This window comes from Bacillus sp. LBG-1-113 (assembly GCF_020708615.1).
Lineage (GTDB): Bacteria > Bacillota > Bacilli > Bacillales > Bacillaceae > Bacillus > Bacillus mojavensis.
In genome coordinates this window covers 856,942-913,441 of sequence record NZ_JAJFDG010000001.1, presented here as the reverse complement: position 1 = coordinate 913,441, position 56,500 = coordinate 856,942, and the positions used below count along the sequence as shown (strand labels likewise).

59 protein-coding genes, 1 other RNA gene and 15 pseudogenes (1 of these 75 cut by a window edge) are annotated in these 56,500 nt (G+C 38.3%); 28 read left to right on the top strand and 47 right to left on the bottom strand.

Features of this window, described 5'->3' with window-relative positions; genetic code table 11:
• Positions 1-88: 88 nt before the first annotated feature.
• Positions 89-1,426, bottom strand: coding sequence for a xylose isomerase (xylA, locus tag LJF29_RS05065; RefSeq protein ID WP_229147310.1), 1,338 nt, complete (start codon positions 1,424-1,426; stop codon positions 89-91).
• A gap of 269 nt (positions 1,427-1,695) precedes the next feature.
• Between xylA and LJF29_RS05060 the strand changes: the two genes are divergently transcribed.
• Positions 1,696-2,850 carry a xylose repressor gene (locus LJF29_RS05060; protein WP_229147308.1) on the top strand — a complete coding sequence of 385 codons (1,155 nt, stop codon included), beginning with the start codon at positions 1,696-1,698 and terminating at the stop codon, positions 2,848-2,850.
• Between the two features lie 169 nt (positions 2,851-3,019).
• On the opposite strand, the gene xynB is transcribed toward LJF29_RS05060, so the two are convergent.
• The 3 genes from xynB to LJF29_RS05045 form a co-directional block, all read right to left on the bottom strand.
• Entirely contained in the window at positions 3,020-4,621 is a 1,602-nt protein-coding gene (gene xynB, locus LJF29_RS05055) for a xylan 1,4-beta-xylosidase (protein ID WP_229147307.1), read from the bottom strand.
• 41 nt (positions 4,622-4,662) lie between these two features.
• Positions 4,663-6,054 (bottom strand): MFS transporter, encoded by a 1,392-nt coding sequence (locus tag LJF29_RS05050; protein WP_229147306.1) that lies wholly within the window; start codon positions 6,052-6,054, stop codon positions 4,663-4,665.
• A gap of 633 nt (positions 6,055-6,687) precedes the next feature.
• Positions 6,688-6,951, bottom strand: a complete 264-nt coding sequence (locus LJF29_RS05045; protein WP_010334507.1) for a hypothetical protein — start codon at positions 6,949-6,951, stop codon at positions 6,688-6,690.
• A 567-nt stretch (positions 6,952-7,518) separates the two neighbouring features.
• On the opposite strand from LJF29_RS05045, the gene LJF29_RS05040 reads away from it, so the two are divergent.
• Positions 7,519-7,749 (top strand): hypothetical protein, encoded by a 231-nt coding sequence (locus tag LJF29_RS05040; protein ID WP_061573089.1) that lies wholly within the window; start codon positions 7,519-7,521, stop codon positions 7,747-7,749.
• 12 nt (positions 7,750-7,761) lie between these two features.
• On the opposite strand, the gene LJF29_RS05035 is transcribed toward LJF29_RS05040, so the two are convergent.
• Positions 7,762-8,157, bottom strand: coding sequence for a UPF0715 family protein (locus tag LJF29_RS05035; RefSeq protein ID WP_229147304.1), 396 nt, complete (start codon positions 8,155-8,157; stop codon positions 7,762-7,764).
• 462 nt (positions 8,158-8,619) lie between these two features.
• Positions 8,620-9,240: a lytic polysaccharide monooxygenase auxiliary activity family 9 protein gene (locus LJF29_RS05030; RefSeq protein ID WP_229147584.1), complete on the bottom strand. Its 621-nt coding sequence runs from the start codon at positions 9,238-9,240 to the stop codon at positions 8,620-8,622.
• 314 nt (positions 9,241-9,554) lie between these two features.
• On the opposite strand from LJF29_RS05030, the gene LJF29_RS05025 reads away from it, so the two are divergent.
• Both LJF29_RS05025 and LJF29_RS05020 read left to right on the top strand, forming a co-directional pair.
• On the top strand, positions 9,555-10,058 hold the full coding sequence (locus LJF29_RS05025; protein ID WP_010334512.1) for a DinB family protein: 504 nt from the start codon (positions 9,555-9,557) through the stop codon (positions 10,056-10,058).
• 183 nt (positions 10,059-10,241) lie between these two features.
• Positions 10,242-10,481 (top strand): hypothetical protein, encoded by a 240-nt coding sequence (locus LJF29_RS05020; RefSeq protein WP_229147302.1) that lies wholly within the window; start codon positions 10,242-10,244, stop codon positions 10,479-10,481.
• Between the two features lie 752 nt (positions 10,482-11,233).
• Here the strand turns inward: LJF29_RS05020 and LJF29_RS05015 are convergent.
• Positions 11,234-11,875 (bottom strand): glycoside hydrolase family 11 protein, encoded by a 642-nt coding sequence (locus LJF29_RS05015; protein ID WP_229147300.1) that lies wholly within the window; start codon positions 11,873-11,875, stop codon positions 11,234-11,236.
• Positions 11,876-12,088: 213 nt separating this feature from the next.
• Positions 12,089-12,160 (bottom strand): annotated as a pseudogene (locus LJF29_RS05010) (hypothetical protein); the annotation flags it as partial.
• 9 nt (positions 12,161-12,169) lie between these two features.
• Between LJF29_RS05010 and LJF29_RS05005 the strand changes: the two are divergent.
• From LJF29_RS05005 to LJF29_RS04995, 3 genes and pseudogenes are all read left to right on the top strand, one after another.
• Positions 12,170-12,610 (top strand): annotated as a pseudogene (locus tag LJF29_RS05005) (ATP-dependent DNA ligase); the annotation flags it as partial.
• 298 nt (positions 12,611-12,908) lie between these two features.
• Positions 12,909-13,283, top strand: coding sequence for a YoqO family protein (locus LJF29_RS05000; RefSeq protein WP_229147299.1), 375 nt, complete (start codon positions 12,909-12,911; stop codon positions 13,281-13,283).
• Positions 13,267-13,797, top strand: coding sequence for an LCI fold-containing protein (locus LJF29_RS04995; protein WP_324255110.1), 531 nt, complete (start codon positions 13,267-13,269; stop codon positions 13,795-13,797). Before LJF29_RS05000 ends, LJF29_RS04995 begins: the two co-directional genes overlap by 17 nt.
• On the opposite strand, the pseudogene LJF29_RS04990 reads toward LJF29_RS04995, so the two are convergent.
• Positions 13,749-13,874, bottom strand: a pseudogene (locus tag LJF29_RS04990) (hypothetical protein); the annotation flags it as partial. The gene LJF29_RS04995 and the pseudogene LJF29_RS04990 overlap by 49 nt on opposite strands.
• A 52-nt stretch (positions 13,875-13,926) precedes the next feature.
• Positions 13,927-14,379, bottom strand: coding sequence for a hypothetical protein (locus LJF29_RS04985; protein WP_229147294.1), 453 nt, complete (start codon positions 14,377-14,379; stop codon positions 13,927-13,929).
• Between the two features lie 341 nt (positions 14,380-14,720).
• On the opposite strand from LJF29_RS04985, the gene LJF29_RS04980 reads away from it, so the two are divergent.
• The 3 genes from LJF29_RS04980 to LJF29_RS04970 all read left to right on the top strand — a co-directional run bounded on the left by LJF29_RS04980 (position 14,721) and on the right by LJF29_RS04970 (position 16,215).
• On the top strand, positions 14,721-14,834 hold the full coding sequence (locus LJF29_RS04980) for a phage holin (RefSeq protein ID WP_324255109.1): 114 nt from the start codon (positions 14,721-14,723) through the stop codon (positions 14,832-14,834).
• A gap of 78 nt (positions 14,835-14,912) precedes the next feature.
• Positions 14,913-16,049 (top strand): aspartate phosphatase, encoded by a 1,137-nt coding sequence (locus LJF29_RS04975; RefSeq protein ID WP_229147291.1) that lies wholly within the window; start codon positions 14,913-14,915, stop codon positions 16,047-16,049.
• Positions 16,039-16,215 (top strand): aspartate phosphatase, encoded by a 177-nt coding sequence (locus LJF29_RS04970; RefSeq protein ID WP_229147290.1) that lies wholly within the window; start codon positions 16,039-16,041, stop codon positions 16,213-16,215. The genes LJF29_RS04975 and LJF29_RS04970 overlap by 11 nt, the downstream gene beginning before the upstream one ends.
• Before the next feature lie 41 nt (positions 16,216-16,256).
• Here the strand turns inward: LJF29_RS04970 and LJF29_RS04965 are convergent.
• The 7 genes and pseudogenes from LJF29_RS04965 to LJF29_RS04935 all read right to left on the bottom strand — a co-directional run.
• Positions 16,257-16,514: pseudogene (locus LJF29_RS04965) on the bottom strand (UV damage repair protein UvrX); the annotation flags it as partial.
• A gap of 95 nt (positions 16,515-16,609) precedes the next feature.
• Positions 16,610-16,831: a DNA-binding protein gene (locus LJF29_RS04960; protein ID WP_229147283.1), complete on the bottom strand. Its 222-nt coding sequence runs from the start codon at positions 16,829-16,831 to the stop codon at positions 16,610-16,612.
• A gap of 95 nt (positions 16,832-16,926) precedes the next feature.
• Positions 16,927-17,394, bottom strand: coding sequence for a hypothetical protein (locus LJF29_RS04955; RefSeq protein ID WP_229147282.1), 468 nt, complete (start codon positions 17,392-17,394; stop codon positions 16,927-16,929).
• A gap of 388 nt (positions 17,395-17,782) precedes the next feature.
• Positions 17,783-18,094: a hypothetical protein gene (locus LJF29_RS21220; protein WP_229147582.1), complete on the bottom strand. Its 312-nt coding sequence runs from the start codon at positions 18,092-18,094 to the stop codon at positions 17,783-17,785.
• 53 nt (positions 18,095-18,147) lie between these two features.
• Positions 18,148-18,240 (bottom strand): annotated as a pseudogene (locus tag LJF29_RS04945) (hypothetical protein); the annotation flags it as partial.
• 11 nt (positions 18,241-18,251) lie between these two features.
• Positions 18,252-18,466, bottom strand: a pseudogene (locus LJF29_RS04940) (hypothetical protein).
• Between the two features lie 3 nt (positions 18,467-18,469).
• Positions 18,470-18,683, bottom strand: a pseudogene (locus tag LJF29_RS04935) (hypothetical protein).
• An 83-nt stretch (positions 18,684-18,766) separates the two neighbouring features.
• Here LJF29_RS04935 and LJF29_RS04930 point away from each other — a divergent pair.
• Both LJF29_RS04930 and LJF29_RS04925 read left to right on the top strand, forming a co-directional pair.
• Positions 18,767-18,950, top strand: a pseudogene (locus tag LJF29_RS04930) (hypothetical protein).
• A gap of 207 nt (positions 18,951-19,157) precedes the next feature.
• The gene (locus LJF29_RS04925; protein ID WP_229147280.1) at positions 19,158-19,388 is read left to right on the top strand and encodes a hypothetical protein; all 231 of its coding nucleotides are present in this window, start codon (positions 19,158-19,160) and stop codon (positions 19,386-19,388) included.
• Here LJF29_RS04925 and LJF29_RS04920 read toward each other — a convergent pair.
• The 4 genes and pseudogenes from LJF29_RS04920 to LJF29_RS04905 form a co-directional block, all read right to left on the bottom strand.
• Positions 19,381-19,785 carry a UPF0715 family protein gene (locus LJF29_RS04920; RefSeq protein ID WP_229147278.1) on the bottom strand — a complete coding sequence of 135 codons (405 nt, stop codon included), beginning with the start codon at positions 19,783-19,785 and terminating at the stop codon, positions 19,381-19,383. The two genes, LJF29_RS04925 and LJF29_RS04920, sit on opposite strands and share 8 nt — an antisense overlap.
• Before the next feature lie 84 nt (positions 19,786-19,869).
• Positions 19,870-20,145 (bottom strand): hypothetical protein, encoded by a 276-nt coding sequence (locus LJF29_RS04915; RefSeq protein WP_229147276.1) that lies wholly within the window; start codon positions 20,143-20,145, stop codon positions 19,870-19,872.
• A 212-nt stretch (positions 20,146-20,357) separates the two neighbouring features.
• Positions 20,358-20,469, bottom strand: a pseudogene (locus tag LJF29_RS04910) (XRE family transcriptional regulator); the annotation flags it as partial.
• A gap of 27 nt (positions 20,470-20,496) precedes the next feature.
• Positions 20,497-21,009: a GNAT family N-acetyltransferase gene (locus LJF29_RS04905; RefSeq protein WP_229147274.1), complete on the bottom strand. Its 513-nt coding sequence runs from the start codon at positions 21,007-21,009 to the stop codon at positions 20,497-20,499.
• Between the two features lie 284 nt (positions 21,010-21,293).
• Here LJF29_RS04905 and rapK point away from each other — a divergent pair.
• Positions 21,294-22,427 (top strand): annotated as a pseudogene (gene rapK / locus LJF29_RS04900) (response regulator aspartate phosphatase RapK).
• Positions 22,424-22,546, top strand: a complete 123-nt coding sequence (gene phrK, locus LJF29_RS04895) for a phosphatase RapK inhibitor PhrK (protein ID WP_004399440.1) — start codon at positions 22,424-22,426, stop codon at positions 22,544-22,546. The pseudogene rapK and the gene phrK overlap by 4 nt, the downstream one beginning before the upstream one ends.
• Positions 22,547-22,571: 25 nt before the next feature.
• On the opposite strand, the pseudogene LJF29_RS04890 reads toward phrK, so the two are convergent.
• From LJF29_RS04890 to LJF29_RS04880, 3 genes and pseudogenes are all read right to left on the bottom strand, one after another.
• Positions 22,572-23,509 (bottom strand): annotated as a pseudogene (locus LJF29_RS04890) (DNA polymerase thumb domain-containing protein); the annotation flags it as partial.
• A gap of 289 nt (positions 23,510-23,798) precedes the next feature.
• On the bottom strand, positions 23,799-26,393 hold the full coding sequence (gene ppsA / locus LJF29_RS04885) for a phosphoenolpyruvate synthase (RefSeq protein ID WP_229147272.1): 2,595 nt from the start codon (positions 26,391-26,393) through the stop codon (positions 23,799-23,801).
• A gap of 271 nt (positions 26,394-26,664) precedes the next feature.
• Entirely contained in the window at positions 26,665-27,027 is a 363-nt protein-coding gene (locus LJF29_RS04880) for a hypothetical protein (protein ID WP_229147271.1), read from the bottom strand.
• A 340-nt stretch (positions 27,028-27,367) separates the two neighbouring features.
• Here LJF29_RS04880 and LJF29_RS04870 point away from each other — a divergent pair, with 340 nt between their 5' ends.
• Positions 27,368-27,448, top strand: coding sequence for a putative holin-like toxin (locus LJF29_RS04870; protein WP_229147581.1), 81 nt, complete (start codon positions 27,368-27,370; stop codon positions 27,446-27,448).
• 293 nt (positions 27,449-27,741) lie between these two features.
• Here LJF29_RS04870 and LJF29_RS04865 read toward each other — a convergent pair.
• From LJF29_RS04865 to LJF29_RS04855, 3 genes and pseudogenes are all read right to left on the bottom strand, one after another.
• Positions 27,742-28,177, bottom strand: a pseudogene (locus tag LJF29_RS04865) (SMI1/KNR4 family protein).
• Positions 28,178-28,186: 9 nt separating this feature from the next.
• Positions 28,187-28,657, bottom strand: a pseudogene (locus LJF29_RS04860) (HNH/ENDO VII family nuclease); the annotation flags it as partial.
• Between the two features lie 345 nt (positions 28,658-29,002).
• A complete protein-coding gene (locus LJF29_RS04855) occupies positions 29,003-29,749 on the bottom strand; it encodes an SDR family NAD(P)-dependent oxidoreductase (RefSeq protein ID WP_015239743.1) in 747 nt (248 codons plus the stop codon).
• A gap of 169 nt (positions 29,750-29,918) precedes the next feature.
• Between LJF29_RS04855 and LJF29_RS04850 the strand changes: the two genes are divergently transcribed.
• Positions 29,919-30,275, top strand: coding sequence for a winged helix-turn-helix transcriptional regulator (locus tag LJF29_RS04850; protein ID WP_022553431.1), 357 nt, complete (start codon positions 29,919-29,921; stop codon positions 30,273-30,275).
• Between the two features lie 23 nt (positions 30,276-30,298).
• On the top strand, positions 30,299-30,514 hold the full coding sequence (locus LJF29_RS04845; RefSeq protein ID WP_229147268.1) for a hypothetical protein: 216 nt from the start codon (positions 30,299-30,301) through the stop codon (positions 30,512-30,514).
• 503 nt (positions 30,515-31,017) lie between these two features.
• On the opposite strand, the gene csaA is transcribed toward LJF29_RS04845, so the two are convergent.
• From csaA to LJF29_RS04810, 7 genes and pseudogenes are all read right to left on the bottom strand, one after another.
• Entirely contained in the window at positions 31,018-31,350 is a 333-nt protein-coding gene (gene csaA / locus LJF29_RS04840) for a chaperone CsaA (RefSeq protein WP_010334556.1), read from the bottom strand.
• A gap of 62 nt (positions 31,351-31,412) precedes the next feature.
• On the bottom strand, positions 31,413-32,135 hold the full coding sequence (locus LJF29_RS04835) for a helix-turn-helix domain-containing protein (RefSeq protein WP_229147267.1): 723 nt from the start codon (positions 32,133-32,135) through the stop codon (positions 31,413-31,415).
• Positions 32,135-32,840 (bottom strand): annotated as a pseudogene (locus LJF29_RS04830) (GNAT family N-acetyltransferase). The gene LJF29_RS04835 and the pseudogene LJF29_RS04830 overlap by 1 nt, the downstream one beginning before the upstream one ends.
• Before the next feature lie 78 nt (positions 32,841-32,918).
• Positions 32,919-33,494 carry a TetR/AcrR family transcriptional regulator gene (locus LJF29_RS04825; RefSeq protein WP_229147264.1) on the bottom strand — a complete coding sequence of 192 codons (576 nt, stop codon included), beginning with the start codon at positions 33,492-33,494 and terminating at the stop codon, positions 32,919-32,921.
• A 2-nt stretch (positions 33,495-33,496) separates the two neighbouring features.
• Positions 33,497-34,201, bottom strand: coding sequence for an MBL fold metallo-hydrolase (locus LJF29_RS04820; RefSeq protein WP_029441312.1), 705 nt, complete (start codon positions 34,199-34,201; stop codon positions 33,497-33,499).
• Positions 34,202-34,277: 76 nt separating this feature from the next.
• Positions 34,278-34,763 carry a GyrI-like domain-containing protein gene (locus LJF29_RS04815; RefSeq protein WP_229147263.1) on the bottom strand — a complete coding sequence of 162 codons (486 nt, stop codon included), beginning with the start codon at positions 34,761-34,763 and terminating at the stop codon, positions 34,278-34,280.
• 53 nt (positions 34,764-34,816) lie between these two features.
• Positions 34,817-35,755: a helix-turn-helix transcriptional regulator gene (locus LJF29_RS04810; protein ID WP_229147580.1), complete on the bottom strand. Its 939-nt coding sequence runs from the start codon at positions 35,753-35,755 to the stop codon at positions 34,817-34,819.
• Between the two features lie 205 nt (positions 35,756-35,960).
• Between LJF29_RS04810 and LJF29_RS04805 the strand changes: the two genes are divergently transcribed.
• The gene (locus LJF29_RS04805; protein ID WP_229147254.1) at positions 35,961-36,503 is read left to right on the top strand and encodes a kinase; all 543 of its coding nucleotides are present in this window, start codon (positions 35,961-35,963) and stop codon (positions 36,501-36,503) included.
• 30 nt (positions 36,504-36,533) lie between these two features.
• Here the strand turns inward: LJF29_RS04805 and czrA are convergent, their stop codons facing one another.
• Positions 36,534-36,866 (bottom strand): Zn(II)-responsive metalloregulatory transcriptional repressor CzrA, encoded by a 333-nt coding sequence (gene czrA, locus LJF29_RS04800; protein WP_010334564.1) that lies wholly within the window; start codon positions 36,864-36,866, stop codon positions 36,534-36,536.
• 191 nt (positions 36,867-37,057) lie between these two features.
• On the opposite strand from czrA, the gene LJF29_RS04795 reads away from it, so the two are divergent.
• On the top strand, positions 37,058-37,732 hold the full coding sequence (locus LJF29_RS04795) for a lysozyme family protein (RefSeq protein WP_024121708.1): 675 nt from the start codon (positions 37,058-37,060) through the stop codon (positions 37,730-37,732).
• 92 nt (positions 37,733-37,824) lie between these two features.
• Here LJF29_RS04795 and LJF29_RS04790 read toward each other — a convergent pair whose 3' ends face one another.
• Both LJF29_RS04790 and LJF29_RS04785 read right to left on the bottom strand, forming a co-directional pair.
• Complete coding sequence (locus LJF29_RS04790; RefSeq protein WP_003231280.1) at positions 37,825-38,361, bottom strand: DUF420 domain-containing protein; 537 nt, start codon at positions 38,359-38,361, stop codon at positions 37,825-37,827.
• Positions 38,362-38,498: 137 nt separating this feature from the next.
• Positions 38,499-39,281, bottom strand: a complete 783-nt coding sequence (locus LJF29_RS04785; RefSeq protein WP_168748041.1) for a VLRF1 family aeRF1-type release factor — start codon at positions 39,279-39,281, stop codon at positions 38,499-38,501.
• A gap of 169 nt (positions 39,282-39,450) precedes the next feature.
• On the opposite strand from LJF29_RS04785, the gene LJF29_RS04780 reads away from it, so the two are divergent.
• From LJF29_RS04780 to LJF29_RS04755, 6 genes and pseudogenes are all read left to right on the top strand, one after another.
• Positions 39,451-39,948 (top strand): hypothetical protein, encoded by a 498-nt coding sequence (locus tag LJF29_RS04780; RefSeq protein ID WP_010334567.1) that lies wholly within the window; start codon positions 39,451-39,453, stop codon positions 39,946-39,948.
• Positions 39,949-40,012: 64 nt separating this feature from the next.
• Positions 40,013-40,990 (top strand): S66 family peptidase, encoded by a 978-nt coding sequence (locus tag LJF29_RS04775; RefSeq protein WP_229147251.1) that lies wholly within the window; start codon positions 40,013-40,015, stop codon positions 40,988-40,990.
• A 156-nt stretch (positions 40,991-41,146) separates the two neighbouring features.
• Complete coding sequence (gene desE / locus LJF29_RS04770) at positions 41,147-42,205, top strand: fatty acid desaturase DesE (protein WP_229147250.1); 1,059 nt, start codon at positions 41,147-41,149, stop codon at positions 42,203-42,205.
• A 119-nt stretch (positions 42,206-42,324) separates the two neighbouring features.
• The gene (gene desK / locus LJF29_RS04765; RefSeq protein ID WP_010334570.1) at positions 42,325-43,437 is read left to right on the top strand and encodes a two-component sensor histidine kinase DesK; all 1,113 of its coding nucleotides are present in this window, start codon (positions 42,325-42,327) and stop codon (positions 43,435-43,437) included.
• 18 nt (positions 43,438-43,455) lie between these two features.
• Positions 43,456-44,055: a two-component system response regulator DesR gene (gene desR / locus LJF29_RS04760; protein ID WP_010334571.1), complete on the top strand. Its 600-nt coding sequence runs from the start codon at positions 43,456-43,458 to the stop codon at positions 44,053-44,055.
• A gap of 91 nt (positions 44,056-44,146) precedes the next feature.
• A pseudogene (locus LJF29_RS04755) lies at positions 44,147-44,344 on the top strand (M57 family metalloprotease); the annotation flags it as partial.
• Between the two features lie 702 nt (positions 44,345-45,046).
• On the opposite strand, the gene LJF29_RS04745 reads toward LJF29_RS04755, so the two are convergent.
• The 9 genes from LJF29_RS04745 to LJF29_RS04705 all read right to left on the bottom strand — a co-directional run bounded on the left by LJF29_RS04745 (position 45,047) and on the right by LJF29_RS04705 (position 51,522).
• Entirely contained in the window at positions 45,047-45,220 is a 174-nt protein-coding gene (locus LJF29_RS04745; RefSeq protein ID WP_229147249.1) for a hypothetical protein, read from the bottom strand.
• On the bottom strand, positions 45,217-45,369 hold the full coding sequence (locus tag LJF29_RS04740; protein WP_229147248.1) for a hypothetical protein: 153 nt from the start codon (positions 45,367-45,369) through the stop codon (positions 45,217-45,219). Before LJF29_RS04740 ends, LJF29_RS04745 begins: the two co-directional genes overlap by 4 nt.
• 348 nt (positions 45,370-45,717) lie before the next feature.
• Positions 45,718-46,581, bottom strand: coding sequence for a LysM peptidoglycan-binding and 3D domain-containing protein (locus LJF29_RS04735; RefSeq protein WP_229147245.1), 864 nt, complete (start codon positions 46,579-46,581; stop codon positions 45,718-45,720).
• Between the two features lie 236 nt (positions 46,582-46,817).
• The gene (gene recQ / locus LJF29_RS04730; RefSeq protein ID WP_229147244.1) at positions 46,818-48,605 is read right to left on the bottom strand and encodes a DNA helicase RecQ; all 1,788 of its coding nucleotides are present in this window, start codon (positions 48,603-48,605) and stop codon (positions 46,818-46,820) included.
• A gap of 143 nt (positions 48,606-48,748) precedes the next feature.
• Positions 48,749-48,935, bottom strand: a non-coding RNA gene (ssrS, locus tag LJF29_RS04725) — 6S RNA.
• 231 nt (positions 48,936-49,166) lie between these two features.
• The gene (azoJ, locus tag LJF29_RS04720; RefSeq protein WP_168748044.1) at positions 49,167-49,793 is read right to left on the bottom strand and encodes an FMN-dependent NADH-azoreductase AzoJ; all 627 of its coding nucleotides are present in this window, start codon (positions 49,791-49,793) and stop codon (positions 49,167-49,169) included.
• A 151-nt stretch (positions 49,794-49,944) separates the two neighbouring features.
• Positions 49,945-50,436 carry a TraR/DksA family transcriptional regulator gene (locus LJF29_RS04715; protein ID WP_229147241.1) on the bottom strand — a complete coding sequence of 164 codons (492 nt, stop codon included), beginning with the start codon at positions 50,434-50,436 and terminating at the stop codon, positions 49,945-49,947.
• Between the two features lie 122 nt (positions 50,437-50,558).
• Positions 50,559-50,903, bottom strand: coding sequence for a PH domain-containing protein (locus LJF29_RS04710; protein ID WP_229147240.1), 345 nt, complete (start codon positions 50,901-50,903; stop codon positions 50,559-50,561).
• A 415-nt stretch (positions 50,904-51,318) separates the two neighbouring features.
• Positions 51,319-51,522 (bottom strand): DUF6501 family protein, encoded by a 204-nt coding sequence (locus LJF29_RS04705; protein ID WP_010334577.1) that lies wholly within the window; start codon positions 51,520-51,522, stop codon positions 51,319-51,321.
• Between the two features lie 228 nt (positions 51,523-51,750).
• On the opposite strand from LJF29_RS04705, the gene dhaS reads away from it, so the two are divergent.
• The 3 genes from dhaS to LJF29_RS04690 all read left to right on the top strand — a co-directional run bounded on the left by dhaS (position 51,751) and on the right by LJF29_RS04690 (position 56,069).
• Positions 51,751-53,238 carry an aldehyde dehydrogenase DhaS gene (gene dhaS, locus LJF29_RS04700; RefSeq protein ID WP_229147239.1) on the top strand — a complete coding sequence of 496 codons (1,488 nt, stop codon included), beginning with the start codon at positions 51,751-51,753 and terminating at the stop codon, positions 53,236-53,238.
• A gap of 97 nt (positions 53,239-53,335) precedes the next feature.
• Complete coding sequence (locus LJF29_RS04695) at positions 53,336-55,234, top strand: prenyltransferase/squalene oxidase repeat-containing protein (protein WP_229147237.1); 1,899 nt, start codon at positions 53,336-53,338, stop codon at positions 55,232-55,234.
• Complete coding sequence (locus LJF29_RS04690; RefSeq protein WP_229147235.1) at positions 55,224-56,069, top strand: superoxide dismutase; 846 nt, start codon at positions 55,224-55,226, stop codon at positions 56,067-56,069. Before LJF29_RS04695 ends, LJF29_RS04690 begins: the two co-directional genes overlap by 11 nt.
• A gap of 31 nt (positions 56,070-56,100) precedes the next feature.
• On the opposite strand, the gene LJF29_RS04685 is transcribed toward LJF29_RS04690, so the two are convergent.
• On the bottom strand, positions 56,101-56,500 hold the final stretch of the coding sequence (locus LJF29_RS04685; protein WP_229147233.1) for a sodium-dependent transporter. It continues 938 nt past the right edge of the window; only the last 400 of its 1,338 coding nucleotides appear in the window; its start codon lies off the right edge, out of view; its stop codon occupies positions 56,101-56,103.

The window sequence follows — 56,500 nt, the reverse complement described above, 5'->3', positions numbered from 1 at the left end:
ATAACAATAAGCAAAAGGTAATGAATCATGACGGGCAGCCTCAGGTAACTTGGCTATCATACCTTTTTATCGTGATTCTCTTTATCTGTTATACTTCTAAAATGTATTGGTTCAATATAGCTTTTAATCGCTCTTGTCTTCCTGATTCGTTTTGAATTGATTTATTATTAAGCGCATATTGCTCAAGAGTATGGAAATTAGCTCTTCCTTCTGTAATTTCAAGACCAATTCCTTCAGTAAAGCTGCGATAACGATGTTGAATCACATCATCAAACACACGATCTTCGATCAATTTATGGGCTACTCTCAATCCTCTTGCAAATGCATCCATCCCTGCAACATGGGAATATATTAGATCATCAGGCTCAAAAGAAGATCTTCTAACCTTCGCGTCGAAGTTTAATCCGCCGCTTCCAAGGCCGCCATTTTGCAGGATTTCGTACATTGCTAATGTCGTAGAATATAAATCTGTTGGAAATTCATCTGTATCCCAGCCTAAAAGAGGATCACCCTGATTCGCGTCAACAGAGCCAAGAAGACCGTGTACTCTTGCCATCCGTAATTCATGTTCAAATGTATGCCCGGCTAATGTGGCATGATTGGCTTCGAGATTTAATTTAAAATGATTGTCTAAGCCATATTGCTTTAAAAAGGCAATGGTTGTTGCTGCATCTGTATCATATTGATGAGTGGTCGGCTCTTTTGGTTTTGGTTCAATCAAAAACTGTCCTGTATATCCGATTTCCTTCGCATAATCCACTGCCATATGCATAAATCTCGCCAAATTATCAAGTTCCAATTTTAAATCGGTATTTAACAATGTGTCATATCCTTCACGGCCGCCCCAAAATACATAGTTCTCGGCGCCAAGCTCTTTTGCTGTTTCTAACCCTTTTTTTACTTGTGCTGCAGCATACGCAAACACATCTGCATTGCAGGAAGTTGCGGCACCATGGACAAAACGGGGATTCGTAAACATGTTTGCAGTATTCCATAATAGCTTAACGTTGCTATTGCTCATGTAATCTTTAATCATGCCCACGATGATATCTAAATTTTGATTTGTTTCTTTTAACGTATTTCCTTCTGGCGCAACATCTCGGTCATGAAAAGCAAAAAATGGTGCATCCAGTTTTTCAAACATCTCAAAAGCTGCTTCTACTCTCGCCTTCGCCAGATCCATTCCTTTATAGTGATCCCATGGTCTTTGCATCGTAGCTGCCCCAAAAACGTCTGTGCCGTCAGCGGTAAATGTGTGCCAATAGGCAATAGAAAAACGCAAATGCTCTTTCATCGTTTTTCCGCCGATTACTTCTTCAGAATTATAATATTTAAATGCTAAAGGATTAGTGGAATCTTTCCCTTCGTAAACCACTTTGTTTACGCTTCCAAAATAGTTGACTGAACTAGAATGAGTTTGAGCCATCTTATTTCCCCCTTAAAAATAAATTCAAAACACTGATCATACAATTCAGCATTTTTATTTCATAATGTAAGTAAGTTGCATATTAGTTTGTTGTTCGAACAAACTAACTTATTTTAATTTTATATAACCTCATCAGTATTTTCAATATTTTTTTAAGTTTTTCATGAACACATTAGATATAATAAAGGTAAATTAGCTATGTACTATGTCTTTTACTGAAAACGAAAAAATTAACTTAATATAAAGTTTATACAATTGGAGTGGATGAAGTGGATATCGCTGATCAAACCTTTGTCAAAAAAGTAAATCAAAAGCTATTATTAAAAGAAATTCTTAAGAATTCACCTATTTCAAGAGCAAAATTATCTGAAATGACTGGATTAAATAAATCAACTGTTTCATCACAGGTAAACACGCTGATGAAAGAAAATCTTGTATTTGAAATCGGTCAAGGACAATCAAGTGGCGGAAGAAGACCTGTCATGCTTGTTTTTAATAAAAAGGCGGGATACTCCATAGGAATAGATGTTGGTGTGGATTATATTAATGGCATTTTAACAGACCTTGAAGGAACGATCGTTCTTGATCAACACCACCATTTGGAATCGAATTCTCCAGAAATAACCAAAGATATTTTAATTGATATGATTCAAAACTTTATTACGCATATGCCACAATCTCCGTACAGGCTTATTGGTATAGGCATATGCGTGCCTGGACTAATTGATAAAAATCAAAAAATTGTGTTCACTCCGAACTCCAACTGGAGAGATATTGACTTAAAATCTTTCATACAAGAGAAGTTCAATGTGCCCGTTTTTATTGAAAATGAGGCAAATGCTGGCGCATATGGAGAAAAAGTATTTGGTGCTGCAAAAAATCACGATAACATTATATATGCAAGTATCAGTACAGGGATAGGGATTGGTGTTATTATCAATAATGATTTATATAGAGGGATAAGCGGATTCTCCGGAGAAATGGGACATATGACAATAGACTTTAATGGTCCTAAATGCAGTTGCGGAAACCGGGGTTGCTGGGAATTGTATGCTTCAGAGAAGGCTTTATTAAAATCTCTTCAGACTAAAGAGAAAAAAGTGTCCTATCAAGAGATCATAGACCTCGCCCATCTGAATGATATCGGCACTTTAAATGCATTACAGTCTTTTGGATTTTATTTAGGAGTAGGCCTTACCAATATTCTAAATACATTCAATCCACAAGCCATCATTTTAAGAAACAGCATAATTGAATCGCATCCTATGGTACTTAATTCAATTAGAAGCGAAGTGTCGTCCAGGGTTTATTCCCAATTAGGCAATAGCTATGAATTATTACCTTCTTTCTTAGGAAAAAATGCGCCAGCATTAGGAATGTCCTCCATTGTTATTGATCATTTTCTAGATATGATTACAATGTAATTTATGATTAAATGTCAAATCCCTATGTTCTAGCTCATCTTTAGATGAGCTTTTTTGTTTTGTTATTTTAATGCTGAATAGGAGTATTTCTGAAGGCATATTTATTATGACACCTTCTAATATGAAAAAAGGAGTTCTAAAATAGAAGTCTCCTTTTTTCATGCAAAAATTATTTTTCTTTATAGCGAAAATATCTAAAGTCGGCCGGAATATGATTACCACTTGTATCTTGACATTGCATCCCTACAAAGGCTCCTGTGAAGAACCCTCCCCCACGGATGTAGTCATCAGATAATTTTTTCGATTCCAATGCAATGTCAATTTTGAGCCAATCTTCGTTGTTAAAAGAATAGAAATAATAATACTTTTCCTTTTCAATATTTACTCTTAAATATACATACTTTACTTCTCGAGGAATAGCAATTTTATTTTTTAATGGTTGTGAAAAAGAAAAGTTATCACATATTGTTAATTCAAGAATACGGCCAAGTTCTTCATCATGCGTGACTTGAAGAGCCGTCCAGTTCTCAGTATTGTAATAGTTCACCAATCCAGCGGCTTGTTGAAAATTCTCCGGGTAAAACTCTACAGCAGTTTCCGCTTCAAAATGGAGACTTTGCCAACGTCTGGCTACAAATGCCTGAGTAAATGTCGAGGTTAATGATTCATGACCGTATAATCGTAAATGATTTGGCACCTTAGTCAATGAACCTAATTCATTCGTAAAAGGAATCCTTAAAGTTTGAAAATTTATATTTAATGTTGAATCCTCAAATTCATCAACTTCCGGGTACGTTGCTTCAAACATTGTTTCGGGTATAGAAGGTGCTTCTACCTCCAAGCTTCCTTCTTTTCCACCTACTACATAAGGCCATTCATCTTTCCAATAGAGTTTTTGAATAGCAGTTTCTCTGCCTAAAGGACAATATCCTCTCTGCTGATAAATTGAATCATCGTCAGGATGAATAGGACGTCCCGTTAAATGAGCTAAATACCACTCACCTGTATGTGTTTGAACAATGGATGCATGACCACATTTTTGCAATGGATTTCCAGGATCATGCCATGACGTTAAGATTGGATTATCGGGATGAACTTCATATGGACCTTCAATATTTGTAGAGCGGGCCATTGTTGCAGCGTGTTCAAACCGTGTTCCTCCTTCTGCAGTTAATAAATAATAATAGTTCCCGATATGATAAAGGTGCGGAGCTTCTGTTAGTTTTCTATCTGTTCCTTTAAAAATAACTTTCGGTTTACCAATTAATTTTTTCTCCTCATCAGAATATTCCTGTATAACAATTCCTCCAAATGAATGCCGGTCAATACGCTGATCCCATAACATATTTAATAAATATTTTTTTCCATCCGTATCATGGAACAAAGAAGCATCAAATCCTGAGCTATTTAATTTGATTGGGTCCCCCCAATCACCATTGACCGTTTCACAAGTAACTAAATAATTATGACAATCTTTCCAAGCGCCCTCTACTACCTTAACATCCGTATAGATCAGCCAAAACTTTCCGTCACTATAACTTAAACATGGCGCCCAAACCCCGCCTGAATTAGGGTTTCCTTTCATGTCTAATTGTGAAACTCTCTGTAACGGATGTGCGACTAAACGCCAATTCACTAAATCTTTTGAATGGTGTATCTGGACACCTGGAAACCACTCAAATGTAGAGACAGCGATATAATAATCCTCTCCTACCTTACAAATACTTGGATCGGGATTGAATCCTTTAAGTACTGGATTAATAATCTTCATTTGAACTCCTCCTCAGCCATTTTCTTTTGACACATCAATTTTTAAGCCTTGAATTCCTCGATATTATCCAAATAAACTTTATCTCTATTCTCTAATTCTCGTACCATTTTTTTGTATTTCTCTTCATCTAAATTATAGAAATTAATATCAATCATGGCTAGAACCAGCAAGAATACTGGAATGATAGTTGCTGTAATTAAAATTCCCGTTAATGCCTCCGGGGTTTGTGTTTGATTTGCCACGTATCCAAACTTATCTAGAACCAATCCAGGAACAATCCCTCCCAATGCCATACCGAATTTAAAGAAAAATCCGATAATAGCATAAATGAGCCCACCCATTCTTTTCCCGGTCCTATACTCTCCATATTCTATTGTTTCAGGAATGAGCGCCCACATATATCCCCCGGCGGTGATACTTCCAGCAGCAGCAATTAATCGAAAGAAGAGGATAAGATATACATTACTTGACGGAACAAATAGTAAAGCTAAGAGGCCGATAATATTCAGTAATAATGCATAGTTTAGTAGTTTTTTCTTCCCCAATAATTGGTGAAGCCTTGGAATAAACGGTAAAATGACCAAAGCAGGCAAACTTCCAATCAAACCGTACCACTTCACTAAATCCTCTCTTCCTAAGTTATATGTCACGTAATAGATGCCAACTGAATTACTTATTGAATTCACTCCAAAAATAATAATAAAGAAAATGCTTAATACAACAAGTGGACGATTCACATGAAATTGCTCAAATATATCCGATAATTTAATTTTCTCCTCAGACTTTTGAAGAGTGACACGCTCTTTTGTGCTTTTAAAACAAAAGATTAAAAGGCACCCACCTATCATTCCCAAAATACCCATGGTTAGCTGCCAGCCAAGAGATTCGTTGCCGGAAGTATCGCTTAAATAAGCAGCCAATAAGGGAACAAAAAATGCAACGACAAGTCCCCCAAGATTCGCAAATAACATACGAACAGATGTTATACTAACAACTTCTTGATTATTTCTGGTCATTGCAGAAGTTAACGCGCCATATGGAACGTTTATGGTTGTGTATGTAAGCGACAAGCCAACATAGGTAATATAGGCATATATTAATTTCCCCATATCTGAGAAATCTGGAGTTGTAAAACAGAGTATTGCAAGTACTACAAATGGGAAAGCTCCAAATAAAAGATACGGTCGAAAGCGTCCAAATTTGCTATTTGTTCTGTCTACTATTGTTCCAATAAAAGGATCAGCGAGAGCGTCAATGATTCTAACCACTAAGAACATGGTGCCGGCTGCTGCAGCCGATAAACCAAATACATCGGTGTAGAAGAACAAAAGATAAGTAGACACCGTTGCATAAATTAAATTACATGCAAAATCTCCAGAAGCATAACCAACTTTTTCAGTCATGCTAATCTTCCTTAAATTTTCACTGATCATGACTTTTCCTCCCTTTTCGATCCTTAAATAAGGAACAGTATGAAATGGTTTAAAAATTTCTCAATCACATCGACTGGAAAGTGCTTCGTTAAAGCGCTTTCAAATTAAAAAGTGGTTTAATTTCAAAGAGCATTTTTCATCGTACAAAATGGTCTGTATCAGCAAGCAGTAAATTCATTTTTTTTCGTAATATCTCGTATACTTGGGATAGAATTTAAAGATTCACTCTTTCGTGTTATATATTGTTTAGCTCCAATTGGATCGAGCCTCTCATTCCCCCCTTTATACTTAGTTTTCTTATGAAACTAAACAAGCACCCTTCATTAGTTTGTTGATTGGACAAACTAACTTGACTTCATATTATATAATCCTATTCACTTTTTCAATGCTTTTTCAGAAAATTTAAATCACACTGCAGCAAATGGTATGATCGCCTTCTTTTTTATACACTCAGTTTCTCAAATATCCTGATGATTCTCTTCAAAAAAACCTGACAAAGTAATGATCGTACCTCATACCATTTTGTTTAATATCTAAGAAGCCTGTAAAATTTTGAATCTAAACCTCACTTTGAATAAAAATATTATTTTATTCCTGCAATTTTCCATGGTAGCCCTAAAAAAAGCAGTCTATTCAGATCTGCTCCTTTACGTTCTCTTCTTTTAACTTTTTGTTTAGCTTGAAACTAATGAAGACATTGATAATCGCAGCTGGAACATATAAAATTCCTGATCCCATTATTCCTAACGCAGTACTTGAACCTACTATAAAAGCCTGTATTTCTGTATTTCTTGACTTCAAACTAAGTAACACTAGAATACCCGCTAATACCCCTATAAACCGAGCAATGCCTGGAATAAAGAAATCGGTTAGGATTCCAAATATTTGTCCAATCATTGATAACACAATTCCCATAAAACTGGATAACACAACTAATGTTTTGATGGCTTTTCACCCCTTTTTAAATCTGTTTCCATTATTAAACCGCTTTTGATACAGGTCTACAAGTATAGCAGCCCACTCTACAAACCCTCTCAGCTTCCATGCTTTTTGACTCACCATCCTCTTTCCACTCTATTCCTATACAAATAAATACTCCTTACCCTCAACAAAGGCGATTAGTTTTATTCAAAAGCCTCTGTAAAGAGCGGTGTATTCTTACTTGAATGCCGGAGATGTGGAATGGAAAAGAGCATTTAACTTAATACTCTTTAAGAATCTCACAGTCCATTTCCATAAACTTATATCATTTACTTTTCCTGTTTAAGTTCTTTCTTTTTATTCCTTTTGTAACCTGCATAAGAGCCGCCAAAAATAGCTATAAACATGGCAATCCAAATAAAAATGTTCAAGTTAAACCCCCCAATTTTAAATAAAACACTTCTTTTATCATGACCCCTTTGCCTCTCCCACTAAAAGCTCATATCGTGTTATGGTTTAACAAAACTTCCTAGGAGTGGTTCTTTGCTTAAAGCTTCAAAAATTTTGATCTCATGTGTAGCTTTAATCCTATGCGTGTATTCCTTATATCATCAAAGTGCATTCCTCTTGTTTTCTCTCCAAGTATTGGTTGCACTTCTCTTTGTTTTAATGGGAGTGGAGACACTTTCAAAGAAACAAACAAGGTCTGCGTATTTGTTGTTCGGATCAGCGGCTTTTATACTTGTTGTGAACGTTGTGAAATACATGATTTAAATTGTAGATAAGCTACTTCTGCAGGCATATGGAATCCCAGAACCAATAAATTAACGCAGCAGCAATGCTCATTATGTAATAATGTAAGCTCCTGAACACTGTAAGAGCACTAGGCGGATAATCAATAAACCAGAACACGAACACAGCTAGAAAAGCTACTGCAGTATAAATTAAAAAATGGATCAAACTGAACTTTCTGGGATTTCTTCTTAGTAATAATTGTAAAGGAAAAGCAAATATTAAGTAAGTGATAAAAGAGTAGAATGCAATGATACCTATTGTGATTAATGCGATCGCCATAAAATCTGAATAAACAAAGATATACAAGCCAAAGACTAGACCATATGACAAACTTGAGTATAACAGAGTATAAACATAACTGTTTAACGTCTTTTGATTGAGGCTCAATTCAGCACCCCCTACCATGTATCCTTTTAACCGTTATTGAATTGTTCAACATCTTCATCGATTTTCACGTCATTTTAAAATTAGACTCCGAATAACAAAGTTCTTAGTAATCTATGTATTGAGTAAACAACTATTAAAGTTTAAAAAAGATCGGCAGATGCATGAACATCTAACCGATCGGCAATAGTATAGCTTCCTCTAAGTAGCTTCACAGTATATGATTCTGAAACTTCCACACTCAAACACTCTGTGTCCTCCCAGTTCGTTACAGTTTCCTTCGTTGTTACAGTAAAGCTGGTGATGGCTTATCGGATATACTCATCGCTTTTACCGGTATAGTCATAACTATTGGAAGCTATTAAAACCTCAGCGGTAAACACTGTGCCAGATGCGGTGGAAATTTTCTGATGAAGCCTCATATTCTTGTCCATTGGGGTTAAGTTTGATCGTTGGAGGTTAAAATCATTGCATTAGGTTTACATCAATTACATTATAAAAGGCATTAGAGGTATCCGCAACGTCCCACACCCCTAGAATGACATGATAACCACTGCGATCAGTTGGTACATAAATCTTATGAGAAAGATTAGTATCTGCCTTTGAACCATCGTGATCTACTGTTCCAATTAATTCAAACTCATCTCTTGTTAACGGTTTGTTTGGATTCCAATCTTTCTTGGTTATATAATAGTGCCACTTTGATGTAGCGTGAGGAGCAGTATAGTGCCAAGTAAAGGTGTTTAGACCTCCGTGCATGTTTTGTTTTACCCAATGATCTGCAGTCTGCCTGTCTAGCCCAAAGTCAATTTGACCAGAGCCTCCATTTGCAGATGCAATTTTTCCATCTGGCGGACCCGCGGATGGAAAACCTTTTGGGCCTTCTACCGATTGAGGACTATCAACTACAGAACCATATTTTTGTGTAGCTGCCGTCCAACCAATTATTTGTTTTTCTAATGACCCCATGTACGCTCTACTGGCAGGTTCTTTTATATACCCGTGTGCAGATACATCACCTGCAAATAAAGTAACACCAACACCTAGAACAGCAGTTAGAACAGCGCCTTTGATAAAACCCTTCATTACCAACTCATTCCTCCCTTTGCTATAACGTTTTTCTCTTTCCTGATATAATAATTCATTATATGTCAGGTAATCTCCTTCTTTATTTTTGATGGCAAACACTCTTCAATCTCTGCTTTGGCAACTCCAAAACACATATCATATGCAGCATCATTTAACCATGCGGCTCGATATATGTGTTCTGTATATTCTTAAAGTGATTCACCAATTTATTACTTGAATCATTCTTGTCTAAAGTTTTGTTCTTTTTACCTAAACGGGCAGGTATAATGAAACTGTAAAAAGAAAACAAAAAAATCTTAAGGAGGATTTTTGTGTTTCAAACCTTAGACCATTTTTTGAAATCATGGGAGTTCGAAGCCGATGCTACACAGAAACTGCTAAATAGTCTAACTGATGAATCACTTAAACAAGAAATCACTTCACAAAATTGGACTTTAGGCCGTATTGCTTGGCATACTGTTGCAGCCATTCGCATCATTACCTCAAATACAGACTTAACATTTCATGCCCCTGCTGATGATTACCCTGTTCCTACTTCGGCTCAGTTTATAGCAGACAGCTATCATCAAGCCAGTAATGCATTTGTACAGGCATTAAAAAACCAATGGACGGATCATACACTTCAAGAACGCATCAACTTTATTGGTCAACAATTGCCAAATGGTTCACTTTTAATGTTTTTGATTCAACATCAAAATCACCACCGAGGACAAATGACTGTTCTTATGAGACAAGCAGGATTAACTGTTCCGGGTATTTATGGTCCAGCAAAAGAGGAATGGACAACATTTGGTTTGGAACCCCCGCAAATGTAAACAAACTTTTTTATAAAGAAGTTAACCCATTACAATATATAAAAGCATGTGTTGATCAATTTTTTTCAAAACATGCTCTTTTCTTTTGTTCACATCAGAAATAATGTCTGGCATTTTTTTAATCTCTTTTTAAATTGTGTTGATACACATTAAAATGGGTAAAAATTTATTAAGGTGATTTCTTTGAATAATGATCGAAAAGGTACTCATTACTCTTCATTTATTTTTTCAACGATGATGGTGTTGTTGGTCGCAATCTTTCCTCCATACACTTCTTGGTTTGTGACTGTTTTCTTTTTGGGCTTTGCACTTATATATACTTTCCAAAAACATAAAGCAAGTTCGTCAAAAGCAATATCTTATATTTCATATTTCTTGTTCATCGTTGCGTTGGTTTACACATTAGTAAATATATCGTTTTAAGCCTCCCAGAAAGGGAGGATTTTTGTTTAAACTCTATTCAGCGACCTTTGGGTCACCTCTATCTGTAATGAGAAAGCTATCAGATCCAGCAAAATACGATGACCAATGTCAAACCCTAGTGTCTGACAAGATACTTCATATAAATTATTGTACTCACCCTTATTATGAGAGTCTTTCTTATTCTTAATTATATTGTAATAGGGTTTTAAGCCTCCTTGAATACTGAATTTATTACAGTATTCAAGGGCATATCCACTTACCATGTCTACCTGCAATTTATCGTTTTTGAATTGTGAGGGGTTGCTTCTGTCCACTCTTTTTAAGTTAACTCATTTTTGCCGATATAAAAGCTCGATAACTTTTTATAAAAGTTAGACTTTTTGTCCTTAACAGTTCCATCTTTAACGAGGATAACGTTTTGAGGATCTGGTTCAACTACCGAGATATTTTTAATTTGCTTAAGGCTTATATTTGATGAAGAAGGATTATATGAAGGTGTCTGTTGAGAGCAAGAGCAAAAAATTGAAAGCATTCTCATTTTAATACTATTCCATTAAACTTATAGGGAAAGTTATAAAACCTGATGGAGAATACCCTACCAGCAATGCCAAGGCCGTTCGCCTAGTAGAAAACGACCTTAGAATTCCAACTAAAAGACTGTCGCCTCTTAGTAACTCACAATTACAATGATTATAAAACTTCTCAAGGAACAATCAGCAGCCCGTTAGCTACCCCTGATTAAAGATGATCTGTTACCACACTGTTACGTTAGAACTTCCACTACTTTGATATCCCTCTGTCGCTAAGACTTGGTAAGACCAATTACTACCCAGATTCATCCCATATCTCTTCCATGCGTTAACGTGATTGCTGAAAGTGATTGTAGCGTTGCTTCCAGTTGGTCTCTTCGACTGGCGAACACTCCAGTACTGCGTAAAAGTAGTTTTATCGCCATCAATGGAAGGTGCATCATAACGTGTAGTTGTGTACACGTCATATGTACCCCCATCACTGTAAACCGTACCTTTATACGTTCCAGTAGGTCTATAAGTACCCCATGAATCCACTACATAATATTCTATGAGAGGTGATCGTGTCCAACCATATAAAGTCAAATATGCATTGCCATTCGGCGCCCAAACTCCGGCATTATAGTTTATCGTCCTAAATGGCGAACCTGTAGTCCAACCTTTACCAACAACGAAATTTCCGGTATTAGACCAATTCACACTGTAATTCCCGCCAGACCCATTGACAGCGTTTACTGTTCCGCCCCCATCAGTCCAATTTTGCCAGTAGTCTGTGTTAGCTGCAGAGGCGTTTGCCGAAAACAAGCTCATACTCATCAAAGCTGCCGTTAACCCAACTAAGAATTTCTTTGTAAACTTAAACATATGTTACCTCCTATAATATTTTTTCTGACTTTGACATGAGGTAGCACTCGTATCTATTTAAAACATCCTTAATTACTACCCCCCCAAAGCTTTTGATCGTTCCCTTCAATATAATATCATGAATTTACGAGTGAATATTACAAATATTTTCAATTTAATTACTAGGACCCAAAAATTACATTATAAGTAATCTTATTTCATCATAACCTAATCCTTTTTTCGTAGAATCGCAATTCTTGTTTCTAAATCTGATGGAGCAATATCTGCGATTAATCCCCATTTGAACCATTTCATATAAAGGATATATATATTAGAGATTGTGAAGTCATTTTAGCTGCCCCAGGTGGTGACTTTGAAGCTGTAATGGAACGTTTCGTGTCCAAAAAATCAGATCATAAGATTGGTTACTGTTTCTTCAATGTTATCTACAAAGACGGACAGTCAAAGGAAAACGGACTCGCTTCCTTCAACCTGGCCAAAGAAAAGAATTTAAAGGAAATCGTGATCAAGAAAGCTGATCCCCCTTATGAAATTAATAAACGTTCTCATAATTAGCTCAAAGTGATCAATTACGATTACACTGAAGTACTCATAACCGACTACACCAAGAAGGATATAACATTCCTTCTGTCTTACCCTGATGGAACTGCAGCTGGGTTTATGGAATTCATGCGACATGCAGAACGAAGTAAGTTCCACTCTATGAAACAAGTAAAATCTGAATCTGATGAATATGAGAGTTTAATCTCTCCGTTACATAACTCTTTACTGATAAGCCCTTTAAAGTTGAATGAAAATTTAGTACATAGATTAATTAGTTACTCTCTATTAAATAAATGTTTTATTCCAAGTTTCATTTCATCTTTATTAATGAAAGCAGCCATATGAATGCCATATAAAAGAGAGTTCATTTTTCAGCTCCTTGAAATCTAAATAACATCACGATTTTAAGTTAAGTTTAAAGAGTATCTTCTTGAGAAACTCCCCTTTAATTGGTAAGCTGACACATAGGATCATAAAAGCAGGTGATATCTTGAATAAAAGAATCGGAATAATTGGATTAATTGTTTCCTTAATTGTTCAAGGGTTTTCAGCAAGTGATTCGTTGACTCATGAAATTGCTATGGTTTCTCTATTTGTATTCTTAATGATTTATAATTTCGAACATGCTAAGGATTTCTCTAAAAAATCTCTAATAGCATTAGGAGCAATTTTTATAATTCTAATGCTAGGTATTTATCAGCTCCTTTCCTTGACCGGTGATTACTTTGATAGCCACAACGTAAATATTGGACTTATCATCTTACTTGAGATCGCTTTGATCATTGTATTGGTATCTATTGCAGTGAATTTAATGAAGCTTATTGCGAATCGGTTAAGAAAAACACCTCATGGTAAAGAGTTTTAACTCTTTGCCTTGTGGTCTCTTATGTATGAAATCACAAGTAATATTCAAATTTCTCAGGTTCCATTTCCTCTGTTTCTCGCTGCGCAACCCAAAGAACTTGTTTCAGCATTTCCCAGCCTTCGCTGCAAGTACAAGCCCGCATCAGGGAATTGCAAATGTTACAAATGATGATTTTAAAGCCCAAGCTATCACATGGGATTTACCTAGCACTACAGGTATTTTTGCCAACACATTTGAAAAAGACGGAATCCGCTGGTATTTAAAAGGATTACAAAAGTCTCAGAAGGACATTGGATTGGCCATTACGAAGGTGTACGAATATAAAGATTGCAATTGGGGGCTTCTAGCTCCCTTTTTTAACCTCAAGAACTTCTTCTCGAGTATGATTGAAATATTTGTGCCTAGAACCTTAAGTTTATTCGTACAACAACGCCCCCTCACCATTTGGCTAAAAACAGATCGTCCCCCCCTTGATAAGTGCACCCAAAAAGCTTCCTCTGGTTCATCCCTATAGTCATAAATTGCGACTACCTTTTTATTTGATTCTCCGCTTATCGGTTTCTCTTTAGACAAAATAATCGATTTAATCATCCACTTCAACCCAATCCAAATTTATTTTCACTGTTGTGCCCTCAAATAACTTCTAATCACAAAATTGAATATTATTCGTTAATACACTTGGCCCCAACTGTTGAGTTCTAGAATTAAAAAGACGTACTTGAACTTTAACATTCTTCATTTCGGCTGTAATTAAGTCAAACCTTCCCGCCCAACTAGGGCTCTCTTCCTCAGGAGTAGGATAAAGTTTAAACCGCCAACTAATCTCACCTGGTATAGTAGCAAATCCTTCGTAACTGTCGTAATTTCCAAAAGAAGAAGGAGCAGGAAGATGGACAGCAAGAATGCTTATATTGGTTCTGGCAGCACTCGGCGGGTTCAATTGCACCTTATAGATTAATGCTACACCTTTAGCATTTTTAAGATTTTTATTTACCGGCTCCAGTATTACACTGCAAGGCATTGGACTCGCGTTTGTTTGAAGGGGATAGGCAACAATCATACTTAATAAGGATAAAACTAAAATAAATTGTTTCATTGAAAGTTCCTCACAATTTTTTCGTTAATTTTCCTGATTTCTGGATTGATTATTCATATGTATATGATTAATACTTCATTTTTTTTATCCCTTCAGAAAAATGCTCTTCCTAAATTATTGTTTCTCCCTTTGCACAAGTATTTAAATTTCCTTAACTTCCTCTGTTCAAGTGAACATCATGTTTATGTTTTATAAAGCATCAAAAATCCTTATGTTTACTACTTTTTCAGCTCTTTTTAAATTTTTATGATAAGCCTGTTAATCGTAGAGGAAATATGATTTGACTGTATATGGTGACGATTTGACAGAGAAATTTAATGCCCTTCTAACTGTTTTAACCAATGGATCATATTGTTGGCCCAACTGCTCAAGGAATGTCTGATAGTGAACAGGCATTGGAATATGATTCACCAAAAAAAAACCCCCTATCCATCTCTTGTTTTTCCGTTTTTTAAGATAATATTAATCTTCCTTATTCATTTAAATATGATAAAATATTACATATTTAGATATTTCATATAGGAGGGCTTGTGTTGGAGCAGATGATCTCTTCTTCTAATGTCGGAGTGAAAATAAATGAGTGGTATAAATACATAAGATTGTTTAGTGTCCCAGATTCGGAAATATTGAAAGCTGAGGTCGAGGAAGAAATAAGACATATGAAGGAAGACCAAGATTTATTGCTTTACTATTCTCTCATGTGTTTTCGCCATCAATTGATGCTGGATTACCTTGAACCAAAAACAATGAACGAAGAACGCCCTAAAATTTCAGATTTATTAGAAAAGATCGAAAGTACTCAAACTGATTTGAAAGGAATTCTTGAATATTATTTTAACTTTTTCCGTGGAATGTATGAATTTGAACAATACGAATATCTTAATGCCATAAGCTTCTATAAGCAAGCCGAGAGAAAATTATCACTTGTTGCAGATGAGATTGAACGAGCAGAATTCCACTACAAAGTTGCAGAAATTTATTATCATATGAAGCAAACTCATATGTCGATGCATCACATTGTTCAAGCAATCGATAGTTATAAAGCACATGAAAACTACACTGTAAGAGTTATTCAATGCTCATTTGTCATCGGTCTAAACTATTTGGATATGGACTTCCCTGAAAAAGCGATCCCTCATTTTAAAGATGCTCTAGTTAAAGCAAGAAAAATCGATATGTCACGATTAATCGGATCATCTCTGTACAATCTTGGCTTATGTTCATTTGCTGAGGAAGCTTATGAAAAGGCGGCTGAGTACTTTAAGGAGGGTATTAGAGTATACCAGGATAATGGGTATGAGCATTCAAATCGTTTATTAGACATCTTACTTATGTTGACAAAAACCATATTTAAAATGAGAAATCATTCCGAGGGAATTTCTTGGTGTGCACATGGTCTGTCTTTGTCCGAAGATTTAAACGATGAGATCATGGCCAAAATGTTTGAATTCATTCATGCCCTATATGTAGATAACGACAAAGGAAAATTAGATTCGATTCTAAATTATTTAGAATTAAAGTCAATGTTTTCAGACGTGGAGGATTTAGCAGCAGATGCAGCGAAGTATTACAATGAAAAAGAAGACCATAAAGTGGCTGTTGCTTATTATGAGAAAGTGCTTTATGCCCGTAAACAAATTCAGAGAGGGGATTGTCTTTATGAAACTTAAGCATGCATCTGTCTTTATTTTAGCCATTGTTTTAATTGGATTTGTAAGCATTTATTTAACTAACAATCAAAAAGATGTCCAAGAAGCACGCAGAGGACATACAGCCAGTATTGGTTTTACTGATGGTCATTCGTATGAAATTGCAAGCAGAGGACATACTTCTTAATATGTTTTTCTTATACCCCCTCCAAATTGAGGGGGTTATTTTTATGATTTATGTCCCCCAGTAAGTCCAACTCTGTGAAGTGCAGTTCCTGCGGGTGTATAAGAGACTGCTCTCAGAATGGCTTTCGAACCATACTTGCTTCTAATCCCATCCATTACAAACCCGAGTTTCCTTCTCTTTTCATTATCCACTTTAAATAAACTCAACTGCTGATTAACCTCATCCTCAATATTTAATAGTGTGACTGAGATACTGCGCACAGTCTTACCCGAGTAAAACGTATGAAAGAGCATCAAGCAGTATTAATCTTATTCATTATGCAATAATTCAAAACGTGCAATTTCCCATTCTTTTTTCGCTTTTAATGGTGTTGTATTAACCTTTTTCGCTGATTTTAAGTCAACTGTTCCAATTCTACCTTTGGAGCATCAGGGAATTTTTCTAGCAATTCTTTAACCTCTACTTTACTTAAACCAAGGTGATAATGCAGATTCGATTCCTTATTCAAAGTCGGATAGTCTGAATAACTTCCTTTATGGTTTTTGAAGTTTTTCAAACCATCGCTGATAAAGTAGCCCAATGCAACTAAGCCAATTCCTATCCACATAAGATCCAAAGAGAACACCCTTTCCACTTATAAATCAGAATAAATTATTTCAATGTAAATGTTGAAAATTAGGAATCTGATATATTCCCTGCTGCCTTCAGTTCTTACTGTATCAGTTTATTCAATATGTTAATTTTTCTTTGATCTTTATTACTCTTCTTTGTTCTTCTATAACCATCTAATAAAGACTTATTATAAACCTTGAGGTAATCATCAATAGTTAGCAAATGATATTTCGCGCCGTAATCTTCAAAAATCTCTAGGTTTTTATAGTCTATGTCTGCAAATGGTTTTAAATCCTCTATGTAGGCAATGCCTATTTTAGTATTAGTTTTCCTAAATTCATGCTCATGTAAATCAACTATTTTGTATCCTTGCAGTTCCATGATTTTTTTTAGTTTTCCCCACTTTTCCTCCAAAAAAATTAAAGGAATAAGGATATCAATATCTTCTGGTGAAAAGTCCAACCCAGTTACCTTTTCAAGACCTAAAGAGCCATATAATAATGGAATAGTGTCTAACTCTTTATTAAGCGTTTTAGCTATATTTATAAATTCACTATACAATTTCATTTTTATATCCCCAATATTAATGATTAATTATGAAGTTTAAATTACCTCTTGTATTTGCTTGATCCTCAAATTCTTTCATTCTGCTTTATTTTCCAGATTTGTCATTTAAATAAGAGAACCACAATAAACTTACAAATCCAGCAACTCCTATAATTGCAGCTATAATATAAGTCAAATTAAGTAAATCCATAAACTTCCTCCTAGAAAAAAGCTAATCATTAAGAATGAAGTCTCTTTTGTATTACTTGAAATCAACTTCATTTGTTTTATGGTTATGGAGCCTGTAAAATTCACAAATCCATATAATACTCATTTTGAATAAAATGATTATTTTATTACTATTATACTACAATTTTCCATGGTCACACTAAACAAAAAAGCAGTCTATTCAGATCTGCTGCTTAGTGTTTTCATCTTTTAACTTTTTGTTTAGCTTGAACCCTATTAAGACATTGACAATCGCAGCTGGAAAATATAAAAACCCTGCGCCCATTATTCCTAACAAGGTACTTGAACCCACTATAAATGCCTGCATTTCTATGTTTCTTGACTTCAAGCTAAGTAATACTAGTATACCAGCTAAAACCCCCATAAGCCGTGCGATACCTGGAATAAAGAAATCTGTTAGGACTCCAAATAATTGCCCTATAATTGATAGCGTAATACCGAAAAAACTGGATAATAAAATTAAATTTTTAATGTCATTTCACTCCTTTTCAAAGCCGTCCAATCAACATACTCAAACCGCTTTTAATACAACTCTTCAAGTATAGCAGCCCATTCAATCCATCCTTCAGCAACAATGCTTTTCTTTTCCTCACCTTCAATCCACTCTATCCAATACACATGAACACCCCTTACCGAGTCACAACTTGAATTTCCCTTACCTCACATTGCACATTACATTTCATTTGAGCTCACTTGCTACTTCAATGACTTCTAACATATTATGCATTTTAGAAGCTTCGTGAAGGTCGCTAGATGTCAAATAACCGTCCTCATCTAACTTATATGATTTGAGGTATTCCTTGTTTTCAAACTGCAGTACATAAAAATAATCAACCAAAGGCATAAATCAACCTCTTATAAATAATTTTGTAATCCTCATTGTTAATGATTAACAAACCGATTAACATGAAAAAGGCAATCACATTAAGCCTATTTTTTTAAAAAAAGATTGGCCAAATTTCTTTCCATTCCAGCTGACGTTTTTTGGTTCATGATCTCTTTTTAAACTCTTCATCATAATCCTGGTCAACAAAAATGAACTTAATGCCGGTCAACTCCAAACTAGATAATTAAAAAATAAGCTAATCAAATCATTTGTTCCTCCCTATAACTCGAAATTTGGATATATTTTGTAGATAATCTTTTGGAAGAGGAGCATGAAACAAATGGGTATGTTACTTCAATCGGTTATGATTACAAGGAGTAGCCTGATGTAAAGTATGGCAGATGCGACATTGCGATTACACTCTGTTCAAAAGCTCAGTAAAAAGTGGTGTATTCTTGCGAGATGCCGGCATTGTGGTATGAAAAAAGAGCATTTAATTTAATGCTCTTTTCAGTTAAATTCTGTGCCTATTTCCGTATTTTAATAGTAGGAACAACTGCTTCACCATCAAAAATATTGATAATCTCCATTCCAATCACAGTTGCTTTAACACCAACAAGAGCATATCTTTTTTCAGAAGTGCCTGCGTCTCGGATTAAGACACGTCATCGTGTTAAGGTTAATTCATGACTGCATAAGGAGTGATACCTTGCTAAAAGTTGCAAAATTTTCAGTTTCTTTCATTGCATTATTCTTGTGCGTATACTCACTGTTTAATCAAGATGAATTGTTGTTGCTGGTTGTTCAATTATTTGTTGCAGGCCTTTTATCAGTAGTCGGAGTTGAAGCGATATTAAACAAACAAAAACTGTCTGGATATTTACTGTTTGGATCAGCAGCCTTCTTACTTGTTGTAAACGTTGTTAAATCCATTATTTAATTTGATTCTTGATAAATACTGAATCCCAGAACCAGTAAACCGCTGCTGCTACAAAACTCAAATAATAAAAGCTCACATGTTTAACCTCACTAAGCACATAAGATGGATCACTCGCTAAGGAAAACAAGAATAATGCGATTAGCGCTACTACGATATAAATTAATAAGTACTGCACACTGAATTTCTTTACTTTTTTTCGAAGTAAAATTTGCAACGGAACAGCAAATATTGTATATGGGATAAATGCATATAATGGTATGATAAAGATGGTTATCAGCATCCAAGGTTCGAAATTGGAGTAAACAAAACCATAAAACCCAATGATAATTCCGTATGTAATGCATGAGAGCGCTAGTGTAAGACCGTATATAGCCAAATTTTTTTTATTAATACTCAAAACTCTTAACCTCCAAAAAAATAACTCACTCTAAAAAGAATTGTAATTCAGTTATGCAATTGATCAAATCTTCGTCCATTTTCGTCAAACTCCAAATAACAAATTCCCGCCTATAAACCAGAAAAAAGGAAATGGAAACATAATTGCATTTAAGACTATTCCATATACAGCACACCGTTTATTTGCCTTTATTGAGACCAACGCCAAGATGATCCCCATAGGGGAAAGTATTAATGGAAAAAACACCGGCATACCTTGCCATGGTATTGAAATAACTCCAGTAAAAAAATTAATAATTAAGATAGCTGAGATAGTTGGAATAGTGATTGAAAAAACAGCTGCAGTTTTTTTAACATTCATATTGAAGGCAAGTCTCCGTTCTCTTTTAAATTGTAGTTTTATTTAAATATATTTCTAATAAAGTTGCTTATATCAGGAGTATAAGCTGCTATAAACATTGGGATTAACACTACACCAAATATTCACTATATAATATTAAATTTTTGAAAGCACACTGTTAGAAAACTTGTAATTCTTTCCCAACCTTGTAACTTTAGTATACCATTTATTTCTGAGTGATCGATATTGTTATGATCTTGCTTTTTGGAAAATCAATAACTCATGCATCTCAATGTTTAAGTAAGTACAGACTTTATCCAACAACTCTCTTAGATACTGCTCCATCAGCAATACTTAAAAATCCTTAATCGTTCATTTCCACTCTTCCTCTAAAATAGCGTAGTAATATTCATCCCACCATTCATTGCCTCGTGGAATACATCTTTTGAAAAAGCCTTCTCTTCTCATTCCGATTTTCTCCATAACTCGGTATGAGGGAATATTCTCAGGTTGACAAGTAGCTATAATCCTATGTAAATTCATTTCTTTAAATCCATATTCCAAGATCGCTTGTGCTGCTTCAGAAGCATATCCTCTATTTTGATAATTCGGATTAAACACCCACCCAATTTCATATGTATGTTCACCAAAATACTTATAAAAAACAATATGCCCTATAAGGAAATCTTCATCTATTAGTATTACAGGAAATTTTTCAGCGTTATCACCCTTGTTTTTATTTACAAATTCTTTTGCATCTTCTTCAGTAAAAGTCCCTTCTGGTATATACTTCATAACATTAATATCTGATGTATACTCATATACAGCTTTCCAATCTTTGAATTTAAATTCACGTATTAATAACCTTTTTGTTGTTATATGCATAAAGGAACTCCCCTCAAAATACTTAAACTTAGTCTTTATTTCGATAAAAAGACATCAATAACCTCTAAAACACTACCCTTATTCACAAACAACTCAGGAAATTCTGATAGGGAACAAGCAATAGAATATGATTCACCGAGATAAAACCCCTACCCTTCTCTTAATTGAGGAGGGTATTTAAATGAAAAATCGCCAAAAACTTTACACCCTTTTACATTTTTTTCAATGATTATGTTATGATTGTTTTCTAGAGATTTTTGAAATATTCAGAAAGAGGGGTTTGAATGAGTAAGATTGCTGCAGAAGTTGTCGCTACTACACTGAATGACTGGTACATTGCTATAAAAAAACAAAAGGTAGATGAATCAATTAAATATTATTCAGAGATAAAAAAAACTTTTTGATGATATGGAAGAAGATCAAGAAGTTCTCGCGTATTATAGTCTATTAGAAGAAAGACATAAAATGTTGCTGCATTCCTCACGAGGAGAACCTTTGCAAAAGCACACCTATTTTACTGAAGACAATCAAAACTTCATTAAAAAAACAAATGATAAATTAGAATACAACTTTTATTTATTTGAAGCAATGTATGAGGCATACAACAAAAACTATGATCGAGCAATTAACTTATATGGATTAGCTGAGAAAAAGCTTGCAGAAATTCCGGATGAAATTGAAGCAGCTGAATTTTACTCTAAAGTCTCTTACTTATACACTTCTCTTACTTATACACTCTTGTTAAACAAAGCATTGTGGCACAACACTATATAAAAAATGCAATTTCAATATATAAGCGACACCCTGATTATAAATGCAAACTAGCTACATCAACAATGATTGCAGCTGCAAACTATGCTGATATGAAACGCTTTGAGGAAGCAGAAAAATATTATTTAGAAGCAATTGATATTGCAAAAGAAACAAAAGATGAATTTTTGAAAGCTCAATTATACCACAATCTTAGTATCGTTTATTCTGATTGGAACAAACCTGATAAATGCATTGAATCTCTTGAAAAAGCAATAGGATATGAATCTTGGTTACATTCAATTTATTATATAAATTCTTTATTCATGATGATTAAAGAACTCTTTAAAATTGACGAAAAAATGAAATCCATTAATTTTTACAATAAAGCACAGGAAAGACTCATATTAATGGAGAATAAAGTATACGAAGCCAAAATTAGCATCTTATATAACCTTTATTGTGGGGAATTAAAAAATAATTTTAATAATTGTAATAGTAATATTGAGTTTTTAAAACAACAAAATGAACTTGAAAGTGTAGATGAATTGTCCTACATCGCTGCAAAAAGGTTTGAATCAATAGGTGCTTTTGAAGAAGCAACAAGCTTTTTCAATGCGAAAATTTGGGCTGAACAGAAAATGAACCAGGTGGAGGGAATCTTATGAAAAAACTTGTGCTTTGCGTATCTATTTTAGCTGTAATTTTAAGTGGGGTAGCTTTAACGCAATTAAGTACAGATTCACCATCTAACATCCAGGTAGCTGAAAGGCCTGTCGGAGGTTAAAAAAGGTTGATTCATTAATCTAGCCCTACTCATACTTTGAGTGGGCTTTTATTTTATGATTTATGTCCCCAGTAAGCCCAGCTCTATGAAGCGCTGTCCCTGCGGGTGTGTTAAGAGACTACTCTTAGTATCGCATTCGATCCGTATTTGCTTCTAATTCCACCCATAACGAACCCAAGCTTCCTTCTCTTCTCGTTATCCACTTCAAATAAACTCAACTGCTGATGAACATCACCCTCAATATTTGATAACGTGACAGAAATACTTCTCACTGTCTTACCCAAGTAAAACTTATTAAAGAGCATCAGGCAGCATCTATAAATGTCCATCGTGATATTGTGGAAAGATCAATTGTTTTGGATCGATGGAATCCACCACCAAGCTCTTCTTTACTGTATCCAATTCCCACGCTGATTGTTCGACCAACTTCATCATGCTTACGTGCCTTCTTGCGACTTCCTCACATATCTCCAAAAGAACGGCTTTAATCTCTTCTCTCTTTGTATAATCCCTAAGCAAAATCTGACTCTTGCCAAAACTAATCTGCCCTTGCATCAGTGGAGCTCCTATTTCAGATAAATCGATTCCATGAGCATGATAATACAACTGGTTCCCCATTATTCCAAATCTCTTCTCAAGCAACTCTAAGGGAAAATTAGCTAACTGACCTACAGTTGATATCCCCATTCGGTTCAGGTTTCTTTCCATCCTCCCTCCTATTCCCCACATTTTAGACAACGGGTGAACCTTCCAGAGTTTATTTGGCACATCTTCATATCTCCAACGTGCAATGCCACTCTTCGTTTTCTTACTCTCCAGGTCAAGTTCAAGCTTACTTAGCAACATATTATCTCCAATGCCTACTGTGCACATCAAACCAAATTCTCTCCACATGCTGCTTTGGATTGCTTTGGCCATTTCTTCAGGATCTTCTTTTCCTGCATCTAAATAAGATTCATCAATTAAAGGTGTTCCGCCAACAAAATGCGGATTTCGCATGCCAAGTATTTTTCACATAAAAAAACCGGATTCCCACTCCATTCATTGGGTTCCGGCTTTTCTTATATTAAAGTAATGTTTTTACATTTCGTGTATATTTCATTGATTCTCTGATCTTGTCGAAAATAGCTAAGAACTCAATGTGTGTAGCATACCATCAATATTCATCATTCACTAAGTATCGTTATCGCTGCTCAAGAAGATAAAAGAATAACCGTCCACTTTGACAGTGATTTTTAATTTGATTTAAGCATTACAATATTTCAATGTATCCTTCTGTTCCATTCACGCGAATTCGTTGCCCGTCTTTGATTAGTCTGGTTGCGTTTTCCACTCCGACAACTGCCGGCAAGCCATATTCACGCGCGATAACCGATCCATGGGTCATCAGTCCCCCAACTTCGGTGACTAGACCTTCTATGGATACAAATAATGGTGTCCAGCCAGGGTCGGTAAAGGAGGTGACTAATATATCTCCGTCTTCCAGATCGGCATTTTCCATGTTTAAAATGACACGCGCTCTTCCTTCTATCACTCCGGAAGAAACAGGTAGACCTACAATCGCATTAGCCGGCAAATTTTCTCGCTTGTACTCACCGGAGAATATTTCACCATCAGACGTAAAAACGCGCGGAGGGGTTAGTTTTTCGAAAAATTTGTAATCCTCTTTTCGTTTGTTGATGATCTGATCACCAAGTTTGTTTGCGCGTACGACTTCGTGAAGTTCTTCAAAAGTGAGATAGTACACATCTTCTTTGTCATGGATAACGCCAGCTTGAACGAGTCGCTCAGCTTCTTTCAGTAAAGCCTGCTTATAAACGAAGAAACGGTTAACATAACCGTATTTGGGATACTCTCTATACCCAATGAAGTTCCGAATGAGGTCAATCATTCGTTTGGTTTCTTTAGCCTTTTGTTCACCATCTGGCAATTGCTTCAATCGACCTATTAACTCTTGTTCTTTTTCTAAAGCTTCTTGGCGGCCTTGCTCAAATTTTCGATTGCCTGCATTAGGCTCAAAGTTCTTGATGTTACCAAGAATCATCGGGACAAGTGTAATTGGTTTTTCACTCCAACGAGCTTTCGTAATATCGATTTCTCCGGCACATCGCATCCCGTATTTGCTTAGATAATCACAGATAGCGTCTTTGGTTTCCCTTCCTCCATCAAACTTAACCAATTCATCCAGAAAGTTATCTTCTTTTGCATGCTGCAAATAATCAATCACTTCTGGATATGGGCGAATCACATCCGCGACATCCATTAGCGCCAGACCCATTTCCGACGTAATATTACCCGGTACAGATTGAGAAAGCGTATCAGCTGCGTTTGTTTCGCCTAACCACGTGTTCATGTTTTCATTGATCCATGCTGAGGCATTCATCGCAGCCATAAAAACAGCCGAACTTTGCGGGTCAAATAAAATCTTCTTTAATTCCTGGATATCTTCCAGAATAAAATCAAACAAATCCGATCCCGATTTCGTTAGAATGTTTTGTTTTAACTCTTTTATTGATGCTTGACTACGCTTAATCAAATCAGAAACGATTGTCGGATCGTTCTCGAATTGTGCCAGCATATCTGTATGACTTCTGCCCAAAATCGGTGCCGTTTGATCATTTGGTAACAATTTAATAAAATCTCGCTCTATTATGGTCATAAGTGCACCTTTTATAAGCGGATCGGATTCCATGGTATTTAATAAATTTTTTCGGCCGACAGGTGTAGCCAGCCTAGGTGCAACATCTACAAACAACCTTCCACCGGCTTTATGCATAGGCGCAGGAGTAATTAACAGGTAAAAAGACAATCCAAGAGGTTTTATGGGATCTGTCATCATTTGTTGATGACCAACAGATACATAGACGTGATTATCTTGATCATTCGCTTCAGGGATCGGGTATAAAGTAGTGATCGGCCGACTCTGAACAATATAAAACGTATCATCAGCCAAACACCATTCGATATCTTGCGGCTGGCCGAAATGAGCTTCGATCTCCCTTCCAATGTGTTCCAGCTGTAGAATTTGCCCGTCAGTGAGTGTTTGAGACATCTGCCGATCAGGTTCAATCTGCTTAGTCTCTGTTCCGCCTTCTTCCCTTCCATAGATAGCTAATTTTTTGGTTGCGATCCTCTTCTCAACGATTTCCTCTTCCCGCACTTTATAACAATCTGCAGATACGAAGCCAGAAACCAGTGCTTCACCAAGTCCAAAACCGGCATCGATGGATAACACCTTTCGGTTAGAGGTAATCGGATCAGCGGTAAATAAAACCCCCGAAGCCTGAGGGAAAACCATCCTTTGAACGATAACGGATAAATAAACTTGTTTGTGGTCGAATCCATTTTGCATGCGGTAGATTACTGCTCGTTCTGTAAATAGGGAAGCCCAGCATTTGCTGATATGCTGCAAGATCGCTTCTTTGCCGATAATATTTAGATAGGTATCTTGTTGACCTGCAAAAGAAGCATGTGGTAGATCTTCAGCAGTCGCACTCGAACGCACGGCATAGGCATGTTCCTCGCCAAACTGGGAGAGATAGTGAGCAACTGCTTTCACAACATCGGAAGGAATTTCTACTTCCATAATGATTTGTCGAATTTTCCTGCTGATTTTACCAACTTGATCTCGATCCTCAACTTTTAACACGGCCAATTGATCCAACAACACTTGTAACGTTAAGTTTTGTTCGATGGCTTTTTGATATCCTACTGTTGTGACACAAAATCCTTCTGGTACTTGTATACCTTGAATTTTTGATAATTCACCTACATTTAACCCTTTTCCTCCAACAAGCAAATGCTGTGTTTTTTCAATTTCATGAAAACCAAGAACCAAAGAACTCATTCTACATCTCCCCTTCAAAAATAAAAATTGACAAGAGCTTTACAGCATGATATAATGAAAATACAAGATGGATAACTATAACTTTTATTAATAAAGCGCACGTAGCATGATTATATCACCGTGTCTATTTTTGTGCAATATAAAAAGAACCTGGGCAATTTCACCAGGTTCTTTTTTAATTTCCCGCTACCATTAGCCACATTAAAAAACAGGGTTTCCTCCAATCTTGTTTGTTTATGTAACGCACCCGATTCTGGAACAATTAACTGTCTTATATAAGACGGTTCTCTAAAGATTCGATTGCCAGTTTTAGTGCAGTTAAGCGACGCTCGTTTAATGTTTTTTGAGAACTGCCTTCTTTTGCTTTTGCTATTTGTTTTTCTATAGAAGGAATGATATCTTGTAGAACTTCTTTAGAGGTCAATATGATTTCTTGTTCATAACAAAAATCGTCGCCGTTCCAAGTACCTTTTAGGCTTTCCAAACCAATTTTTACTGCGTTTAGTCTCTTTTTGACAAGAGTTGTGTTTGAACCTTTTTCTGTCGCGCTTTTATAAGCATTTGAAAGTTTGCTAAAAGTTGACTCCAAGGATGTAATGGATAAATCTTGGATTTCTTCACTAACAGTCTTCATATACAATCCTCACTTTTCGTTTTTAATAATCCTACAGTTATTAAATTTCTATTCAGGAATATAGACCGATTGCTGAAAACAACAAATCAACACTTTTTAACAATCCTACTCAATAGTTGAATTAGGACTGCACATTGAATTTTGCGAGTCGCAAACTACCATATGTGTCTGCCATTTCAAATATAAATGATGTTGATAGAAATTCTTTCACATGCCCGTTGTCAGTATATTGTGAATTTTTAACAGCAAGGGGATTTATGTATAATATAATATTTCCTGTACACTAAATTTGCTCACTGAAGGGAGTCTTACTCATCCCCTAACGAAAGGGGGTGATGTTATGTCAACATTCCAGGCATTAATGATGCTTGCATTCGGGTCGTTTATAATCGCCCTGTTGACGTATATAAATAAAAAATAGACCTCCCTTGAGCCTCAGAACCTGAAGGGATAGGTCTACCAAGAAACCACATCGAGCAAGCCCTTTGATGGGCAGCTTTTTGTACAAAACCGGGGTGCGCCAACACCCTAGTCTTTTTTATTTTATGCACTTCCATTAAGCACATGCAAAAAATAATTATATTATCTTTCCCTAATTATAACCAGATGGCAATGTTATTTGCAATACAATTGCTTTATGGATAAAACCATTATTTTATTTAGATTGAGGATGTGCAACTCAAGTCTTCTATTGCGCTATAGCAATACTTTTGCTTAATCGTCCCAGTCATCTTTCGCTTCCTGAATCTTATTATAAAAAAATTCAATAAAGCTTTCTGCAGCAGTACCTTGATAACCGATTACCCTATCCCATTCAACTACAGGGCATTCTCCGTCTTTCATTTTATTCGTATCTAGACAGTTAGCAAAGTAGTCAACATCTTAACTACAAGTCCAACAGTAAGGCCATAGTGTTCTCTATATTCCTTAGTTCTATTTACGACTGATGCATGATCAAAATTGTAGCCTAAAACTAAAACACCGAATAAACCACCAGCACCATATTTTTCTAAAAACCATTTATAGCTATTGGGAAGATTGCATCGGAGGGTTTCTTCAATGCGATCAATGTTTTCATGACTTGCGCCTTCTGTAAATATAGCATTTGTTTATTTTCATTAATAAAGTTTTCCACCTTTGAATTGATCATTTAAACACCTCAATTCTCATTCTCAAATTGTTTCGCTCTCCACTTCCAATATCTCTTTCTAAAGCTTTCGTATTGGGCTTTTAAATCCTTATCATTTCTAAAACTTTCACCATCAGACTTAAGCTTATGAATGACATCACTATATTTTGTATGTAAACTGTTCGGGATTTCAAGCATTGGGCCAGGTTCTTCTTGAATCAAGTGATGTAAATTAATCTGTGTGCCATCTTTTGCATAAGGGGCATTCCCGTTTTTCATTAGTTGAAGATTTGTAACGCCGAATTCTGTTTTTTGATTAATATCTATATCTTTCATAGTATACACTCTTCGGCTTACATCTTTAACTTTCCCCTTCGCCTTTACCTTCCCCTTTATTTCATACGCTTCATACTTTTCTTTATTTAGCCATGGGGGACTTATCTTTTGGCCAGTAAACGGTTTTCTTGTTCCGTCTGGTATTTTCTTCGCATTAATTAAAAGTTATTTTATAAACAAAAAGAGAGGATAGATGAACAGGGTGAAAATGCCTGTATTCAACTATCTTTTTTTGTACAACAAATGACCTCATTTACTACAACAACGGTGTTGTTTGTTCTTCAACTAACGCCCCCGTTACTTTAAGTACATTTATTCACAAAGTAATCTTTTTTACAGGTCATTTAGTGGTAGCTCCAGGAAAATGCGAATTTACAACGTTAATCAAATTCAAACATAAAAAAGTCGAATTCCCTGTCCTTTAAGGAAAACGACTTTTTTATACGACTTCTTCAAGTAAATCCCCATTAACCTTTTTTGGGGACTATTTGTAATCTCTGCGCAGTGAAATTATACCTGTGCTAGCCCGCCATCTACGAACAATTCAACACCCGTCAAGTAACTGCTTTCGTCTGAAGCAAGGAAAGATACAGCGTTTGCTACTTCTTCAGGTGTCCCAACTTTTCCAGCTGGAACAGTATTTCTGGTATTTTCCATTGCTCCTTCAAGTGCATCACCAAAAAGCTCATCGTATGCAGGTGTAAGAATAACTCCTGGACTAACCACATTTACACGGATTTCAGTACCTTTTAGGTCAAGAATCCAGTTGCGAACTAGTGCTCTTAATGCTGCTTTAGATGCTCCATATACACTAAACGCTGGGTTGCCAATTGATCCAGCAGTAGAGCCCGTTACAATAATAGAACCTACTTTGTCCGGGAATAGTGATAACGCTTTTTGAACAGTAAAGATGGTTCCTTTAACGTTAATGTCGAACGTTCTATCAACCTGCTCTTCAGTAATTTCACCTAATGGAAGGAAGTTGCCGGTGCCTGCATTAGCAAAAAGAATGTCCAACTTACCTTTTTCCTGCTTTATCATGTCATATAGTTTGTCTAAGTCTTCAAGCTTAGAAATATCACCTTGAACACCGGTTACGTTCTTGCCAATTTGGTTAACAGCTTTATCAAGTTCGTTTTGTCTACGTCCCGTGATATAAACATATGCACCTTCGTTTACAAATTTTTGTGCTGTAGCAAGACCAATCCCACTTGTTCCACCCGTTACAAGCGCTATTTTACCTTCAAATTTACCCATACTTAACACTTCCTTTAGAATTAATTTTATTTTATGTTTAGTACCTTTAAGTACTTGTAGAACAACTTACAAGATATAGTATCCTTCAGTAAGCACATTATCGGAAGTACCCACTTTTTTGTGATATAGTAACTAAAAAGTAATAAATGTGGAATGGAGAGCTTTAGACATGAAAAAATTTAGCTGTGGGTTTGAAGTGACAAAGGAAGTGATTGGTGGAAAATGGAAAGGCCTTGTATTATACTTTTTAATGAATGGACCAAAGAGAACGAGTGAATTAAAGCGCATTATCCCAAATATAACTCAGAAAATGCTGATTCAAACACTTAGAGAGCTTGAAGCCAGTGGACTTGTGAGCAGAAAGATGTATAATCAAGTACCGCCGAAGGTTGAATATTCATCCACTGAACTTGGAGAATCTCTTAAACCTATCTTGCAGGAGCTCTGTCAATGGGGAAGCCATTATGCGGAGCAAGAGTATGCAGAAGGTGAATATGAAATTGTACAACCAGAACAACTAAGTTAGGATTGATGTAGCTGCTGAAGTAAATGCTAAACAACTTTCAATACCATCACCTAACAGATGAAGAACAGTCAGAAATAAATGAGATATTCAATTTTGAAAGTGAAGTTCTAATAAGAAGTGTCATGGACTATATTCAGGAGAACTTTGATGAAATTCAAAAAAGAGCTGTTTCAAATGTTAATGAGAAGGTTCAGAAACTTAGCCAAAAAATAAATGAAGATATTGATAAAAATATTTAATGCCTATGATCTCTAGATAGGCATTTTTTTGTGCATAAAAAAAGAACTGAATTAAAAATCCAGGTCACACTACTCCCCTGTATTCACCTTATCATTTAGTACGTTTTCGTTGATTTAACAGCATTTATTCACTTTCACAAAACGGTGTTTCAGATCACACTCAGGTCACAGTACGGGTCACAGTTAAGTCACATTGCGATTGTTGATGACAAGGATAGAACCAATTATTGTCATACAAATTAACAATAATACAGTAATCATAGACGATTTTTGATTATTTTCGACAAATTTCGTCAAAAGAAGACACGTTTTACAACAAATTTAATCACAATAACGCAAAGTAACCCTTGCAATTCCTCCCCCACCATGCTATATTCATATAGCGATGAGCTGAATTGTGTAAGCCGATGTACATGCCCTTTGCGGCACACACGAATGTGGCGTGTGGTGCATCGCCTCAATACGCAAAGACGTTTGCCTCTTAGGCAAACGTCTTTTTTGTGTTATCCGATTTTTGTTCCGTTTGGTAACGGTTGTCCCGGTTGAAGCAGGACGACGTCACCTTGGCCGGGAATGCCGCCGAGGACTAACACTTCGGACTTAAAACCTGCGATTCGGCGCGGCGGAAAGTTCACGACAGCGATAATTTGTGAGTTGGTCAGTTCTTCTGGGCGGTAGCGCTTTGTGATTTGCGCGCTTGATTGTTTGACGCCGATCTCTTCTCCAAAATCAATGAACAGTTTAATCGCCGGGACTCTTGCTTCAGGAAATTCTTCTGCTTTGATAATGGTCCCAGTTCTGATATCCAATTTTTCAAAATCCTCAATTACAGCCATCATTATATCTCCTTTTTCTTACTATTTTAAAAGAGACACTTGTTAATTGTTTAACCAAAAGCTCATATTTTTTTATCCGAATGAAAGGTGTTCCGGTATATTCGGGGCGATACACCTGTACTTTTTGCAAACCATCTTGTAAAAGAAGAAAGGTTTTGAAAGCCGAGCGATTGGCTCACAACAGTCAGTGTTTCATTTTTCTCAATCAGCATCCGTTTCGCTTCCTCGAGACGGAGGTCAGCTATATAGGCTTGAGGGGATTTTCCGGTCTGTTTCTTGAACCAGCTTGAATAGTAAGCTGGGTGATAATGTTCAATTTTCGCCAGCTTTTGTATTGTCAGCGGCTCAGACAAATGGCTATGGATGTATGAGATTGAAGCATGAGTATGGGTTTGCAGTTTTTCTTTTATGTATTGAACAAGCAGATGGAGCGTATGTGCTGAGCGTGTATTTGCTTCCTCTATTAATAAGTGCCTGATCGATGACCAAAAAGGATCGATTGCAGCTTCAATCCCTGCGGCTGCATGATACTCCTCAATTTTCATCGCATGAAGCGGCACATCCAGCACAAGACATTCATTTCTGCCAATAGAGCGGAACCGATGCTCGCACTCTGGCGGAATGTATAAAAAATGATCCGGCTTTAATTTGACCTGACGCTCCTCTGTTTCAAGATCGATATTCCCTTCAAGGGGAAAAAGAAATTGGCTGTACGCGTGCTTATGTGAGGAATAAAGGCGTGTATATGTCCGTTTTTCACAGATAATCTCTTGAAGCGAATTCATCAGCCATCCTCCTTTTTGATCCCGTAATGGTGTTCCGATATAGGCGAGAACCCGATTTTTTCATACAAAGAAACGGCGGCTGAGTTTTCTTTCATCACTTGCAAGTACATATACTTAGCTCCATTGTTCATTGACCATTCAGTCAGAGCCCTGATGACTTGAGTCCCTGCCCCTTTTCCTCTATGTTCCTTTGCTACAACAACGTTGCTGAGTCTGCCATAGCCATCGATAACGGAGGACGTGCCCACTGCTGTCAGGCCGCCTTGGTCATACATAGTGAGAAAGGTTTTACACGGCTGCATCCGTTTTAAAATGCTTGTATAGCCGCAATGCCGTTCTAGTGAAAATTCTTCCAATCGGATAAAATCATCAATCCATAAAGACGATGGCTCCTGCTCCCATTTATATGTAAATCGGCTGTTGTCAAACGTACGATCTAATATATCGCAGCAGGATGCTGTCATTTGAAAACATTCATCTATCTTTTCATATCCGCTGTCTGCCAATGCATCATCCAGTCCTTCCGGTGATGCGTCACTGATTTGAATACAAACAGGCAGGCCTAAACTTTTATTTGGTAATCTCCTTCTGGCATATCCGCCGATGTCTAAAATTCGCTCTAAGAAGCCTTTTCCCCATTCTCTTTTGAATATAAGACGGCCATGATGCTGCCGCTAATTGCTCAATTTTGTAAATATCATGCATAGCCTCTTGCCTCTCCCTTATCTATACTGCAAGATATATTATACAATATTCAGAAATATAAGACATGAATTATTTGGTTTACATAATATTTTTATTGTTTATCGACAGACCCGATAGGAATAATCGAATTGAAAATGCTAAGCTGTCTGAAATGTCTTCCTTTAGTTCAAACGCTTCTTTTCCGATTAAAGTCGCGAATCCGTGCAGCAAGCTTCGCAGCCCTCTTGTTGCATGAATCACATTCTGTTCGTTTGCATAACCGCTGTCAATAAGCAGTTTCGCGACAAGCCGGACAATCTGGTTTGACAGGCATTCAGCTCTTTCATCTTGAATTTTAAGCAAAGTCGCTTCATAATAACCCGGATTTTCAACTGCAAACCAAACATATGCATCGCTTAAAGATAGCAAGGCGGACTCCCCCTTCTGTTCTTTGACGGAATCAGCCATCTGATCAAAAAGTTTTGTCAAACCGCTGACAGCAAGCTCTGTTCTGATTCCCTGCAGCCCGCTTATGTGATTATATAGAGACGGGGGCCGTACATTCATTTTTTTAGAGAGTGCGGCTAGCGTCACGCCGTTTATTCCTTCCTGATCAGCAATCTCTGCCGCCGCCTCTATAATCATCTTTTGATGTAAACCTGCTCTCGGTGACATGTTCAAACCCCTTTCTTTGCTTTTTGAATGGCTAATTTCATCGACTGTTCAGGTGAAGCAAGGAAATGACCATGTCCGACCGCAAGACAGCTCGGCGCCTTGTCAACGAGCCGTTCCGCACTTCTTACAGCAGCCTCCTTATTCCAAGTGGCGAAGGCAGGAAAAGGAAATGTCCATCTCATTTGGCCGGAAACGGCTATCCCCCCGCGTAATTGAAATGCATCCCCAGCTATTACAATTCCGTTTCTTGTGTCCAGAAACGACATGCTTCCCGGGGTATGACCCGGGGTTGAAATCGCAAGGAGAGAACCGATTGTTTCGCCACCCGCCAGCAAAACGTCAGGCTTTGTTTTGATATTTTTTGGAATTCCTCCTTTTATAGGCGTCTGCGGTTCATCTTTCCGCAAAGAAACATCACCTTTTAACAAAAATGAATCACGCTCGGAAATGACAACCTTTGCATCAGGAAAAGCTTGGGACAGTACATCCAACGAACCGACATGATCACCGTGCGCATGAGTCAGTAAAATATGTTGCAGTGGTTTTCCCAGCTGATTCACTGCTTGGATAATCCCTTTATAGCTGTTCGGAAGACCAGTATCAATTAAGGTTACTTCATTTTCTTCCTCTACAAGATAACAATTGACCGGAAATAATGCCGGATAAAACGTCAGCTGCCGCACAGTTTGATTCTGAATCATTCTCATATGATAACTCCTCCTGAATAAAAAACTAATGGTGTTAGTTTTATTATTAACTAATACCATTAGTTTTTCAAGAGTGTTATGCTGATTTTATGGCGACAAATATTTTCACCTGCGCCCTCTGCGGTGAAAGCGCACTTTGATCATACTGTTCGAAGTCTCCCGAAAACGTACGCAAATGCCGCTTGTCCCAAGTCCAAATTTCCTTCCACGTCTCGAGTACAACGTCTTCAATAGGACCGATTTTTGAAGTAAAAACAGCATAAGCGGAAGCCGGTAAATATATATCTTCATACGGTTCCGGAAGCATGTCGTTATGCTCGGTAAAAGCGCCGACAGAAAATGTGTAAAACCCATTCTCCTGCTGTTCGTAATGAGAGTATAAAGCGATAATGCTCTGATCCTTTTTATGAGGCGGGAGTAACACGCTCGTATCCTGCTGCCAAAATCGATTCCATAAGAGCGGAATTTGTCTTTTTTCTGTCATTTCCAGTGCATTGCTTGTTCTTTGGGACAGTCCTGAAAAACGCTTTTGTTCTAAATGTGTAACTTGTGAATAGTTCATATGATACCTCCTTTTTACCTAGATTATAAAAGAAGAAACCTGACAGCATTGTGTCAGGTTTCATATATTTTTTGCATATGAAAAATCGTTTCTTTTACCTTTTCCCGGATATGAAGAGGTTCCAGGACCTCAATATCCTTGCCAAATTGCAGCAAGAAACCAATCAGCCATTGATCCGCGGGCAGGGATATCACCGCTCGGCAGGCTTCATTTTCATCAAATTGAAGGCTATCACTTCCAAACCATTCACTTATACGCTGACGTGCCCCGGGCTGAACAAGGATGACCAGCTCAGTTAAACGATCCTTTCGATACCAATTCACATCCCAGGGCAGAGTCTCCAGCTGTATGTCTTTTCTCATAAATGATTGATGTAAAATAGTCATATCTTTTATGCGGCTTAATTTAAAAAAGCGGAAATCGTTTCTAACCAGACAGTAGGCGTATAAATACCAGCGGCCTGCCTTGCATACCAGCGTGTAAGGCTCTGTTTCACGGAGAAGTGTTTCCCCGTTTGCATTTGTATATGTAAACGATATGGTTGACGACCGATCGATTGCATCACTGATGTTTTCTCGAAGCGCCTTTTGGTTCTCTGTTTGTCCCCATGCCGTCATGTCAATAAACCATTTTTCCGTTTCACGCTTAAATGCCTCTGCGGCCTGGTCTGGTATGAGATGTTTTATTTTTTGATAAGCCGCGCTGTGAGAAGCGGGTTCATACATGGATGAGATGCTCTGCAAAGCGGAAGCAATAGCAAATAGCTCCTCTTCTTTCAGCCACTCTCTTTCAAGCCGATACGTTTCCATCACACTGATCCCGCCCCCGGCGCCTTGTGAGGTTACAATCGGAATGCCCGCTCTGCTGATCGTATCAATATCTCGGTAAATCGTTCTGACTGATACTTCAAATAAATCAGCTAGATCAGCAGCCTGCACTTGTTTTTTGCTGATTAATAACATCACCATCGCTAACATACGTTCCAGTTTCATTTTTCGCACCTTGTCTCCTGCTTTTATTTTCCAATATTATCATACCATTTTATGAGGCTTGGGCATATCTATTATGCAGCCTAAAGGCATCGTGCATATATTATGAAAACAGGGGCCTCCCCTTCTTTTTTTATGGTTATTGTTTATTTAGACTACTATTTCAAAACGGATAAGCATACACTTCTCAACGGAGGGGATTCACATCATGCATCTTACACTTCAAAGCGTTTATCCTGTCATGATTATCGTCTTTTTTCTGTATAAAAAAATCAAGCGCTCCATCGGATATCAGCCGCTGAAGCCTCGCTGGCTTTTTACTCGTTTGGTTCTTTTTTCAATGTTTGCATTCGGTCTCACTATCTTCAGCCTCATTCATCCATCTTTGTACGGATATTTCATTATCGGTATTCTTGGCGGATGTCTGCTGGTTTTTTTCGCCAGGAAAAATCTCTCCTTTGAAAAACGCAGAGGAAAAATTTATTTTCGGACTCATATTTGGGTGGAGCTTATTCTGCTAACCCTATTTTTATCGAGATTTCTTTATCGTGTAACAGAGCTGTACCTTGCCGCGCCTGATTTACACAGCCTGGGATCATACAGCCAGTCTATCGGAACTGATCCTTTCACGATTGGCGTCTGTTTTCTAATCGCCGTCTATTATATCGGTTTTTCCTCTATTGTCATCAAAATCAGCAGAAACGGGCTGGAGCAAAATGGGCACTGTAAAGAAAAAGACATCCTTGCTTAATCGCGACATGCGGCAGCAAGGATGTCTTTTTTAATCGTGTCTTGTATGGTGGATCATTTGCTGAAGCACATCTAAAACATGCTCATCCTCGGGAGAATAGTAGATTGATGTACCTTCTCTGCGCGATTTCACGAGCCGGAGATTTTTTAAAAACCTGAGCTGATGGGATACTGTTGATTGCAGTAAATTCAGTTTCTCAGCGATCCCGTTCACAGCATGTTCACCCTGAGAAAGCAAATGGAGAATCCTGATTCTGGTAGGATCAGAAAGCGCTTTGAAGGTTTGTGCGACTAGGAATAAAGTTTCTTCATCCAAATCGGTCACCGTTTCATTTGCACGGTCCGCTTCTCGAAATTCAGTCATGTGTCTCACCTTTCTTATTTCATAGTTTTATCTTATAACAAATGACCTTTCATGCAAACCTGTCTCTTCTTGTTTCAATTCAACCTCACAGTTTAAATTTATGTTTCAAATCAGGTTTTTACTTGGTCTGGTATATGTTCTATGTCATAATAAAAAAGTCATACTGCTGCAAACATTGAGGGTGAAACACAGTGAAGAAAAAGAGAAAAGGCTGTTTCGCTGCTGCGGGTTTTATGATGATTTCTGTCTTTGTCATGGCCTCTTTTTTATTGGTCCTGCTTTTGTTCAACCGCGATTTAATCAAAAAACTTCCGATTGACACGAAAACCATTGTCCTCGAACGTTTAACTGATTATAAACCGCTGGTTGAGGACGAGCTTGAAAACCGGGGACTCTCCAATTACACATCGCTGATCCTCGGCATGATGTATCAGGAGTCAAAAGGAAAAGGCAATGATCCGATGCAGTCCTCTGAATCTCTGGGGTTAAAGCGTAATGAGATAACAGACCCTCAACTCAGTATTAAACAAGGCATCAAGCAATTTACCCTCATGTACAAAACCGGTAAAGAAAAAGGTGTGGATTTGGACACGATTATTCAAAGCTACAACATGGGGGCAGGTTATATTGATTTTGTAGCTGAACATGGAGGAACGCATACTGAGGAATTGGCAAAACAATACTCCGAGCAGCAAGTCGAAAAAAATCCCGGGCTCTATACTTGCGGAGGAAATGAAAACAATTTCCGTTATCCGTATTGCTACGGTGATTACACGTACGCGGAAAAAGTAAAAGAAAAAACGAAAACGGTTGAAAAATCTTTACAAGTCGCAACACTTGAAACCATGGAATCAACGGCTCATTAAAGGAGCCTGTTAATTTACTGACAAAGCCCAAAACGATATTTGGGCTTTTGTCATGTTTACAAACCTCAAAAAAGCCATACTGAGTATGGCTTTTAATAATACGGTGATATCATCAAATAAACAATAACACCTGTAAGGCTGACATACAGCCACAGCGGCATTGTCCATCTGGCGATTTTTTTATGGCGTTCCACCTGCATGCTGAAGCCTCTGATCAGCGTAAACAGCGCAAGCGGCACGATGATTGCAGAAAGGCAGATATGCGTAATTAATATAAAGAAATAAATCGGACGCATAATACCTTCTCCGCCATACAGCGTATTCTCCGCAATCGAATGGTATGTGACATAGCAAATCAAGAACAATAATGTTGTCGTAAAAGCAGCTAAAATAAAGCGTTTATGCGCCTTAATGTTTTTTTGTTTAATCATAATCAATGCCGCCAACAAGAAGATAAACGTAAAGCTGTTGAATATCGCATTCAGCATTGGCAAAATGTGAATATTCGCATGGCTGAACTGATCTAATTTAGGCATAAAAAACAGCACTGCGATCAAACCGTTAATCAGAACTGTCAGCGTAAGGACAATTCCAGTATAATTTTTCGGTTTATTTTCTGTTTGATTCATTTGGTGACCTCTCCTAATTTGTACTGGCTATCCAAATCGTATGCAAATTCAACGGAGATGTCAACGTTTTCGATGGCTTCGTCAGAAATTAGACACACTTCAGAAGGCCGATGCTTAAAAAGCACCAGCCTTTTGGTTTATGCCTCTTGCATTAAATGATCAACGACCTTATGTTCATTTTCATTCAGCAAATTCTTTTGGATTTTCGAATGAATGGGTTTATTCATATGCTGATCCAGGATGTCAGCTGTTTTTTTATCACCGGCAATGATCATTCGCTCCCATTTTTTTGCCGCGGCTTTCTGGTCGAGATTGGCCGCCAGCCGCTTGTACAGTCTCGTTTGATTCTCCGTTACATGATTCTTCAGGTGTTCCTCTTCTAATGATGCCGATTTGGTTTTAGAAGACTGGCTGCTCTCCCAAGACTCATTGATTGCGTCATATTCATAATGTTCGACCGCTTCAATTTTGCCTAAAACGGTTTCTATAATTTTCACTTCATTTTGCTGCGTTAAAATAAAAGCTGTACTTGGATACGTTTTGCGCAAATTTTCCAGCTGGTCAAGTACAGCTGTCTCCTCCCAGAAAAATGTTGTTTCAACAGGAATCTGAAGCGTGATCGCTTCCCATATCCCGCTATTTGAAACAAAAAATACAAGGCTGCGCGGCATATTTTTTCCTATTCCGTTAAGGTGCTGATAGATTTTGTCACTGATTGCATTCAGACACTTTTCTTCCTCCGGGTCACTTGCTGCCAGATATTCTTTTAATCTCCCGAACCCTGACTTAAGGGTAATTTTCCATTCTCCCCCCTGTTGCTCTGGATCCCTCATATCTGTGTTGAGATATAACGAAAGAATTTTGTCAGGGGGTTCCAATTGGACATAACGCAATTTCTTAATCAATGAATCAATCGGCATTCATCTTCCTCCTTTTGCAACGGGTTACTTTTCTTTTTCCTCTCTTAAAACCAACTAAACCTTACTTGCGCTAAATTCTAGCAATTATGGATTTATCATTTACAAACGCCTCTTCTATCTACTACAATTGGTTACTGTGTTTCTAACTATTTTTGAAAGGGGTTTGATTTTGATTACCATTAAGGAAAAAAACCGCCAAGAGCTTGAAGAAGAGCTGAATCATTTAGAATTTCAACTTTATCGCATGCAGGAAAATATAAAGGATCTATCGAAAGATGCCAGAGTGCTTGGTATTGATCAATCGAAAGATGAAGATTGGATGATTGTTTCCTCGATTGATGATGGCCAAACATGCAAAATTATGCTCACGGATTGTGAAACAGCTTATAGAGGGGAAAGCTGCTTTTCACTTGTAGCATCCTATCAGGACGATGCCATTCATATTGGAGATATTAAAGGACCTCCGAATTACGGTTTCGGTTCTATTTGTATGAAATATTTAAAGGATATTGCCAGAGACTGCAATATCCCGAAAGTTACCGGCGACATAGCCAAACGGGATTGGAATCATGTGGACAGGCTCATTCATTTTTATGAAAAACATCAATTTGAAGTATGTATTGACTACGATACACAATCAGGAAGCATTAAATGGACAGATTTCTAAAAAAATCTGGAAGAATGTGCCGAAATATGCTGTAATGGTGTAAAACCGCTTAGGAGGACCTGAAGTGTTTGCACCCAAACTGAAACCGGGAGACGAAATTCGAATCGTGTCTCCCGCCACCAGCATGTCCATATTAACAAATGAAGCAAAGTTGCACGCAAAAACGACATTAGAACAATTGGGTTTTCGGGTGACCATTGCTGAACACGCAGAGGAATTAAACGAATTCCAGTCATCCTCTATTGAATCAAGAGTAAGTGATCTGCACAGCGCCTTTTTCGATCCCGACGTCAAAGCTATTTTAACGACACTTGGCGGATTCAACAGCAATCAGCTGCTGCGTTATCTTGATTACGAGAAAATCAAACAGAATCCAAAAATATTTTGCGGCTATTCCGATATTACGGCTCTCGCTAATGCCATTTATCAAAAAACCGGTCTCGTTACATATTCAGGCCCCCACTTTTCTACATTTGCAATGAAAAAAGGATTGGAATATATAAAAGATTATTTTCTGGCTTGCTGCGCTTCGGATGAAGCCTTTGAAATTCTGCCATCACAAGAGTGGAGCGATGATCAATGGTTTTTAGATCAAGAAAACAGGCACTTTCACCCTCATTCCGGTCCTATTGTGATCCAGGATGGCTATGCTGAAGGCACATTGATTGGCGGCAACCTGTGTACACTTAATTTGCTGCAGGGAACGGAGTATTTTCCTGAGACAGACAACACAATTTTACTGATTGAAGATGATTATATGTCAGACGCAAACATGTTTGACCGCGATTTACAATCGCTCATCCACCTCCCTTCTTTTTCAAATGTAAAGGGGATATTGATCGGCAGGTTCCAAAAAGCATCAAACGTATCAATAGATCACGTAAAAGCGATAATTGGTACAAAAAAAGAATTATCCGGGCTCCCCGTCGTCGCAAACATAAATGCCGGGCACACCTCTCCAATTGCCACGTTCCCTATTGGGGGAACATGCAGGCTTGAAGCTGTTTCGGGTACATCACGAATATGGATTGACAAACATTAAACAGCTTGTAAAATCTTTTACAAGCTGTTTTCACATCTGCACGTCATCTCTGTCCACATGACAAATGTCATATATGATGCATGATGTGTGCTACTACAAAGACATCCTTCTCTTTCGTATACTTAAGCGAGACACACAATGAGAGGATCCTTTACTATGACTGAACCAACCCTTAAACACAAACAAAAACTGCTGACAAAGCAAGTCGCTGCTTTTGCTCAGCCCGAAACAAAAAACAGTCTGATTCAGCTTTTAAACACGTTTATCCCTTTCTTCGGACTTTGGTTTCTTGCTTATTTCAGCCTCAATGTCTCCTATCTTCTTACTTTAGCATTAACAGTGGTTGCCTCAGGGTTCTTGACAAGAATTTTCATTATCTTTCATGACTGCTGCCATCAATCATTTTTCAAACAAAAGCGCTATAACCATATTCTCGGCTTTCTGACAGGTGTTCTGACTTTGTTCCCTTACCTTCAATGGCAGCACAGCCATTCGATTCATCACGCGACCAGCAGCAATCTGGATAAACGCGGAACAGGTGACATCTGGCTGTTAACGGTAAACGAATATATAGCCGCATCTAGACGCACAAAACTTGCATACAGACTTTATAGAAATCCGTTTATCATGTTTATTCTCGGACCAATTTATGTTTTTCTGATCACCAACCGTTTTAACAAAAAAGGTGCAAGACGTAAGGAGCGCATGAACACGTACCTTACAAACCTGGCAATTGTGTCATTGGCTGCTGTTTGCTGTCTCATCTTTGGCTGGCAATCGTTTTTGCTCGTGCAAGGCCCTATCTTTCTGATCTCAGGTTCAATCGGCGTGTGGCTGTTTTATGTACAGCATACATTTGAAGATTCTTATTTTGAAGCAGATGAAAACTGGAGCTACGTTCAGGCCGCTGTGGAGGGCAGTTCATTTTATAAACTCCCGAAACTCCTTCAATGGCTGACAGGCAACATCGGTTACCACCACGTTCACCATTTGAGCCCAAAGGTGCCCAACTACAAGCTTGAAGTTGCTCATGAACATCACGAACCATTAAAAAACGTACCGACAATTACCTTAAAAACAAGCCTGCAATCACTCGCCTTCCGCCTTTGGGATGAAGACAAAAAACAATTTGTATCATTTCGGGGTATAAAACAAATATCTTTCCGCCTTCCGCCTGATTCAACAGAAAAACAGAAGCTGCGGGAGAACGCCTGACTATTAGGAGGTCTTCTTATACAACAAGAAGACTTCCTTTTTATTGTTCGGTGGTGCAATCTGGCTTTTACAATGGTAAAGTTACATTTAAGATGAAAAGCTGAAAATGAGGTTATATCATGATCAAAAAGCATTTTACATTTCAAAAACTAAGCGGAATCACGCCTTATATATGGACGATATTTTTCATCCTGCCGTTCTACTTTATATTTAAATCATCTTCTACATTTGTTATTATCGTCGGAATTATTTTGACGCTTTTATTTTTTTCGGTTTATCGATTTGCTTTTGTCTCAAAAGGCTGGGCCATTTATTTGTGGGCGTTTCTGTTAATCGGCATTTCAACCGCCTCCATTACGCTGTTCAGCTATATTTATTTTGCTTTTTTTATCGCGTATTTTATCGGAAACATAAAAGAACGCGTTCCTTTCCACATTTTATATTACGTACATTTAATAAGCGCAGCTGTCGCAGCGAATTTCAGTCTTGTGTTAAAAAAGGAATTCTTTCTGACACAAATTCCTTTTGTCGTCATCACCCTCATCAGTGCGATTTTATTGCCATTCAGTATCAAAAGCCGCAAGGAGCGCGAACAGCTGGAAGAAAAACTCGAATTTGCAAATGAACGGATTGCCGATTTGGTAAAATTAGAAGAAAGGCAGCGGATTGCCCGCGATCTCCACGATACGCTTGGTCAAAAGCTTTCTCTTATCGGTTTAAAAAGCGACTTGGCGAGAAAATTAATATACAAAGATCCCGAACAAGCAGCGCGTGAGCTGAAAAGCGTTCAGCAAACAGCGAGAACTTCTTTAAATGAAGTCAGAAAAATCGTATCCTCTATGAAAGGCATCCGGCTCAAGGATGAAATCATAAACATCAAACAAATTCTCGAAGCTGCTGACATTACATTTATCTACGAAGATGAGAAAATGCCCGAAAATATCTCATTGCTTAATGAAAACATTTTGAGCATGTGCTTAAAGGAAGCTGTCACAAATGTTGTCAAACACAGTCAGGCTAAAACATGCCGAGTTGATATCCAGGAGCTCTGGAAGGAAGTTGTTATTACAGTGTCAGATGATGGAACATTTCAAGGAGGAGAAACGTGTTTTTCAAAGGGACATGGCTTACTCGGTATGAGAGAGCGTCTTGAATTTGCAAACGGGAGCCTTCACATCAACACCAAAAACGGAACCAAGCTTACCATGAAAATTCCTAATAACTCAAAATAAACAAAAAGGATGGCTTACATGATTAGTATATTTATTGCAGAAGATCAGCAGATGCTGCTGGGTGCTTTAGGATCACTATTAAACTTAGAAGACGATATGAAAGTCGTCGGCAAAGGAACAACCGGACAGGATGCTGTCGAATTTGCAAAAAAACACCAGCCCGATGTATGCATTATGGACATTGAAATGCCCGGAAAGACAGGACTTGAAGCAGCTGAGGAATTAAAGGATACAGGCTGCAAAATTATTATCTTAACCACTTTTGCCCGCCCCGGCTACTTTCAGAGAGCCATTAAAGCCGGCGTTAAAGGCTATTTGTTAAAGGACAGTCCGAGCGAAGAGCTCGCGAGCGCCATCCGAAGCGTCATGAATGGAAAGCGTATCTACGCACCTGAGCTGATGGAGGATATGTATAGCGAGGCCAACCCTCTCACAGATAGAGAAAAAGAAGTGCTCGAACTTGTGGCTGACGGAAAAAACACAAAAGAAATCGCCCAAGAACTCAGCATTAAAAGCGGAACGGTGCGAAATTATATCTCCATGATTCTAGAAAAGCTTGAAGTGAAAAACCGAATAGAAGCCATTACGCGTTCAAAGGAAAAAGGCTGGTTTAAGTAAAAGAGGATCTTGACATATGTCCAAGATCCTCTTTTGTTAATCTGCCGCCCCCGCGCTGTATATTTATTAGAGAGACGGGTTAAAAAACTAGCCTTCCACCTGGAATGACAGAATTTCCTCCTTAAGTATGGCTTCGCCTATTTCAAGCTATTCAACGACGCTCTGTGAGCACACTTCAACTCAAGGGTATGGCAAAGGAGTCATGTTTAGACATTCTGATTGGTATCGCAAAACTGCCAATATGGCTTCAGATTGGGACAACAAGGCTTCGGCGATCCAAATCAAGTAATCTAGGTAGAAGTTTCAAAATCACTATTCTCTAAAGAAGCATGAGAATCGTGATTTCTTGTATTGTCCTCACAGTTGCCAGCCTGCTGAGCTTAATCCTGAAATTTCACTTACACAGAGTCAGGTCCGGTTTCAGAATCAATTTTCTTATTAAATTCTGCCTTTTCATGAGAGCCGTCAATCTATCTGTTTAAGTTGGTCCATGTGGCACTCGCCTTGTGTAGCAATAAATTTTCTCTTTCCAACACGTTGTATTTATAGGGGAAGATTCATTTTAATTTTTGTAAGCCATATGAACACATCTCATTGGAGCCAGCTCATTCCTTCAACTTTAGACTCCGTACGTCTGTCTCCATGTCTTCAGAAGACATAAAACCATATGTGTAAAACTCCAACAGCGAACCAGTACAACATTTGCGTATCCTCGCATCAACATCACCAAACATTATTCCGTAACCTGCATCAGACATTAAACCTAATGACTCGGAAGCTGAACTGATCACGAATACCGTCAACCACGATTTCCTATATGAACAGTTAGTATGTTAGGAAGACAGTCAAGATATTTCATTGTTTTGGGAGAACAGCGCAGACAAAGCCCTCTTCCATTTCCTCGTCCACCAATCACAAAATAAGCCGTTATCCCAAGTCTAGGAAACGGCTCATGTCCATGGCTATACGTATTTAGATGTGATTATCTGATTTAAGGGATCTTTCCTTTAGCAGCCTTCTCATTTAAAAACAGTTTTTTCACTTTAAACCGCAATGAACGTGCTGATGCCAAAAACAAGATCCCCTGAATACAGCACTTCGGCAGGAATGATACAGTGTAACCTATGATCAAAAGCTCAGAAACGATCTGTTGTTCTTTAATCAAATCGCTGCTCCAAAAAAATCAGGTATAGTCATGATTCTTGATTTCAAGTAACCTGGCCAAAAGACAAATGCCAGAGAAATTAACGCCAGCGGCGCACAAGCTTCCGAAGACATTCTGTCATAGAGGTCGCGTAGCTTAGCTTTGTCCATTTAACCCCACCATCTGCTCGGTTGATACATTCGTTAATAAAAGCGAGCTTCCAATAATAAAGCAGTAAGGCTTCTCCCCCTAAGGAATAACGGTTAGAGGATGCAAGCTGAGCCCCTTGTCCTTCGCCATAAAAATATGCAGGTATTCATGATAAGAAACGATACAATCTTCAAAGCAAAAGCCAGCAGCTCCTTCTGCAAAGATAAAGATGATAGGGGCCGTTTACCTTCTATTTATCATTGCAGAAGGAGCACAATTTTTTTATCGGCATATTATGTTTTACGTCTCTAAAAACAAAAAAAGGACACGAGCTTAGAGCTACATGTCCTTTATCTTCATCTATTCTATTAATTTAACACTTTTACACTTACTGTTCTGACGCCCCAATTATGTGCATCACTTTTGTTTGGTACAAATACGTCAATTTTATTTCCTTTTATTGCGCCGCCAGTGTCTGCTGCTGTTGCTTCTCCATAACCTTCAACATAGACTTTAGAACCTAGCGGAATCACGTTTGGATCAACCGCAATAACTTTAGCATTCGGGTTCTTGTTTAAGTCGATGCCTGTTGCTGTAACGCCGGAAATGCCGCCGTCGTTAGCAGAGTAAGCAGTAGCAGTAACTGTTAGTTCTTTTGTCGCTTCTTGTTGATTTGTATTAGATTCAACAGCCTTTTCTTCTGTTTTAACAGAAGTTTCTGCTGCAGCCTTTGTTTCTTGTTTAGGTTGCTGTTGAACAGCTTCTTGTTTAGGTTGCTCTTTTTGCACAGCCTCTTGTTTTGTTTCAGTTTGAGGTGCGCTTGTTTGCGCATTCTCAGTCACTGTGTTTGCTGCTGTTGCCTGACCTTTTACTGAAAGTGTAGATCCAGCATAGATCATGTCAGAGCTTAAGTTATTCCAACCTTTCAGGTTGTTAACTGTCGTACCGAATTTTTGAGCAATCTTAGAAAGCGTATCTCCCGCTTTAATTGTATATTGCCCAGATGTGGTTGTTTCTTCTGAAGAAATGGTCAGTTTTTCTCCCGTAATGATTGTATCAGAAGTTAACTTGTTCCATTCTTTTAGGTCCTTCAGGTTCACTCCGTTTTTCTGAGAGATCCCCCAGAGCGTATCACCCTTTTGCACCGTGATTTCTTTTGCAGAAGCGTGAGCTCCGAATGCAGTTGTTGAAAGTGCTGCAACTGCTACAAAGGACATAATCGTCTTCTTCATAAGTAAATCCTCCCTTGTTAGCTTTTTATTGGCGGCTAACAGGTGATATCGTAACACATGTAAATGTCAAATCAATAACAAAAAGATATGATTTAGATTACAGTTCCTTTACATGAAGGATTTCTCTCTGTTGGAAAGTCTTACTGAACCCTTGATATAATAGGCTTTTCAAGTCTTTTAAGTTTGAGTCAAAAAAAAGAAAAGAAAATGTGTTTTTCAAAGAAAATAAGGTTGATTTATGCTTTTTTTGGGGCTGTCACCTTTACATAAGCTTGTATTTCTTCTAAAAAAAGCCGGCCATATTTTGCTCTTTTTTGTTCTCCGACTCCTTTTATGGACAAAAGTTCTTCATCATTTACAGGCTGTTTTCCTGACATATCTTTCAGCGTCTGATCAGAAAAAACGACAAAAGGCGGAACACCCTGCTCTGCTGCAATTTGCTTGCGTAAGGTGCGAAGCCGTTCAAACAGCTCGTCATTTTCCGTAATGGCTTCTGCTTTTAATGCTTCTTTTCTCGTTACTGCTAATTCGCTTCTCAGCACATTTCTCCCTTTGCCGCTAACAAAAAGAGTCGGAAATGTTCCATCTGACATCCTAATAAAGTCGTCAGCAATCAGAAATTCAATAAAGTCGCTGATTTCACTAACTGATCGGTGCTTTAATATTCCGTATGTTGAAAGGTTGCTAAAGCCGTTTTCGAGCACTTTTTTATTTTTTGATCCAGCGAGCACCTGGGCAACCATCGTCTTCCCAAAACGTTCATTCATACGAATGATACACGATAAGACCATTTGCGCTTCTCTCGTCACGTCATGGGCTGTTCTTGTATCTGTACAGTTTCCGCACTGTCCGCAGGCGTCAGGTTCCTTTTCTCCGAAATACATCAGAATAAATCGCTGCAGACAATCTTCCGTATGGCAGTAGTCAACCATTTGTCGCAGTTTTTTCAAGTCCTGCTTTTGCTTTTCTTCATTTTCCGATTGCTCGATTAAAAAGCGCTGCACCATAATATCTTGCGGAGAAAATAAAAGCACACATTCACTGTCGAGGCCATCCCGTCCAGCTCGTCCCGCCTCCTGATAGTAGCTTTCCATATCTTTCGGTATCTGTGCATGAAGAACAAACCTGATATTTGATTTATCGATGCCCATCCCGAAAGCAGATGTGGCAACCATGACCTGCAGCTCATCGTTCAGAAACCTTTCCTGCTGTTCTTTTCTGACTTCGTCCTGTAAGCCCCCGTGATACCGCCCTGCGCTAATTTGATTTCGTTTTAACCGCTCATAAATCCGATCTGCTTCTTTTCTTGTCGCGGTATAGACGATTCCTGCTTCATGTTTGTTTCTTTTTACATACTCATCAATAAAACGATCTTTGTTTTCCCCTTTTGCGACTTTCAAAGTAAGGTTGTCACGGGAGAAACCGGTATACACCGTGTTTTCTTTTTGAATATGCAGCTGACGGCATATATCATCATGCACCTCAGGTGTTGCTGTTGCCGTTAATGCCATGATGACAGGTTTGTCATTTAACTCGTGAAACAGAATTTCAATGTTTCTGTAGCTTGGCCTGAAATCGTGGCCCCATTGAGAAATACAGTGCGCTTCATCTATTGCTACTAAAGGAACGTCGATGCTTTGCAAAATACGTATAAATTCTGTTGAGGTTAACCGCTCTGGTGTAATGTAAAAAAGCTTATAGGCCCCTTCTTTCAGGCCGTTCAGCCTTTCATATATTTCTTGATTGGTTTGCGAACTGTTGATGTAAGCGGCTTTGATTCCCGCTTCTTCAAGAGTATCAACCTGATCCTTCATTAATGATATTAACGGCGAAATGACAATCGTTGTTCCTTCAAACATCAGTGCCGGAATTTGATAGCATATTGATTTTCCCCCGCCCGTCGGCATAATGCAGACCGTGTTTTGTCTCGCTTCTGTCACCGAACGGATGGCTTCCTCCTGCCCTCTGCGCAGCTTTTCATAACCGAAATAATGCGCCAACAGAGATTGGGCTTTATGTAACATAACGTCTAACCCTCGCTTTTCCTTCAATTTCTCCCATCATATCACAAAAAATAGACCTGCATTTCTTCCCGAATGGAAATTGAATTTTCGATATAAAAATCCTTTTTCAGATAAAATAAAAAGCCATTTCCATAAAGGAAATGGCCTTCGCTACATCTTGCCGTATGCAAGTAAGAAAGTTTTAAACCACCACTCCTCAAAGTGGGTGTTTGCAGAAACGTTCCTGTCGTCCTCTGCAATGGAGGCATGACATTCCGGCTTCGATATAAAACTCCCTATTACAGCTTAAAGGTTAAAACTTAATTAACAATACGTACAAAGTAGCTTCTTTTATATAGTACACCATTGGACATATTTTATCAAGGGGGCAAATCAATTGTTCAGAAAAACTTTTTTTCATTCATAAAACTGTTATTTCGCTAATATATCTAATGATTCGACAAACAAAAAATATACTACAATAAAAAAACAGCATTTTTTTAGCGGCAAGAAGTGATCACTTTCTTCTATATAATATGTACGCAAAAAAACTCCTATCTCACGGATAGGAGTCTTTATTCATTAAAACTTAGCAGCAAGCTCTTTCGCTTCTTGCAAGCCTTTTTCAACAATTTCTTGTGCTTTATCAGGCGCTGCGTTATGTCCCTCAATGACAACTGTGTGCAAGTCTTGAACACCCCAGAAACCAAGAACTGTTTTCATGAAGTTTAAGGACATTTCTAGTGAAGCCATTGGTCCTTCTGAATAAACGCCGCCGCGCGCGTTAAGAAGTGCAACTTTTTTGTCGCCCATTAAACCAACTGGTCCTTCTTGTGTGTATTTGAATGTAACGCCTGCGCGAGACAGGTAATCCACATAAGTATGAAGCACTGCTGGCACTGTGAAGTTCCAAAGCGGGAATGCGAACACCACTTTATCAGCTTTTACAAATTGGTTCAGATATTTGTCAGCTGTTGCAGCTTGTTTTTTTTCTTCCTCAGTCATTTCCATACCTTGACCTGCTTTAAATGTTCCGTTAATCATATCTCTTCCAAGGTAAGGAAGGTTTTCTTTATGAAGATCTAATTCAATCACTTCATCATTAGGGTTGTTTTCTTTATATGCAGCTAAAAATGCTTCGTATAGTTTAACTGAAACACCTTCTTCAGCTGTACGGTCACTTGATTTTACAAATAAAACTGTAGACATTTGTATTCCTCCCGGTAAACTTTTTATATTAACTTACAAATAGTATGTTACTTTCTTTTTTACGCAAAGTCAATCACTTTATTTCGAATATGAGATTTTTTTATAAAAAAAAAGCAAGTACACCTTATATCGGTGTACTTGCTTGCGATTTTCAATTTGAATCCTGCTCGCGGTCTAAAATCTCATACGTTTGAGAACTTTTTTGATCAATTGTTTCTTTATTAGATAGATCTTTAACTTGTTGGTGAAACTCCTTTTCAAATGACGGAGCATCCGTTTCCAAATCGTCCTCTACATCAGCTTGGGCTTCCACTGTCATTCTTGCGTACGGAACAGCTTCCAATCTTTCGTATGGGATTTCTTGACCTGTTTTTTCACAAATTCCGTACGTCCCGTCTTTTATCTTTTGTAAAGCGTGATTAACTTCCTCCAAAAGCTCCCGGTCTATTTCTTTTACCGTTTGGTCTGTCATGCGGTCTGTTACAAGCGTTCCGTGGTCAGCCATATGGTTATCAACCCCATTAGACAGCTCTCCTACTTCTTCAGTCATTGATTGTGTTTTCTTTTTTTCACCAGACAATTCTTTTTGCATATGAAGCAATTTATGGTAGAGATGCTGAGTTTGTTCTTTAGTCAGTGCCATGTGTATCCTCTCCTTTTTTTCTCTGTTCCCAGTTTTGAATACTGACAAACCAAAAAAGGCGTTTTTACGGCACAAAAAAAGCCAAACCATTCTTTAGAGACGGCTGGCCTCAGTTAGTTTATTCAGTTGCATAAATACTTCGTCAGTACCGCTTGCACTTCGCTTAAATCGGTATCTTTCGCAAATTCTAATTCAAAGGTTTTGCTTCTTGTCATTAATAAAAGTCCGGTGTCGGGATCAAACATTCCCGCTTCTTGAATGGCAAAGCTTTCAATCGTTTTATATGGAAGAAATACACGAACCTTCTTTTTAGAAAACACCTTATTATCAAAGAAAATAATACGTTTATTTGTAAAGCAAATTTGGTCAACCCGGAGCTTATAAATCGATTCTATTCTTTCCCCTTCAACGAGCAAAGCTTCAAGCTTCTTTGCGTCAGTTGATCTGCTAACAGAAAAAATACCCAATGAAGAACCCCTCTTTCTGCATTTATCTATTTTTCTTATGACGAGATTACTTTAAATAAAATAAGTCCTTTATCCCTATATAAGAATACGACATAGAAGACATTTAAACCATTACGAACAGATTACATTTTTCACTTTTTTGATTTGTTTCTTGTTTTTTGTATTGCTGTTATCATGTAGTACGCACCAATAGAGAAAAAAGTTTCATTTTTCGCAAATATTTTTTGAAAAATGAGTTTTTTAACGTTTCTGTTGTGCATCTGTTTTATTTTTCCTTTTTGAATCAAAGAAGAACCGCAGCTTAGCTGCGGTCCTTTGCATAACGGTCTGTATCTTCAATTGTGCCATCTATATTAGAGTCTGAAATTGATGTGACCTCTTCTGTTTCTTCTTCCATCAGAAATTCAATCGGTGTTTATACCTCTTCAAAATATTCTTTATAGTATCCGCCGATTTTATTTGTATTATCAACGACAAACAGAAATTCCTCTGTCTCATTCTTCACTTCATATTCTTTCCCTGGTGTTAATACGCGATTTACAATGTATTTTTTTGCGTTTGTCTGAACACATTTTACTTTTTTAACGGTTTCTTTTTCAAGCCAATTTTTATGTATCATGATGAAATCTCCTTTACTTGTCTATAAGCCTATTGTAGCTTTTTTCTTTTGTAAATTGCAATATCGGTTATTCATTGATTTTGTCATGTTTTCTAGTATAGAATGTTTGTATACGCTTACTTCCATAGTAACGATCACAGCTAATTTCCGCTCTTCAATGAAGCAATATCCATTCTATCACCAAGAATCTCAGAACAGGCCATAAAAATGACTGGAGGTTTGTTACGAATGAGTTCTTTAACGATGCAAGTGAGTAAAAGGATGGAGACATTTTTACAGGGAACGAAAAAGCTTTATATTGATGGGAAGTTTGTTCCGAGTGCCTCAGGGGCAACCTTTGACACGCCTAACCCGGCGACAGGCGAAACCTTAATGTCGCTGTATGAAGCCCGGGCAGAAGATGTGGACAAAGCCGTTAAAGCTGCCCGCAAAGCCTTTGATCAAGGCGAGTGGAGAACAATGTCTCCAGCATCGAGAAGCAGACTGATGTATAAGCTGGCAGATTTAATGGAAGAGCATAAAACTGAGCTTGCTCAGCTTGAAACCCTTGATAACGGAAAGCCAATAAACGAAACAACAAATGGAGATATCCCGCTGGCTATTGAGCATATGCGCTATTACGCCGGCTGGTGCACAAAAATAACAGGGCAGACAATCCCTGTTTCCGGCGCCTATTTTAATTATACACGCCATGAGCCTGTCGGCGTCGTCGGCCAAATCATCCCATGGAATTTCCCGCTCCTTATGGCGATGTGGAAAATGGGTGCGGCTCTTGCAACCGGCTGTACAATTGTGCTTAAGCCTGCTGAGCAAACCCCGCTTTCAGCTCTTTATTTGGCTGAGTTAATTGATAAAGCCGGTTTCCCTGACGGTGTGATCAATATCATTCCGGGATTCGGTGAGGATGCTGGAGAAGCACTTACCAACCATGAAGCGGTTGACAAAATTGCCTTTACCGGATCAACAGAAATCGGAAAGAAAATCATGGCCACGGCGGCAAAAAGCATTAAGCGTGTCACCCTGGAACTGGGCGGAAAATCACCTAATATCCTGCTACCGGATGCCAATTTGAAAAAAGCCATTCCAGGCGCTTTAAACGGTGTCATGTTTAACCAAGGCCAAGTCTGCTGTGCGGGCTCACGCGTCTTTATTCATAAAGACCAGTATGATGAAGTTGTCAATGAGATGGTGTCTTATGCTGAATCACTCCGCCAAGGAGCCGGACTTCATAAAGATACCCAAATCGGCCCGCTCGTGAGCAAGGAGCAGCATGAACGCGTTCTTTCTTATATTCAAAAAGGGAAAGATGAAGGAGCAAAAGCTGTCACTGGCGGAAGCTGCCCTTATGAAGAAGGATACTTTGTCGCACCGACTGTGTTTGCGAATGTTGAAGACGATATGACAATCGCCAAAGAAGAAATCTTTGGACCAGTCCTGACGGCGATTCCGTATGAAACAGTGGATGAAGTCATTGAACGAGCCAACCATTCTGAATACGGACTTGCTGCCGGCCTATGGACTGAGAATGTAAAACAAGCCCATTATATTGCAGATCGCCTTCAAGCCGGGACTGTCTGGGTAAACTGCTATAATGTGTTTGACGCAGCTTCGCCGTTTGGCGGTTATAAACAATCCGGACTAGGAAGAGAAATGGGCTCATATGCTCTAGATAACTACACAGAAGTCAAAAGTGTATGGATTAATCTTGAAGACTAAAAGCTTTTAAAAAAACTGCTGCCAGCCAGCAGTTTTTTCTTTCAGTAATGGCAGCATTAGCGGATGAATATATATCTTTCTGAAGGAGTTGAGCGTGATGAGCACACTTCAGGAGAAGGTGAGGCGCTATCAGCAAAACACGATTTCAGAGCTGAAAGATAGGCAAAATGGTGACGGTTCTTGGACATTTTGCTTTGAAGGGCCAATCATGACGAATTCTTTTTTTATTCTGCTCCTCACCTCACTTGATGAAGGTGAAAATGAAAAAGAACTCATTTCGGCGCTCGCAGCCGGCATTCGCGAAAATCAGCAGCCAGACGGAACGTTTAACAATTTCCCTGACGAAACAGGCGGCAATATAACAGCTGCCGTCCAAGGTTATGTCGGAATGCTGGCTTCAGGATGCTACCATCGAACTGATCCGCACATGAAAAAAGCTGAACAATTTATTACATCACATGGCGGCTTGAGGAATATTCATTTCATGACAAAATGGATGCTTGCAGCAAACAGCCTTTACCCTTGGCCCGCATTATATGTACCATTGTCGCTTTTAGCAATTCCCCCAACATTCCCGGTTCATTTCTATCAGTTCAGCACCTATGCCCGTATTCACTTTGCGCCGATGGCTGTCACACTCAATCAGCGATACACACTAAAAAACCGCAATATTCAATCTCTCCGCCACCTCGACCCGCACATGACAAAAAACCCTTTGACTTGGCTCCGTTCTGATGCTTTCGAGGAGAGAGACCTCTCTTCTGTTCTGACTCATTGGAAGCGGCTTTTTCGTGCACCCTTTGCTCTTCAGGAGCTTGGCTTACACACAGCTAAAACATATATGCTTGACCGTATTGAAGAAGACGGCACACTGTACAGTTATGCAAGCGCCACAATATTTATGGTATACAGCCTTCTGTCACTTGGTGTGTCACGCCATTCACCGGTCATCCGAAGGGCCATTAATGGCATCAAAGCATTGGTGGCTGAATGCGGCGGCATTCCTTATTTAGAAAATTCCACTTCCACTGTTTGGGATACTGCATTAATCACTTATGCGCTTCAGCAAAACGGCGTTGCCGAAACAGACGGTACAATTACAAAAGCCGTTTCTTTTTTACAAAAGCGGCAGCATACCAAGATAGCAGATTGGTCTGTCAACAATCCAAACGTATCTCCAGGCGGCTGGGGATTTTCAAATATCAACACGAATAACCCTGATTGTGACGACACTGCAGCCGTCTTAAAAGCAATTCCCCGCAGCTTCTCTCCTTTTTCTTGGGAGCGAGGCGTGGCTTGGCTTTTATCGATGCAGAACAATGATGGAGGGTTTTCCGCCTTTGAAAAAAATGTGAACCACCCTCTTATCCGCCACCTCCCGCTTGAATCCGCCGAGGATGCGGCTGTTGATCCCTCAACCGCCGACCTTACCGGGCGTGTGCTGCACTTTTTAGGTGAAAAAGCCGGCTTTTCAGTAAAACATCACCACATTCAGCGTGCTGTGAACTGGCTTTATGAAAATCAGGAACATAATGGATCTTGGTACGGACGTTGGGGTGTTTGCTACATTTACGGCACATGGGCTGCCTTAACCGGGATGCACGCCTGCGGAGTTGTTCGAACCCACCCTTCGATACAAAAGGCAATCCGGTGGCTCAAAACCATACAAAATGATGACGGCAGCTGGGGTGAATCCTGCAAAAGCGCGGAGGTCAAAACCTATGTGCCGCTTAAAGAAGGAACCATTATACAAACTGCCTGGGCTTTAGATGCTTTATTGCTATATGAAAAACCCAGTCATCCAGCAATTGTGAAAGGAATGAACTACCTCATGGACAGCAGTTCTCATGACGGTAGAAGCTTGACTTATCCAGTGGGAATCGGGCTGCCAAAGCAGTTTTATATTCGTTACCACAGTTATCCTTATGTGTTCCCTTTGCTGGCTGTCGGCAAATATTTGAATTCTATTGAAAAGGAGACAGCATATGAAACGTGAATCTTATCAAACCGAGATGTTCAATTGGTGTGAAGCCTTAAAAGATCAGATTCAAAAACGAGGACAGCTTGATCAATTTGAGGATCAAATCGAAAGGATGATTGAAGCGCTGGAGGATGACCAGACGACAGAAGAACAGTGGTATCAGCAGGCCGCCACACTCTATCGGAATATTACACAATCAGAAGAAACAGGTGAAAGACGTGCTTTCGTTCCTATAGGAAAACATATTCTCCCAAAGCTTCCGTACAAGTACTCCGCTTTAGAACCTTATATTTCACGTGATATTATGGTGCTTCATCATACAAAGCATCACCAAAGCTATGTTGACGGACTGAATAAAGCAGAATTGGAGCTTAAGAAAGCCAGAGCTTCAAAGAACTATGACTTGATCACTCATTGGGAAAGAGAGCTGGCATTTCATGGAGCGGGCCATTATTTGCACAGCATTTTTTGGTTTTCTATGCATCCAAACGGAAAAAGAAGGCCTACTGGAGCATTGTTTCAAATGATCGATCTTTCATTTGGAAGCTATTCGGCCTTTAAGGAGCATTTTACCCAAGCTGCAAAAAAAGTGGAGGGTGTCGGGTGGGCCATTCTTGTCTGGTCCCCTCGTTCCGGGCGGCTGGAGATTTTAGCCGCAGAGAAGCACCAGCTCTTCAGCCAGTGGGATGTAATCCCTCTTTTACCGCTTGATGTATGGGAACATGCTTACTATTTGCAATATAAAAATGACCGCGGAAGCTATGTTGATCATTGGTGGAATGTAGTCGATTGGCGTGAAGCCGAAAAACGTTTTGAACAGGCAAAAGAAGTCGTATGGAAACTCTATTAAAAAAGCCCCCTTTTCCAGGGGGCTTCATTTCTTAAAAAATACCTAATACATGTAAAAATACGATAATGATTGCAACAGGTGAAAGATAACGTATGAGCAGAAGCCAAACCGCAAACCACTTTCGCTTGAGATTTGAGCCGCTCTTCAGCTCGTTAAACAAGTCTTCTTTCGGTATTTTGAACGGTACAAAGATAGAAATCAATAACGCTCCTAACGGCATTAAAATATTGCTGACCAGAAAATCAGCTGCGTCAAAAATGGACATGTGAAAAATGGTGATATCACTTAAAATACCGTATGATAACGCAGACGGTACGCCGACCAGAAAGATAGCCATCCCGCCGATCCAGGCAAATCGTTTTCTTTTACTCACATCGCCTTTTGAAAGCACAGCGACCAAAATTTCAAGCATTGAAAAGGCGGATGTCAGT

What these genes read in the sequence shown, in the direction of transcription:
- xylA (WP_229147310.1), bottom strand. Translation starts at nt 1,426, where the DNA reads ATGGCTCAAACTCATTCTAGTTCAGTCAACTATTTTGGAAGCGTAAAC.
- xynB (WP_229147307.1), bottom strand. Translation starts at nt 4,621, where the DNA reads ATGAAGATTATTAATCCAGTACTTAAAGGATTCAATCCCGATCCAAGT.
- LJF29_RS05050 (WP_229147306.1), bottom strand. Translation starts at nt 6,054, where the DNA reads ATGATCAGTGAAAATTTAAGGAAGATTAGCATGACTGAAAAAGTTGGT.
- LJF29_RS05045 (WP_010334507.1), bottom strand. Translation starts at nt 6,951, where the DNA reads ATGATTGGACAAATATTTGGAATCCTAACCGATTTCTTTATTCCAGGC.
- LJF29_RS05030 (WP_229147584.1), bottom strand. Translation starts at nt 9,240, where the DNA reads ATGAAGGGTTTTATCAAAGGCGCTGTTCTAACTGCTGTTCTAGGTGTT.
- LJF29_RS05015 (WP_229147300.1), bottom strand. Translation starts at nt 11,875, where the DNA reads ATGTTTAAGTTTACAAAGAAATTCTTAGTTGGGTTAACGGCAGCTTTG.
- LJF29_RS04995 (WP_324255110.1), top strand. Translation starts at nt 13,267, where the DNA reads ATGGTAAAGAGTTTTAACTCTTTGCCTTGTGGTCTCTTATGTATGAAA.
- LJF29_RS04985 (WP_229147294.1), bottom strand. Translation starts at nt 14,379, where the DNA reads ATGAAACAATTTATTTTAGTTTTATCCTTATTAAGTATGATTGTTGCC.
- LJF29_RS04980 (WP_324255109.1), top strand. Translation starts at nt 14,721, where the DNA reads ATGGATCATATTGTTGGCCCAACTGCTCAAGGAATGTCTGATAGTGAA.
- LJF29_RS04970 (WP_229147290.1), top strand. Translation starts at nt 16,039, where the DNA reads ATGAAACTTAAGCATGCATCTGTCTTTATTTTAGCCATTGTTTTAATT.
- LJF29_RS04955 (WP_229147282.1), bottom strand. Translation starts at nt 17,394, where the DNA reads ATGAAATTGTATAGTGAATTTATAAATATAGCTAAAACGCTTAATAAA.
- LJF29_RS04915 (WP_229147276.1), bottom strand. Translation starts at nt 20,145, where the DNA reads ATGAATGTTAAAAAAACTGCAGCTGTTTTTTCAATCACTATTCCAACT.
- LJF29_RS04905 (WP_229147274.1), bottom strand. Translation starts at nt 21,009, where the DNA reads ATGCATATAACAACAAAAAGGTTATTAATACGTGAATTTAAATTCAAA.
- phrK (WP_004399440.1), top strand. Translation starts at nt 22,424, where the DNA reads ATGAAAAAACTTGTGCTTTGCGTATCTATTTTAGCTGTAATTTTAAGT.
- ppsA (WP_229147272.1), bottom strand. Translation starts at nt 26,393, where the DNA reads ATGAGTTCTTTGGTTCTTGGTTTTCATGAAATTGAAAAAACACAGCAT.
- LJF29_RS04880 (WP_229147271.1), bottom strand. Translation starts at nt 27,027, where the DNA reads ATGAAGACTGTTAGTGAAGAAATCCAAGATTTATCCATTACATCCTTG.
- LJF29_RS04870 (WP_229147581.1), top strand. Translation starts at nt 27,368, where the DNA reads ATGTCAACATTCCAGGCATTAATGATGCTTGCATTCGGGTCGTTTATA.
- LJF29_RS04855 (WP_015239743.1), bottom strand. Translation starts at nt 29,749, where the DNA reads ATGGGTAAATTTGAAGGTAAAATAGCGCTTGTAACGGGTGGAACAAGT.
- LJF29_RS04850 (WP_022553431.1), top strand. Translation starts at nt 29,919, where the DNA reads ATGAAAAAATTTAGCTGTGGGTTTGAAGTGACAAAGGAAGTGATTGGT.
- LJF29_RS04845 (WP_229147268.1), top strand. Translation starts at nt 30,299, where the DNA reads ATGCTAAACAACTTTCAATACCATCACCTAACAGATGAAGAACAGTCA.
- csaA (WP_010334556.1), bottom strand. Translation starts at nt 31,350, where the DNA reads ATGGCTGTAATTGAGGATTTTGAAAAATTGGATATCAGAACTGGGACC.
- LJF29_RS04835 (WP_229147267.1), bottom strand. Translation starts at nt 32,135, where the DNA reads ATGAATTCGCTTCAAGAGATTATCTGTGAAAAACGGACATATACACGC.
- LJF29_RS04825 (WP_229147264.1), bottom strand. Translation starts at nt 33,494, where the DNA reads ATGTCACCGAGAGCAGGTTTACATCAAAAGATGATTATAGAGGCGGCG.
- LJF29_RS04820 (WP_029441312.1), bottom strand. Translation starts at nt 34,201, where the DNA reads ATGAGAATGATTCAGAATCAAACTGTGCGGCAGCTGACGTTTTATCCG.
- LJF29_RS04815 (WP_229147263.1), bottom strand. Translation starts at nt 34,763, where the DNA reads ATGAACTATTCACAAGTTACACATTTAGAACAAAAGCGTTTTTCAGGA.
- LJF29_RS04810 (WP_229147580.1), bottom strand. Translation starts at nt 35,755, where the DNA reads ATGAAACTGGAACGTATGTTAGCGATGGTGATGTTATTAATCAGCAAA.
- LJF29_RS04805 (WP_229147254.1), top strand. Translation starts at nt 35,961, where the DNA reads ATGCATCTTACACTTCAAAGCGTTTATCCTGTCATGATTATCGTCTTT.
- czrA (WP_010334564.1), bottom strand. Translation starts at nt 36,866, where the DNA reads ATGACTGAATTTCGAGAAGCGGACCGTGCAAATGAAACGGTGACCGAT.
- LJF29_RS04790 (WP_003231280.1), bottom strand. Translation starts at nt 38,361, where the DNA reads ATGAATCAAACAGAAAATAAACCGAAAAATTATACTGGAATTGTCCTT.
- LJF29_RS04785 (WP_168748041.1), bottom strand. Translation starts at nt 39,281, where the DNA reads ATGCCGATTGATTCATTGATTAAGAAATTGCGTTATGTCCAATTGGAA.
- desE (WP_229147250.1), top strand. Translation starts at nt 41,147, where the DNA reads ATGACTGAACCAACCCTTAAACACAAACAAAAACTGCTGACAAAGCAA.
- desK (WP_010334570.1), top strand. Translation starts at nt 42,325, where the DNA reads ATGATCAAAAAGCATTTTACATTTCAAAAACTAAGCGGAATCACGCCT.
- desR (WP_010334571.1), top strand. Translation starts at nt 43,456, where the DNA reads ATGATTAGTATATTTATTGCAGAAGATCAGCAGATGCTGCTGGGTGCT.
- LJF29_RS04740 (WP_229147248.1), bottom strand. Translation starts at nt 45,369, where the DNA reads ATGGACAAAGCTAAGCTACGCGACCTCTATGACAGAATGTCTTCGGAA.
- LJF29_RS04735 (WP_229147245.1), bottom strand. Translation starts at nt 46,581, where the DNA reads ATGAAGAAGACGATTATGTCCTTTGTAGCAGTTGCAGCACTTTCAACA.
- recQ (WP_229147244.1), bottom strand. Translation starts at nt 48,605, where the DNA reads ATGTTACATAAAGCCCAATCTCTGTTGGCGCATTATTTCGGTTATGAA.
- azoJ (WP_168748044.1), bottom strand. Translation starts at nt 49,793, where the DNA reads ATGTCTACAGTTTTATTTGTAAAATCAAGTGACCGTACAGCTGAAGAA.
- LJF29_RS04715 (WP_229147241.1), bottom strand. Translation starts at nt 50,436, where the DNA reads ATGGCACTGACTAAAGAACAAACTCAGCATCTCTACCATAAATTGCTT.
- LJF29_RS04705 (WP_010334577.1), bottom strand. Translation starts at nt 51,522, where the DNA reads ATGATACATAAAAATTGGCTTGAAAAAGAAACCGTTAAAAAAGTAAAA.
- dhaS (WP_229147239.1), top strand. Translation starts at nt 51,751, where the DNA reads ATGAGTTCTTTAACGATGCAAGTGAGTAAAAGGATGGAGACATTTTTA.
- LJF29_RS04695 (WP_229147237.1), top strand. Translation starts at nt 53,336, where the DNA reads ATGAGCACACTTCAGGAGAAGGTGAGGCGCTATCAGCAAAACACGATT.
- LJF29_RS04690 (WP_229147235.1), top strand. Translation starts at nt 55,224, where the DNA reads ATGAAACGTGAATCTTATCAAACCGAGATGTTCAATTGGTGTGAAGCC.